At 72.7% G+C, this 55,043-nt stretch carries 56 protein-coding genes, 4 tRNA genes and 1 riboswitch (1 of these 61 only partly in view); of the genes, 26 read left to right on the forward strand and 34 right to left on the reverse strand.

Annotated features, from left to right (window positions below; genetic code table 11):
* The 4 genes from AC07BS_RS26410 to AC07BS_RS26425 all read left to right on the forward strand — a co-directional run.
* On the forward strand, positions 1–227 hold a 227-nt coding region (locus AC07BS_RS26410), incomplete at its 5' end, for a hypothetical protein (protein ID WP_478934690.1).
* Between the two features lie 156 nt (positions 228–383).
* Positions 384–749, forward strand: a complete 366-nt coding sequence (locus tag AC07BS_RS26415) for a hypothetical protein (protein WP_478641829.1) — start codon at positions 384–386, stop codon at positions 747–749.
* Between the two features lie 135 nt (positions 750–884).
* Positions 885–1,460: a bifunctional DNA primase/polymerase gene (locus AC07BS_RS26420; RefSeq protein ID WP_478934691.1), complete on the forward strand. Its 576-nt coding sequence runs from the start codon at positions 885–887 to the stop codon at positions 1,458–1,460.
* Between the two features lie 56 nt (positions 1,461–1,516).
* Positions 1,517–1,590, forward strand: a tRNA-Lys gene (locus AC07BS_RS26425).
* A 52-nt stretch (positions 1,591–1,642) separates the two neighbouring features.
* Here AC07BS_RS26425 and AC07BS_RS26430 read toward each other — a convergent pair.
* Entirely contained in the window at positions 1,643–2,878 is a 1,236-nt protein-coding gene (locus AC07BS_RS26430) for a M6 family metalloprotease domain-containing protein (protein ID WP_478934692.1), read from the reverse strand.
* Positions 2,879–3,297: 419 nt separating this feature from the next.
* Here AC07BS_RS26430 and AC07BS_RS26435 point away from each other — a divergent pair, with 419 nt between their 5' ends.
* On the forward strand, positions 3,298–5,061 hold the full coding sequence (locus AC07BS_RS26435) for a putative bifunctional diguanylate cyclase/phosphodiesterase (protein WP_478934693.1): 1,764 nt from the start codon (positions 3,298–3,300) through the stop codon (positions 5,059–5,061).
* A gap of 112 nt (positions 5,062–5,173) precedes the next feature.
* On the opposite strand, the gene AC07BS_RS26440 is transcribed toward AC07BS_RS26435, so the two are convergent.
* On the reverse strand, positions 5,174–6,274 hold the full coding sequence (locus AC07BS_RS26440; RefSeq protein ID WP_478934694.1) for an LLM class flavin-dependent oxidoreductase: 1,101 nt from the start codon (positions 6,272–6,274) through the stop codon (positions 5,174–5,176).
* A gap of 297 nt (positions 6,275–6,571) precedes the next feature.
* Between AC07BS_RS26440 and AC07BS_RS26445 the strand changes: the two genes are divergently transcribed.
* The 5 genes from AC07BS_RS26445 to AC07BS_RS26465 all read left to right on the forward strand — a co-directional run bounded on the left by AC07BS_RS26445 (position 6,572) and on the right by AC07BS_RS26465 (position 9,778).
* On the forward strand, positions 6,572–7,330 hold the full coding sequence (locus tag AC07BS_RS26445; protein ID WP_478641842.1) for an IclR family transcriptional regulator: 759 nt from the start codon (positions 6,572–6,574) through the stop codon (positions 7,328–7,330).
* A gap of 147 nt (positions 7,331–7,477) precedes the next feature.
* Positions 7,478–7,551 (forward strand) — tRNA-Lys (locus AC07BS_RS26450).
* A 126-nt stretch (positions 7,552–7,677) separates the two neighbouring features.
* On the forward strand, positions 7,678–8,085 hold the full coding sequence (locus tag AC07BS_RS26455) for a hypothetical protein (protein ID WP_478641846.1): 408 nt from the start codon (positions 7,678–7,680) through the stop codon (positions 8,083–8,085).
* A gap of 80 nt (positions 8,086–8,165) precedes the next feature.
* Entirely contained in the window at positions 8,166–8,957 is a 792-nt protein-coding gene (locus AC07BS_RS26460; protein ID WP_478934695.1) for a DsbA family protein, read from the forward strand.
* Positions 8,954–9,778 (forward strand): cytochrome c biogenesis CcdA family protein, encoded by an 825-nt coding sequence (locus AC07BS_RS26465; protein ID WP_478934696.1) that lies wholly within the window; start codon positions 8,954–8,956, stop codon positions 9,776–9,778. The genes AC07BS_RS26460 and AC07BS_RS26465 overlap by 4 nt, the downstream gene beginning before the upstream one ends.
* Positions 9,779–9,843: 65 nt before the next feature.
* On the opposite strand, the gene AC07BS_RS26470 is transcribed toward AC07BS_RS26465, so the two are convergent.
* Together AC07BS_RS26470 and AC07BS_RS26475 are read right to left on the reverse strand one after the other, a co-directional pair.
* Complete coding sequence (locus AC07BS_RS26470; RefSeq protein ID WP_478934697.1) at positions 9,844–10,434, reverse strand: lytic polysaccharide monooxygenase auxiliary activity family 9 protein; 591 nt, start codon at positions 10,432–10,434, stop codon at positions 9,844–9,846.
* Between the two features lie 156 nt (positions 10,435–10,590).
* Positions 10,591–11,196 carry a C40 family peptidase gene (locus AC07BS_RS26475; protein ID WP_478934698.1) on the reverse strand — a complete coding sequence of 202 codons (606 nt, stop codon included), beginning with the start codon at positions 11,194–11,196 and terminating at the stop codon, positions 10,591–10,593.
* 259 nt (positions 11,197–11,455) lie between these two features.
* Here AC07BS_RS26475 and AC07BS_RS26480 point away from each other — a divergent pair.
* From AC07BS_RS26480 to glxA, 3 genes are all read left to right on the forward strand, one after another.
* Positions 11,456–11,529 (forward strand) — tRNA-Lys (locus AC07BS_RS26480).
* Between the two features lie 340 nt (positions 11,530–11,869).
* Entirely contained in the window at positions 11,870–13,729 is a 1,860-nt protein-coding gene (locus AC07BS_RS26485) for a glycosyltransferase family 2 protein (protein ID WP_478641859.1), read from the forward strand.
* A complete protein-coding gene (gene glxA / locus AC07BS_RS26490) occupies positions 13,726–15,690 on the forward strand; it encodes a radical copper oxidase GlxA (protein ID WP_478934699.1) in 1,965 nt (654 codons plus the stop codon). Before AC07BS_RS26485 ends, glxA begins: the two co-directional genes overlap by 4 nt.
* A gap of 66 nt (positions 15,691–15,756) precedes the next feature.
* Here glxA and AC07BS_RS26495 read toward each other — a convergent pair whose 3' ends face one another.
* From AC07BS_RS26495 to AC07BS_RS26520, 6 genes are all read right to left on the reverse strand, one after another.
* The gene (locus AC07BS_RS26495) at positions 15,757–16,815 is read right to left on the reverse strand and encodes a glycoside hydrolase family 6 protein (RefSeq protein WP_478934700.1); all 1,059 of its coding nucleotides are present in this window, start codon (positions 16,813–16,815) and stop codon (positions 15,757–15,759) included.
* Between the two features lie 164 nt (positions 16,816–16,979).
* Positions 16,980–17,675 (reverse strand): class F sortase, encoded by a 696-nt coding sequence (locus tag AC07BS_RS26500; protein ID WP_478934701.1) that lies wholly within the window; start codon positions 17,673–17,675, stop codon positions 16,980–16,982.
* Between the two features lie 4 nt (positions 17,676–17,679).
* On the reverse strand, positions 17,680–18,366 hold the full coding sequence (locus AC07BS_RS26505; protein ID WP_478641869.1) for a hypothetical protein: 687 nt from the start codon (positions 18,364–18,366) through the stop codon (positions 17,680–17,682).
* A 219-nt stretch (positions 18,367–18,585) separates the two neighbouring features.
* A complete protein-coding gene (locus tag AC07BS_RS26510) occupies positions 18,586–19,365 on the reverse strand; it encodes an HAD-IIA family hydrolase (protein WP_478641872.1) in 780 nt (259 codons plus the stop codon).
* Between the two features lie 96 nt (positions 19,366–19,461).
* Positions 19,462–20,418 carry a hypothetical protein gene (locus tag AC07BS_RS26515; protein ID WP_478934702.1) on the reverse strand — a complete coding sequence of 319 codons (957 nt, stop codon included), beginning with the start codon at positions 20,416–20,418 and terminating at the stop codon, positions 19,462–19,464.
* Positions 20,419–20,583: 165 nt separating this feature from the next.
* The gene (locus AC07BS_RS26520) at positions 20,584–21,720 is read right to left on the reverse strand and encodes an ROK family transcriptional regulator (RefSeq protein ID WP_478934703.1); all 1,137 of its coding nucleotides are present in this window, start codon (positions 21,718–21,720) and stop codon (positions 20,584–20,586) included.
* A 71-nt stretch (positions 21,721–21,791) separates the two neighbouring features.
* Here AC07BS_RS26520 and AC07BS_RS26525 point away from each other — a divergent pair, with 71 nt between their 5' ends.
* The 3 genes from AC07BS_RS26525 (at position 21,792) to AC07BS_RS26535 (ending at position 24,238) form a co-directional block, all read left to right on the forward strand.
* A complete protein-coding gene (locus AC07BS_RS26525) occupies positions 21,792–22,925 on the forward strand; it encodes a Gfo/Idh/MocA family protein (protein WP_478934742.1) in 1,134 nt (377 codons plus the stop codon).
* The gene (locus tag AC07BS_RS26530; protein WP_478934704.1) at positions 22,922–23,452 is read left to right on the forward strand and encodes a heme-degrading domain-containing protein; all 531 of its coding nucleotides are present in this window, start codon (positions 22,922–22,924) and stop codon (positions 23,450–23,452) included. Before AC07BS_RS26525 ends, AC07BS_RS26530 begins: the two co-directional genes overlap by 4 nt.
* 153 nt (positions 23,453–23,605) lie before the next feature.
* Positions 23,606–24,238, forward strand: a complete 633-nt coding sequence (locus AC07BS_RS26535) for a pyridoxamine 5'-phosphate oxidase family protein (protein WP_478641881.1) — start codon at positions 23,606–23,608, stop codon at positions 24,236–24,238.
* 57 nt (positions 24,239–24,295) lie between these two features.
* Here the strand turns inward: AC07BS_RS26535 and AC07BS_RS26540 are convergent, their stop codons facing one another.
* From AC07BS_RS26540 to AC07BS_RS26570, 7 genes are all read right to left on the reverse strand, one after another.
* Positions 24,296–25,747, reverse strand: a complete 1,452-nt coding sequence (locus AC07BS_RS26540; protein ID WP_478934705.1) for a choice-of-anchor A family protein — start codon at positions 25,745–25,747, stop codon at positions 24,296–24,298.
* A gap of 158 nt (positions 25,748–25,905) precedes the next feature.
* On the reverse strand, positions 25,906–26,760 hold the full coding sequence (locus tag AC07BS_RS26545; RefSeq protein ID WP_478641887.1) for a fumarylacetoacetate hydrolase family protein: 855 nt from the start codon (positions 26,758–26,760) through the stop codon (positions 25,906–25,908).
* Between the two features lie 117 nt (positions 26,761–26,877).
* Positions 26,878–27,642, reverse strand: a complete 765-nt coding sequence (yidC, locus tag AC07BS_RS26550) for a membrane protein insertase YidC (protein WP_478641890.1) — start codon at positions 27,640–27,642, stop codon at positions 26,878–26,880.
* A 213-nt stretch (positions 27,643–27,855) separates the two neighbouring features.
* Positions 27,856–28,161, reverse strand: a complete 306-nt coding sequence (locus tag AC07BS_RS26555; protein ID WP_478641893.1) for a DUF6412 domain-containing protein — start codon at positions 28,159–28,161, stop codon at positions 27,856–27,858.
* 39 nt (positions 28,162–28,200) lie between these two features.
* The gene (locus tag AC07BS_RS26560; RefSeq protein WP_478934743.1) at positions 28,201–29,751 is read right to left on the reverse strand and encodes a sodium:solute symporter family protein; all 1,551 of its coding nucleotides are present in this window, start codon (positions 29,749–29,751) and stop codon (positions 28,201–28,203) included.
* A 41-nt stretch (positions 29,752–29,792) separates the two neighbouring features.
* The gene (locus AC07BS_RS26565) at positions 29,793–29,990 is read right to left on the reverse strand and encodes a DUF3311 domain-containing protein (RefSeq protein WP_478641896.1); all 198 of its coding nucleotides are present in this window, start codon (positions 29,988–29,990) and stop codon (positions 29,793–29,795) included.
* Between the two features lie 58 nt (positions 29,991–30,048).
* Positions 30,049–31,398: a DUF445 domain-containing protein gene (locus AC07BS_RS26570; protein ID WP_478934706.1), complete on the reverse strand. Its 1,350-nt coding sequence runs from the start codon at positions 31,396–31,398 to the stop codon at positions 30,049–30,051.
* Positions 31,399–31,590: 192 nt separating this feature from the next.
* Here AC07BS_RS26570 and AC07BS_RS26575 point away from each other — a divergent pair, with 192 nt between their 5' ends.
* Complete coding sequence (locus AC07BS_RS26575) at positions 31,591–32,919, forward strand: SGNH/GDSL hydrolase family protein (protein WP_478934707.1); 1,329 nt, start codon at positions 31,591–31,593, stop codon at positions 32,917–32,919.
* A gap of 85 nt (positions 32,920–33,004) precedes the next feature.
* Here AC07BS_RS26575 and AC07BS_RS26580 read toward each other — a convergent pair whose 3' ends face one another.
* Genes AC07BS_RS26580 through AC07BS_RS26595 form a run of 4 tightly spaced genes read right to left on the reverse strand, consistent with a single transcriptional unit; the run spans position 33,005 to position 36,333 of the window.
* Complete coding sequence (locus AC07BS_RS26580) at positions 33,005–33,688, reverse strand: DUF1707 SHOCT-like domain-containing protein (protein ID WP_478641905.1); 684 nt, start codon at positions 33,686–33,688, stop codon at positions 33,005–33,007.
* Positions 33,689–33,705: 17 nt separating this feature from the next.
* Positions 33,706–34,719 carry an ABC transporter ATP-binding protein gene (locus tag AC07BS_RS26585; RefSeq protein ID WP_478641908.1) on the reverse strand — a complete coding sequence of 338 codons (1,014 nt, stop codon included), beginning with the start codon at positions 34,717–34,719 and terminating at the stop codon, positions 33,706–33,708.
* Positions 34,677–35,540 (reverse strand): ABC transporter permease, encoded by an 864-nt coding sequence (locus AC07BS_RS26590; protein ID WP_478934708.1) that lies wholly within the window; start codon positions 35,538–35,540, stop codon positions 34,677–34,679. The genes AC07BS_RS26585 and AC07BS_RS26590 overlap by 43 nt, the downstream gene beginning before the upstream one ends.
* Positions 35,533–36,333, reverse strand: coding sequence for an ABC transporter permease (locus tag AC07BS_RS26595; RefSeq protein WP_478934709.1), 801 nt, complete (start codon positions 36,331–36,333; stop codon positions 35,533–35,535). Before AC07BS_RS26595 ends, AC07BS_RS26590 begins: the two co-directional genes overlap by 8 nt.
* A 287-nt stretch (positions 36,334–36,620) precedes the next feature.
* On the opposite strand from AC07BS_RS26595, the gene AC07BS_RS26600 reads away from it, so the two are divergent.
* Positions 36,621–38,930 carry a transglycosylase domain-containing protein gene (locus AC07BS_RS26600; RefSeq protein ID WP_478641913.1) on the forward strand — a complete coding sequence of 770 codons (2,310 nt, stop codon included), beginning with the start codon at positions 36,621–36,623 and terminating at the stop codon, positions 38,928–38,930.
* A gap of 38 nt (positions 38,931–38,968) precedes the next feature.
* Here the strand turns inward: AC07BS_RS26600 and AC07BS_RS26605 are convergent, their stop codons facing one another.
* From AC07BS_RS26605 to AC07BS_RS26615, 3 genes are all read right to left on the reverse strand, one after another.
* Entirely contained in the window at positions 38,969–39,289 is a 321-nt protein-coding gene (locus AC07BS_RS26605) for a DMT family transporter (RefSeq protein ID WP_478641916.1), read from the reverse strand.
* A gap of 32 nt (positions 39,290–39,321) precedes the next feature.
* Positions 39,322–39,384, reverse strand: a riboswitch (guanidine-III (ykkC-III) riboswitch).
* A 21-nt stretch (positions 39,385–39,405) separates the two neighbouring features.
* Positions 39,406–39,708, reverse strand: coding sequence for a GroES family chaperonin (locus AC07BS_RS26610; protein WP_048831771.1), 303 nt, complete (start codon positions 39,706–39,708; stop codon positions 39,406–39,408).
* Positions 39,709–39,831: 123 nt separating this feature from the next.
* Positions 39,832–40,161, reverse strand: coding sequence for a DUF3618 domain-containing protein (locus AC07BS_RS26615; protein ID WP_478641918.1), 330 nt, complete (start codon positions 40,159–40,161; stop codon positions 39,832–39,834).
* A gap of 143 nt (positions 40,162–40,304) precedes the next feature.
* Between AC07BS_RS26615 and bcp the strand changes: the two genes are divergently transcribed.
* Positions 40,305–40,772 (forward strand): thioredoxin-dependent thiol peroxidase, encoded by a 468-nt coding sequence (bcp, locus tag AC07BS_RS26620; RefSeq protein ID WP_478641920.1) that lies wholly within the window; start codon positions 40,305–40,307, stop codon positions 40,770–40,772.
* Here the strand turns inward: bcp and AC07BS_RS26625 are convergent.
* On the reverse strand, positions 40,753–42,030 hold the full coding sequence (locus AC07BS_RS26625; RefSeq protein ID WP_478642161.1) for a sensor histidine kinase: 1,278 nt from the start codon (positions 42,028–42,030) through the stop codon (positions 40,753–40,755). The genes bcp and AC07BS_RS26625 overlap by 20 nt on opposite strands.
* Positions 42,030–42,602, reverse strand: a complete 573-nt coding sequence (locus AC07BS_RS26630) for a hypothetical protein (RefSeq protein ID WP_478641923.1) — start codon at positions 42,600–42,602, stop codon at positions 42,030–42,032. The genes AC07BS_RS26625 and AC07BS_RS26630 overlap by 1 nt, the downstream gene beginning before the upstream one ends.
* Before the next feature lie 132 nt (positions 42,603–42,734).
* On the opposite strand from AC07BS_RS26630, the gene AC07BS_RS26635 reads away from it, so the two are divergent.
* Positions 42,735–42,818: transfer RNA gene (locus AC07BS_RS26635), tRNA-Leu, on the forward strand.
* A 126-nt stretch (positions 42,819–42,944) separates the two neighbouring features.
* Here AC07BS_RS26635 and rdgB read toward each other — a convergent pair.
* The 3 genes from rdgB to AC07BS_RS26650 form a co-directional block, all read right to left on the reverse strand.
* Positions 42,945–43,547 carry an RdgB/HAM1 family non-canonical purine NTP pyrophosphatase gene (gene rdgB / locus AC07BS_RS26640; RefSeq protein ID WP_478641926.1) on the reverse strand — a complete coding sequence of 201 codons (603 nt, stop codon included), beginning with the start codon at positions 43,545–43,547 and terminating at the stop codon, positions 42,945–42,947.
* 53 nt (positions 43,548–43,600) lie between these two features.
* Positions 43,601–44,332, reverse strand: coding sequence for a ribonuclease PH (rph, locus tag AC07BS_RS26645; protein WP_478934710.1), 732 nt, complete (start codon positions 44,330–44,332; stop codon positions 43,601–43,603).
* Positions 44,333–44,426: 94 nt separating this feature from the next.
* The gene (locus AC07BS_RS26650; RefSeq protein WP_478641932.1) at positions 44,427–44,660 is read right to left on the reverse strand and encodes a PTS sugar transporter subunit IIB; all 234 of its coding nucleotides are present in this window, start codon (positions 44,658–44,660) and stop codon (positions 44,427–44,429) included.
* A gap of 198 nt (positions 44,661–44,858) precedes the next feature.
* Between AC07BS_RS26650 and AC07BS_RS26655 the strand changes: the two genes are divergently transcribed.
* Both AC07BS_RS26655 and AC07BS_RS26660 read left to right on the forward strand, forming a co-directional pair.
* A complete protein-coding gene (locus tag AC07BS_RS26655) occupies positions 44,859–46,172 on the forward strand; it encodes a PTS transporter subunit EIIC (protein ID WP_478934711.1) in 1,314 nt (437 codons plus the stop codon).
* A gap of 224 nt (positions 46,173–46,396) precedes the next feature.
* Positions 46,397–47,674, forward strand: a complete 1,278-nt coding sequence (locus tag AC07BS_RS26660; RefSeq protein ID WP_478641938.1) for a PTS transporter subunit EIIC — start codon at positions 46,397–46,399, stop codon at positions 47,672–47,674.
* Between the two features lie 118 nt (positions 47,675–47,792).
* Here the strand turns inward: AC07BS_RS26660 and AC07BS_RS26665 are convergent, their stop codons facing one another.
* The 5 genes from AC07BS_RS26665 to AC07BS_RS26685 all read right to left on the reverse strand — a co-directional run bounded on the left by AC07BS_RS26665 (position 47,793) and on the right by AC07BS_RS26685 (position 51,120).
* Positions 47,793–48,545: an MBL fold metallo-hydrolase gene (locus tag AC07BS_RS26665; RefSeq protein WP_478641941.1), complete on the reverse strand. Its 753-nt coding sequence runs from the start codon at positions 48,543–48,545 to the stop codon at positions 47,793–47,795.
* A 413-nt stretch (positions 48,546–48,958) separates the two neighbouring features.
* Positions 48,959–49,099: a transposase gene (locus AC07BS_RS26670; protein ID WP_478642164.1), complete on the reverse strand. Its 141-nt coding sequence runs from the start codon at positions 49,097–49,099 to the stop codon at positions 48,959–48,961.
* A 178-nt stretch (positions 49,100–49,277) separates the two neighbouring features.
* Positions 49,278–50,228 (reverse strand): PLP-dependent cysteine synthase family protein, encoded by a 951-nt coding sequence (locus tag AC07BS_RS26675; RefSeq protein WP_478934712.1) that lies wholly within the window; start codon positions 50,226–50,228, stop codon positions 49,278–49,280.
* A gap of 11 nt (positions 50,229–50,239) precedes the next feature.
* Positions 50,240–50,521, reverse strand: coding sequence for a MoaD/ThiS family protein (locus AC07BS_RS26680; RefSeq protein ID WP_478641946.1), 282 nt, complete (start codon positions 50,519–50,521; stop codon positions 50,240–50,242).
* Between the two features lie 176 nt (positions 50,522–50,697).
* On the reverse strand, positions 50,698–51,120 hold the full coding sequence (locus AC07BS_RS26685) for a M67 family metallopeptidase (protein WP_478641948.1): 423 nt from the start codon (positions 51,118–51,120) through the stop codon (positions 50,698–50,700).
* A 56-nt stretch (positions 51,121–51,176) separates the two neighbouring features.
* Here AC07BS_RS26685 and AC07BS_RS26690 point away from each other — a divergent pair, with 56 nt between their 5' ends.
* From AC07BS_RS26690 to AC07BS_RS26705, 4 genes are all read left to right on the forward strand, one after another.
* Positions 51,177–52,490 (forward strand): ATP-grasp domain-containing protein, encoded by a 1,314-nt coding sequence (locus tag AC07BS_RS26690; RefSeq protein WP_478934713.1) that lies wholly within the window; start codon positions 51,177–51,179, stop codon positions 52,488–52,490.
* 91 nt (positions 52,491–52,581) lie between these two features.
* Positions 52,582–54,054, forward strand: a complete 1,473-nt coding sequence (locus AC07BS_RS26695; protein ID WP_478934714.1) for an amidase — start codon at positions 52,582–52,584, stop codon at positions 54,052–54,054.
* Positions 54,055–54,123: 69 nt separating this feature from the next.
* Complete coding sequence (locus AC07BS_RS26700; protein ID WP_478934715.1) at positions 54,124–54,783, forward strand: HAD family hydrolase; 660 nt, start codon at positions 54,124–54,126, stop codon at positions 54,781–54,783.
* A gap of 19 nt (positions 54,784–54,802) precedes the next feature.
* On the forward strand, positions 54,803–55,043 hold the 5' end (the start) of the coding sequence (locus AC07BS_RS26705; protein WP_478641959.1) for an MFS transporter. It continues 1,175 nt past the right edge of the window; the window shows 241 of its 1,416 coding nt (coding positions 1–241); the start codon lies at positions 54,803–54,805; its stop codon lies beyond the right edge, outside the window.

Genomic DNA, 55,043 nt, shown 5'->3' on the forward strand with positions numbered 1-55,043 from the left:
CCACGCGGTCCTGGCCCACCTGGCGGAACACCGCATCGCCTGGCGGCCCTGACCCATGCCCCCGCACTCCGGACGGCCCTCCCCAGCGCCCGGCGGCACCCCGCCCCCGCCGGGCGGAGCCCGGCACGCCGCCGGAGGCGGCCATCGAAAACAGCCCGGACGGCTGGGAGGCCAACCACGCGGTCCTGGCCCACCTGGCGGAACACCGCATCGCCTGGCGGCCCTGACCCATGCCCCCGCACTCCGGACGGCCCTCCCCAGCGCCCGGCGGCGCCCCGCCCCCGCCGGGCCGCCCCGGGCGGTTCCGGGCCCGCACCGGTAGGGGCGTACTTGCGCGCCGCAGGACAATGGATGACGGTGCAGACGATTCTGGAGGTATGTACATGTGCGAGCCGAAGCAGGCTCCCGGCGCGCGGGACAGTGCTCCGCGCCGCCTGAAGCCCGCGCAGCTGCTCTTCGAGCCACCCGAGGCCGTCGCCGATCCCGAGCATTTCTTCGACCTCGAATCGATCGAGGACCCGCGCGAGCTGCTGGCCCGCTCCACGGAGCTGGCCCTGGCCTTCCGCGCGGCAGCGGACCGGGCGACGGAGTACCAGGCGGTGGCGGCGGCTCAGCTCGCCGATCCCCGGCGTTTCGACAGACTGCCGACGGCGGTCATCGCCGAGCGCGCCGAATGGAGCGAGGACTACACGAAGAAGATGGTCGAGTTCGGCCGTGACCTGCTGCGCGGCAGCGTCGCCCGCGACTGACCCGGCCCGGCCCATGATCCAGGATCATGGGCCGTTGGCATATGCGGCGGACACGGTAGCGCACCGCCCGCCGCCCCGTCCCGGTTTCCCCGAATCACCCCGGACGCACCCCGCCGGCCCACCGACGATGGGGCCATGACCTCCCGGCCGAACGACCCGCGCCCCGTCCGCCACCGGCCCGTCGCCCCGTACGTCCCGCTCGCCGGGGCCGACTGGCTCGCCTCCGCCAGCCGCTTCCCGCGCAGCGTGCACGCCCTGTGGGCCGGCAACCCGCTGGCCGCGGTCATCCTGCCGTGCGGCACGGCGTTCGACGTGATCGACACCCCGGCGCTGTTCGGCCGCCGGATGCTCGACCGCCTGTGGTCGCCGACCGGGCCCGGCACGGGCCCGGTGGCCGTGCAGCGCGGCCGGATCCTGCTCTTCGCGGCCCCCGGCACGGCCCAGCGGCTCCCCGCGCTGCTGGCCTGGGAGGAGTGGGGCGGCGAGGGCCGCGCGACCCCGCCCCCGCTGCTCTTCTACGGCACGGGCGACGCGGTGACCGTCCCGCCGCTCTGCCCGCCGCCCGAGGGGCTGGAGCCCACGCCGCCGGCCAGCCGCTGGCTGGCCGTCCCGGACACCCGGCGGCCCTGGCTCCCGGGGGCGGACGTCCTGCTCTGGGCCTGCGTACGGGCCGCCAGGACAGGCTCTGTACCCACCTCCACGGAGGGCTGAAACATACGGATTTTCTTTCCACCGGACCGGGGTGCTAAAGTCTTCCACGTCAGCAGGCGCCGCTAGCTCAGTTGGTTAGAGCAGCTGACTCTTAATCAGCGGGTCCGGGGTTCGAGTCCCTGGCGGCGCACAGACAGACGAAGGCCCTCACCGTTCGGTGAGGGCCTTCGTCGTATGCCGGCTCACCGCCGGGTCACCCGCACCTTCCACTCGCCGTCCACCGTGTGGCCCCGTACGTCCACCCGCACCCCGTCCGCGGTCAGCGACTCCCCCGTCACCAGGGGCGCGTCCGCCAGCGGTGGGTAGACGGACTCCCCCCAGCAGGCGTGGGTGCCCGGATGCCCGTCCAGCACCTGGACCGGCCCGCCGCCCGAGGCGGTGTCGCTGCGCACCCGGTAGACCAGCACGCCTTCCGTACAGGTGGCGGCGTCGTTGCCGGCGGCGCCCCGGGCCTCGACGACGATCGCGCTGGACGCGCCCGTCCTGGTCACCACCATGCGGGTGCGCCCGTCCCCGCCCGGCCGCATCGGGGCCTCCAGTGGCTGGAGGGTGTGCGCCGAGGTGCCGGAGCGGCTGACGCAGGCGACGTGGCGGGCGGCGAGCCAGCCCAGCTTCCACTTGTGCCAGGCGAAGGGGTCCGAGGCGAGCCCGAACTGGCTGCCCATGAGGTCCCAGTCCCCGACGTGGGTGTCCCAGTCGCCCTTGCCGTCGGTCGGCCGGTGGTAGAGGTCGGGCAGGTCCAGTACGTGCCCGGTCTCGTGGGCGAGGACGTTGCGGTCCGGCGGGTGGTGCTCGAAGACCGTGACGACGCGGCGCAGCTCCGTGCCGTCGACGGAGAGGGGCTCCTCGAGGTTGACGACCTTGGTGGCGTCGGAGTCGACGCCCGGGGCGTCGGGGTCGGCGACGAGGTAGACCAGGCTGTAGCGCCGGAAGTCCACATGGGGGTCCACGGTGGCGATGGCGTCCCGCAGGTAGGCGGAGCGCTGCTCGCCGTCCCAGTCGCGCTGTATGTGGTAGTCGCCGGAGGGCCGGGGCATCCGGAACCAGCGCTTCATGGGGTGGACGCGCAGCGAGAACCGCCCGTACGAGGCCCGCTCGAAGAAGCGGGAGGTGGCGGGGAAGTGGTCGGCGGCGAGGCGGTCGGGGGTGACCGTGGGCCGGGAGTCCGGGAACGACAGGAAGACCATCAGGGCGTCGAGCCGGCCGACGGGACGTGGATAGTCCGGGTTCCAGGAGTCGAGGCCCTCGGAGTGGTGGGCCTGGCTGCGCGGCAGGGCGCAGGGACCGCCGGGCCCGGTCGCGTGCGCCGGGGCGGCGGCCAGGCTGGTGGCGATCGCGCACAGGCTCGTGAACAGGGCGCCCGCGCGGCGCAGCCGGGACCGTTCGGCGCGGCGGGGCCGCGGCCGGTCCACTCCCATGGGTGTCAGCGGACGCACCACGTCGACCTCCGGGGACGGAATCGGGAGACCTCATCCACCCTCTTGTTATTTGCGGTGTTATGCCCCGTTTCACTACCCCAGTCGAGTGACTAAGCCGACTTCTGGGTACATCACACTCGGTCACGGATGGTCAATCGAGAAGACGCAACCATGCAGCCTCAGACGTGATCGCACACGGATGTGCATGGACGCGCAGAAATGGTCGGACCCCCGCCTGCGGCTCTCCTCCTCGCGGCAGGGCCGCTGGAACGGTCCCTGCGCGGGCTCTATGCTCGCCACACTTCCAGCACGGAAATCCCCCTACAGACGGCCATTTGCCGCCTTTTCCACCACGCGTACGAGACTCATGAAGACCCGCACGGGAGCCGTGCGGAACGAATGCCACGCGGGAGCGAACGTTGAGCGGAACACTCGACGGCCAGGGCGGCACGCCCGGTACGACGCCGCCAGTCGTCACGCAACGTCACGTCACTTCGAATGAATTCCGCGCTGCCTTCCGTGCCGCGCACCTCGGTATGGCCGTCGTCGGCCGCGACGGCCTCGTACGCACCGCCAATGACGCCCTCGGCGCGCTCCTGGGCACCGACCCCGCCCGGCTCCAGGACTCCCCCGCCGCCGAGCTCACCGGGCTGCGCGAGGACTCCCGCACCTGGAGCGCGTACCGGGAGGTCCTGCTGGGCCGCCGCGCGCGGCTGCACTGCACCCGCAGACTCCGGCAGCCGGGCGGGCAGGGGCTGTGGGCGGAGGTGACCGTCACCCCGCTGCCCGAGACGCCCGACGCGCTGCTGTCGGTGGCCGACGTCTCCGACCGGCGCGACCTGCGGGCCCGGCTGCGTCATCTGCGGATGCACGACCCGGTGACCAGGCTGCCCAACCGCAGCCTGTTCTTCGAGCGGCTGGCCGGCGCGCTGGCCGCGGCCGCCGATCCGCGCACCGGGCGCGGCGGCCGGATCGGGCTCTGCTACCTCGATCTGGACGGCTTCAAGGCCATCAACGACACCCTGGGCCACCGGGCCGGCGACCGGCTGCTGGTCGCGGTGGCCCGGCGGCTGACCGAGTGCGCGGCCCCCGGCGGCCATCTGGTGGCGCGGCTCGGCGGCGACGAGTTCGCGCTGCTGGTCGAGGAGTCGGCGGGCACCCAGCAGTTGGTCGACCTGGCGGCGGCCGTCCAGGCCGGGCTCGCCCCGCCGTTCGAGGTGGCGGGGCAGCGGCTGGCGGTCTCGGCCAGCATCGGGGTGGTCGAGCGCCCGGTGGCCGGGACCCACGCCACCGAGCTGATGCAGGCCGCGGACACCACGCTCTACTGGGCGAAGGCGGACGGCAAGGCCCGCTGGACGCTCTTCGACCCCGAGCGCAACGCCCACCGGGTGACCCGGCAGGCCCTGTCCAGCACCCTGCGCCCGGCGGTCGAGCGGGAGGAGTTCGCGCTGCAGTACCAGCCGCTGGTGGGGCTGGACGACGGCGTCGTACGGGGCGTGGAGGCGCTGGTGCGCTGGCACCACCCGCAGTTCGGGACGCTGGGACCGAACCGATTCATCGGACTCGCCGAGGAGACGGGCGCCATCGTGCCGCTCGGCCGCTGGGTGCTGGCGACCGCCTGCCGCCAGGCGCGGCGCTGGCAGCTGGACCATCCCGCCGACCCGATCCTGGTGAGCGTGAACGTGGCGGTCCGTCAGGTGTGGGACTCCGACCTCGTGGCGGACGTGGCGGCGATCCTCGCGGAGACCGGGCTGCCGCCGCGGCTGCTGCAACTGGAGCTCACCGAGTCGGCGGTGATGGGCTCGGCGGGCCGGCCGCTGCAACAGCTCCAGGATCTGAGCGACATGGGCGTCGCCATCGCCATCGACGACTTCGGCACCGGCTACTCCAACCTCGCCTACCTCAGCCGCCTCCCCGTATCCACCCTCAAACTCGACGGCTCCTTCGTCCACGGCTTCCGCACCCAGGAACACCCCAACCCCGCCGACGAGACGATCGTGGAGGCGCTCGTCCAGCTCGCCCACCGCCTGGGGCTGACGGTGACGGCGGAGTGCGTGGAGAGCGCCGAGCAGGCCGAGCGGCTGGGGAGGATCGGGTGCGACACGGGCCAGGGCTGGTTCTACTCCCGGCCCGTGCCGGCGGAACGCATCGACGCCCTGCTGAGCACGGGCGTACGCCCCTGACGGCACACCTACGCCCCTGACGGCCCGCGCGTCCCGCCGGCACCGCGCCGCGCCGGACGGCCCGACCCCCGTGCGGCCCGCCCGGCACGGCGGGGCACCCCCGCCGGCCCCGCTACGCGTCCGGCAGCCCGAACGCGTCGGCTATCAGGTCGTAGCTGCGCAGCCGCGCCTCCGGGCCATGGGCGTTGGACGTGATCATCAGCTCGTCCACGCCGGTCGACCGGGCCAGCGCCGTCAGCCCCTCGCGCACCTCGTCCGGCGTCCCGAAGACCACGTTGCCCAGCCAGTCGGCGACGAACTCCTGCTCGTGGAGGCCGAAGGCGTGGGCCTCGGCCTCCTCCGGCGAGGGCACCAGCCCGGGCCGGCCGGTCCGCAGCCGGAGCATGGCGAGCGCGCCCGTGAGCACCTGGCGGCGGGCCTCCTTGGCGTCGTCCGCGGCGAACGCCTGGACGCCGATCTTGGCGTACGGGCGGTCCAGGACGGCGGACGGCCGGAAGGACTGGCGGTACAGCTCCAGGGCGGGGAGGGTGTTGGCCGCCGAGAAGTGGTGGGCGAAGGAGAACGGCAGACCGAGCAGCCCGGCGAGCCGCGCGCTGAACCCCGAGGAGCCCAGCAGCCAGATCGAGGGCCGGTCCGCGCGCTGCACCCCGCCGGGCACCCGGCCCTGGACCGGCCCGGGGACGGCGTGGATACGGGCGTAGGGGTGGCCCTCGGGGAAATCGTCGTCCAGGAAGCGGGTCAGCTCGGAGAGCTGCTCGGGGAAGTCGTCGGCGCCCTGCGGCAGGCGGTCCTGGCGGCGCAGCGCGGCGGCGGTCGCGCCGTCCGTGCCGGGCGCCCGGCCGAGGCCCAGGTCGACGCGGCCCGGGGCGAGGGCCTCCAGCGTGCCGAACTGCTCGGCGATCACCAGCGGGGCGTGGTTGGGCAGCATCACCCCGCCGGAGCCCAGCCGGATGCGCTCGGTGTGCGCCGCGAGGTGGGCGAGGATCACGGCCGGCGCCGAGCTGGCGACACCGGGCATGGAGTGGTGCTCGGCGACCCAGAAGCGGTGGTACCCGCGGCGCTCGGCCAGGCGGGCGAGCTCGACCGTGGTGCCGAGCGCCTGCCGGGCGGTGCGCCCGGTGCCCACGGTCGCGAGGTCGAGCACCGACAGGGCCACGGGGGCGCTGCCGAGGGGCTTCGCCCGGATGGTGTCGTCGTCCCGTACGTCGGCCACGGTGGCCCGCCTCCCTGTGTCGCACCCGATCGGTCGATCCGGATCGCGGACGACAACCGGAGACCCTCTCCGATTATTCCGCGCCGGACCACCGGACACCCCTCGCGTCCCGCCCGGCGCACCCCCGCCACCACCCCCACCGCCGCGTCCCACGACGGAGGCATATGCCAAGACCGTGAGGCCCAGAACAGAGGTACGAACCCTCCCGCCGTTCTGTTCAACACCCTCTCCCGGCGGCGGGTTTCACCCGTATCGTGGGGAGCGGTACACCCACAGGAACATCGCTAGGGGGAGACCGTGGCGCTCAGGCCCGAGCCGACCGCACCGTTCCACTCGGTGCAGTACGCCCTGCGCGTGCTGGAGACGGTCACCAAGTACACCGGCGGCGTGAGCGAGGCCCAGCTCGCCCGCGAGACCGGGCTCCCCGCGGGCCACCTCGCCCACCTCCTGCTGATGCTCCGCCGTGAGGAGTACGTCGAGCGCACCGGCGACGGCGCCTACGTCACGGGCGACGCCCTCGTCCTGCTGGGCTCCGGCGGCGACCGCAAGAAGGCACTGGCCGAGAAGCTCCAGCGCTCCCTGAGCGCGCTGCGCGACACCATCGGCGCCGCCGTCTATCTCAGCAGCTACGTCGACGGCGAGATCCGCGTCACGCAGTACGCCGACGGGCCGCGCACCCCCAAGGTCAACGAATGGGTCGACTTCCGCTCCGCCGGGCACGCCACGGCGATCGGCAAGTGTCTGCTGACCCAGCTCGACCAGGACGACCGGCGCGACCACCTCTCCCGGCACCGCATCGCCCGCCTCACCTCCCGGACGATCACCAGCGAGAAGGTCCTCTTCAGCCGGCTGGCCGCCCAGCCCGCGACCGTCCCGGTGCTGGACCTCCAGGAGTACGCGGTGGGCACCGTCTGCGCGGCCGTCCCGATCACCGCGGGACGCTCGGTGGGCTCGCTGGCCCTGTCGCTGCCCCTGGAGCACGCCCACCGGCTGCGGCAGGCGGCCGACACCCTGAACCGGCACGCCGCGCCCATGCTGCTCTCGCTCACTCTGTAGGAAGCCGCCACTCTGTAGACAGCCGCCACCCTGTGGACAGCCCCGGGCACCCTGTAGCCGACGGCGACAGAGCGTGATCCCAGGGACTGCTGTGACCGGTGGTTCGGAGCACCCCCGGACATCAGGTAGAGTTTTCTCTGTCAGCAGGCGCCGCTAGCTCAGTTGGTTAGAGCAGCTGACTCTTAATCAGCGGGTCCGGGGTTCGAGTCCCTGGCGGCGCACAGACAGTCGAAGGCCCTCACCGATCGGTGAGGGCCTTCGTCGTACGGCCCCTCGACGAGAGCGGACGCCGTACGACCGCGGAAGCGAACGGAACGACGGGAACGACGGGAAGGGGTGAGTGACCCGTGCCACAGCGACGCCGTCCGGCGGTGGCCGTGCTCCTGCTCCTCCTCGCCGCCGTCCTCGCCCCCGCGCTCCTCGGGGTCGCGCCCTCCGTCCCCACGGCGGCGGGCACGCCGGCGGTCGCCGCCACCCGTACCCCCGCCCCGGCGGCCGGTGACACCCGCGCGGCCGACCGGCCCCGGGTCGAGGCCGTCGACACCAGTGGCACCGGCGGCACCTGCCGCCAGCAGGACACCCCGTTCAAGGGCGCCGAACCGGGCGTCACGGTCGCCCACCCGGACCCCGTCACCGCTCCCGGCACCGCCCGCGTGACGCTCCCCCGGGCCGAGGCCCCCCGCCCCGGCGCCCCACGGGCACCGCCGGTCCCCGTCGCCGGCTGCGCCGAGCTCCTCCCCGTCCTGCGGATCTAGACACCGCCCCACCACGGCCCGCGCACCGGGCCGTGCCCCGGCATGCCCAGATCCCGTACGACCCATGGAGCACTCCTCTCATGTCCGCACGCGCCTCCACGCCCGACCGCCGCCCGGGCGGCACCCGCCGCCCCTCCCCCTCCCGCCGCCTCGCGGCCGTCGGCGCGATCGTCGCCCTCGTCGTGGCCGTCGTGGCCGCCGGCATCGCCATCGCGAAGAGCACCGGCGGCTCCGGCGAGGACAAGCCGGCCGCCGGCGCCCGGCCGGCCTTCGACCCGCAGCAGGAGACCTACGACAAGCTGGAGCGGATCACCAGCCGCCGCGCGAAGGACGACCCGCTCGCCCTCGGCCTGCCGGACGCGCCCGTCGTCCTCGTCGAGTACGCCGACTACCAGTGCTCGTACTGCGGCCGCTTCACCCGCGAGACCCAGCCCGAGCTGGTCCGGAAGTACGTGGACGAGGGCGTGCTGCGCATCGAGTTCCGAAACTTCCCGATCTTCGGTGAGGACTCCGAGCGCGCCGCCCGCGCCGCCTGGGCGGCCGGCCGTCAGGGCCGCTTCGCACAGTTCCACCACGAGGCCTTCGCCACGCTCCGCAAGGGGTCCGCGCTCGCCGAGGACAAGCTCGTCGACCTCGCCCGCCGGGCGGGCGTGACGGACCTGGACCGGTTCCGCGAGGACCTGCGCGGCTCCGCCGCCGCCGACGCCGTCAAGAAGGACCAGGAGGAGGGCTACGCCCTCGGCGTCAAGAGCACGCCCTCGTTCCTCGTCGGCGGCAAGCCGCTGGCCGGCGCCCAGCCGCTGAAGGAGTTCGAGGCCGCCATCGCCCAGGCGAAGGCGGTGAAGGACGCGGCGGGCACGTCCGGCAAGTGAGCGACATCGGCTACCTCGCCGCCTTCCTGGGCGGCGTCCTCGCCCTGGTCAGCCCGTGCAGCGCGCTCCTGCTGCCGGCGTTCTTCGCCTACTCGCTCGCGAGCCCCGGCCGGCTGCTCGTCCGGACCTGCGTCTTCTACCTGGGGCTCGCCACCACGCTCGTACCGCTCGGCGCCGCCTCGACCGCCGCCAGCCGGCTCTTCAACGGCCACCGGGACCTGCTGGTCACCACCGGCGGCTGGGTGGTCGTCGCCCTGGGCGTCGCCCAGATCCTGGGCCTCGGCTTCGCCTCGAGGAAGGCCCGGGCGGCCGCCGGCCGGCTCACGCCGCGCACCGCGGCGTCGACGTTCCTGCTGGGCTGCGTGTACGGGCTGGCCGGATTCTGCGCCGGCCCCATCCTGGGCGCGGTGCTGACCGTGACGGCCATCGACGGCGACCCGCTGTACGGCGCCTCGATGCTGGCCGTCTACGCGCTGGGCATGGCGCTGCCGCTGTTCGTGCTGGCCCTGTTCTGGGACCGCTTCCGGCTGGGCGGCCGGCGCTGGCTGCGCGGCCGGGAGCTGCGGCTGGGCCGGCTGCGGCTGCACACCACGTCCCTGGTCTCCGGGCTGTTCTTCATCGGGATCGGTGTGCTGTTCCTGGCCTACGACGGGACGACCGGGCTGCCCGGGATCCTGGACGCGGACCAGGAGTTCCGCCTGGAGGAGCTGGCGTCCCGGGCCGGGAACGCCGTGCCGGACTACGTGCTGCTGGCCGTCGTCGCGCTGGTGGTGGCGGGCGTCCTGGCCCGCGTCGCGCTGCGGCGCGACCCTGAGGAATGACGCGCGCCGTGGGGTGACCGCCGACCGGTCACCCCACGGCCGTCCTCATGTCCGGACGCCCGGTGTCAGAACTGGACGTCGGAACAGGCGTAGAACGCGTTGCCCGTGTCCGCGATCGTCCAGACCGCGACGATCAGCTGCTTGCCGGTCCGCCCCGCGGGGAGGGTGCCCTGGTGGCTGACGGTGGCGTCGGGGACCCGGCCGCCGTAGGGCACGGTGAGGAAGGGCCGGGTGTCCAGGTCCGCCCGGGTGAGCGGTCCGGTGGGGTCGTACCCGGCCTTGGTGAGGTAGTAGCGGAAGTCCGTGGTCGCGTGGCGCGCGGTGAGCTTCCAGCGGAAGGTCGTGCTCTGCCCGGCCGTGACCGCGGTGGCCGGCCACTGCCCGCCGCGCGGGTCGTCGAGCTCGGCGAAGCGGCTGTTGCCGCCCGCGCAGATGGTCCCGTCGGAGGGGCCGCGGGCCGGGAAGCCCTTGGGCCCCTCGACGGACTGGGGTTCCCACTGGATGTCGCCGCAGTCCCGCACGGTGCCCTTGGCGCAGAACACCTGGCGACTGGTGGGGGAGTCGGTGTAGCCGTGTCCGGAGGCGCTGGTGGTGGAGAAGAGGGAGACGCAGGCGACGCCCATGCCGATGATCGCCGCACTGATCTTTTTGCGCATGCTGGCACTCCTCGAGAACGTGGGGGGTTCTGAGAGTCGAGTGGGTTGCGGTCCAGACCAATACGGAGGCTAGTGGCGAGCAATCGTCATGTCCAGGCCAAATTCGCACCCTTGACACGCCGCGGTCATCTCACCGACCGCGACCGCCCGTACTCTTCAGCGTCCCGCCGGACGGGTGACACGGCCGTACAGCCGGGCATCGTTGCGCGCCACCGTGGAGACGCGGACCCTGGTGCCGGGCCGGGCCGCCTCGACGTAGCGCCCGCCGCCCAGGTAGATGGCCACGTGATGCACCCCGGACGCCCGGCCGTCGTCCGACCAGAAGAGGAGGTCGCCGCGGCGCAGCGCGGCGCGCGGTACGCGGCGGGTGGCCCGGTACTGGTCGGCGGCCAGGCGGGGCAGCCGGACGCCCACCCGGGCGTAGGCCCGCTGGACGAGCCCCGAGCAGTCCCAGCGGCGCGGCCCCGCTCCGCCCAGTTCGTAGGGGTCACCCACATGACGCAGCGCGAAGGCGACCGCGGGATCCAGGGAGGGTCCCTGACCGGCGGGTCCGGACTCCGCGGCGTCCTCGGCGGTGGCGTCGTCGACGTCCCGGCCCTGGCCCGCGGCCGGGCGCGGCGGACCGGCGGCGCGCGCGACCGCGACCGCCCCCGCGGCGGCCCCGGGCCCGGCGATGGCCGCGGCCCCCAGAGCCGCCAGGATCGCGGCCCGCAGGGCGCCCCGCCGGCGTCGGGCGCCCTCCCCGGATATGTCGTCGGGCATCTCCCTACTGCCTTTCCTCGGCCTCCGGCGGCCTCCCCGGGAAAAATTTTCGCCTCCTGGGGGCCGCCCGGCACAGCGTCTCAATGACCGAAAGGAACCGCACGCCGCGAGCCGGCTACCCTACGTAGCAACTATTCACGCCATTACGGGGCGTATCGGACACACCCCGGATCGCCCGCCTTCACAGGCTCCCGCGGCCCGCGAAGGCGGGGTGGTCAAAGACGCCCTCGGAGTCGGGTAGAGTTTTCTCTGTCAGCAGGCGCCGCTAGCTCAGTTGGTTAGAGCAGCTGACTCTTAATCAGCGGGTCCGGGGTTCGAGTCCCTGGCGGCGCACGCGAGTCTCAGGGCTCCTCACCACTGGTGAGGAGCCCTGAGTCGTTCTCTCTGCGATACGAACACACGACCGTGTCAGATGTGACCACTTAAGCAACATTGGTACGCATCTTCGTTCGACGTACCGCTTTGCCCGGTAAACACCTTGTTTCACCCTTGCGATCATGATGCACGGTCCGAGATCCTGAAACGCACAGCTTCACCCAATGTCACTGTCTGACCAGTGAGTTGGTTGGTGCCGGAGGGAGCCGGCACCGGCGCGCCCGCGCGGCCGAGGGGGGCCCGCGGGGCCACGCACTGGCACATACACGCAGTCACCATGCGTGCGGGGGGATGACTCATGACGTCCACGCCTGCCGACGCTCGGCAGCAGACATACGACCCATCGGTGACGACCCGGTTGCGCGTGCCCGCCCCGGCCGGCGCGGGCGACCGCCCCCGCCACCCGGATCCGCCCAGGCTCTCACCGCCCCACCATCGGAAGCCGCGGCCCCGCTTCGACTACGAGCACTACAGCCGTCTGGCGGGCCCGCTCACCGACCCCGGCGAGGAGCCCGGCCCGTACCGCGTCCGCTACCGCAGCCTGCTGGCCGACGAACCGCACCGCGTCCAGGCGGCCCTGCTGCTGGGCGCGGCGCCCGTGGTGTCGCTGGGCCTGCTGGTGTGGCTGATGCAGCCGGCGCACTGGACGCAGCGCGAGCACGCCACCCCGCTGATGCGGGTCCTGGACACGGTGATGCTGGTCTCGATCGGGCTGATCGAGCTCTTCCGCACCCTCAACGTCACCTCCAACGCCCACGCCACCCTGGTCGCCCGCGACCCGATACCGGTCGTCCCCGAGACGGGCACCCGGGTCGCCTTCCTCACCTCGTTCGTGCCCGGCAAGGAGCCGATCGGGATGGTGACCAGAACCCTGGAGGCGGCCGTCCGGGTGCGCCACCGGGGGCCCGTGCACGTCTGGCTGCTCGACGAGGGCGACGATCCGGAGGTCAAGGCCGTCTGCCGGCGCCTGGGCGTGCGCCACTTCAGCCGCAAGGGCATCGACAAGTGGAACCAGCCCAAGGGCCCCCACCGCGCGAAGACCAAGCACGGCAACTACAACGCCTGGCTCGACGCCCACGGCGACGACTACGACTTCTTCGCCTCCGTGGACACGGACCACGTGCCGCTGCCCAACTTCCTCGAGCGCATGCTCGGATATTTCCGTGACCCCGATGTCGCCTTCGTCGTTGGACCCCAGGTGTACGGGAACTACGACGCCGCGGTGACCAAGGCCGCGGAGAGCCAGCAGTTCCTCTTCCACGCCCTCATCCAGCGCGCCGGCAACCGCTACGGCGCCCCCATGTTCGTCGGCACCAACAACGCCGTCCGCATCAGCGCCCTCAAGGGCATCGGCGGCCTGTACGACTCGATCACCGAGGACATGGCCACCGGCTTCGAGCTCCACCGGCACCGCAATCCCGGCACGGGCCGGAAGTGGCGCTCGGTCTACACCCCGGACGTCCTCGCCGTCGGCGAGGGCCCGAACGCGTGGACCGACTTCTTCACCCAGCAGCTGCGCTGGTCCCGGGGCACCTACGAGACGATCCTCAAGCAGTACTGGAAGGGCCCCTTCACGCTGTCCCCGGGCACCTTCCTGAATTACACATTGATGGTCATCTACTACCCCATGACCGCCGTCAACTGGATGCTCGGCGCCCTCAGCTGCGCCCTCTTCCTCGGCCTCGGGGCGTCCGGCATCCAGATCGACTCCGAGATCTGGATGATGCTCTACAGCGACGCCGCGGCCCTGCAGATCGGCCTCTACATCTGGAACCGCCGGCACAACGTCTCGCCCCACGAGCCCGAGGGCTCCGGCGGCCTGGCCGGCATGGTGATGTCCGCGCTCTCCGCACCGATCTACGCCCGTTCCCTGACGGACGCGGTGCTGCGCCGCAGGAGCAGGTTCGTGGTGACCCCGAAGGGCGACTCGGCGAGCCCCGACACCCTCTTCGGCACCTTCCGCATCCACCTGTTCTTCCTGCTGGTCTTCGGCGGCTCGCTCGTGGCCTCGTTCGTCAACGGCCACACCCATGTGGCGATGCGTACGTGGGCCTCGCTCGCGGTGGCCGTCACCCTCGCGCCGATCGCCGCCTGGTGGTGGAGCACCCACCGCGCGAAGCGACCCGCCGCGGAGCCCGAGGGAGCGTCCCTGACATGAGATTCCAGCCGAGCCGTCGCACCCGCCGGCTGGCGGTCGGTGCGGCGGTCGTGCTCGCGCTAGGGGGCATGAACGGGCCGGCGATCTGGAGCTACGCCGCCGACCAGTACCACGACTACAAGATCAATCAGCCGTCGTACAAGGCCCGGAACGGCCACTGGGACGTCGTCGACGTGCCCAAGGAGTACCGGATCAACACGATCCACGCGGCCCTGCTGCACACCGGCAAGGTGCTGCTCGTGGCCGGCTCCGGCAACAACGCCGCCAACTTCAAGGCGAAGTCGTTCCGCACGGTCCTGTGGGACCCGCGCACCGACACCTACAAGAACATCCCCACCCCCAAGGACCTCTTCTGCGCCGGGCACACCCAGCTCGCCGACGGCAAGCTCCTGGTGGCGGGCGGCACCCAGCGCTACGAGAAGCTGGAGGGCGACGTCACCAAGGCCGGCGGCCTGATGATCGTCCACAACGAGAACCCCGACAAGCCGATGACCTTCCCGGCGGGCACCCGCTTCACCGGCCGGGACAGCCACAAGACCTTCGAGTCCAAGGACGCCGTCCTCGTCCCCCGCGCCGCCAAGACCGGCGAGGGCGACAGGACCAAGGTCACGGCCAGCACCGCCCGGGTCTACGTCGAGGCGCTCGGCAAGGGCCACGACTACGAGACGGGGGCCACCGACAACTACCGCATCGAGGGTCTGACCGGCGCCGACGCCCGGAACTCCTACGGCATCGCCAACAAGCTCTCCTTCGACAAGAAGGACTTCCAGGGCATCAAGGACGCCTTCGAGTTCGACCCGGTGGCCGAGCGCTACATCACGGTCGACCCGATGCGGGAGGCCCGCTGGTACCCCACGCTGACCACGCTCCAGGACGGCAGGGTGCTCTCCGTCTCCGGACTGGACGAGATCGGCCAGGTCGTCCCCGGCAAGAACGAGGTCTACGACCCGGCCGCCAAGAAGTGGACGTACCTCCCCAAGGAGCGCTTCTTCCCCACCTATCCCGCCCTGTTCCTCACTGACAAGGGCAGGATCTTCTACACCGGCTCCAACGCCGGCTACGGCCCGGCGGACAAAGGACGCGTGCCGGGCCTGTGGGACCTGGAGACCAACGAGTTCACCGAGGTGCCGGGCATGAGCGACCCGGACGTCCTGGAGACCTCGATGTCCGTGCTGCTGCCGCCCGCGCAGCAGCAGCGCTACATGGTCCTGGGCGGCGGCGGGGTCGGCGAGGACCGCAAGTCCACCGCCCGGACCCGGATCGTCGACCTCCACGACGCCCATCCCCGCTTCCGCGACGGGCCCGACCTCTACGCCAAGGTGCGCTACCCCAGCAGCGTCGTCCTGCCGGACGACACGGTGCTGACCACGAACGGCTCCGGCGACTACCGCGGCCGCGGCGACTCCAACGTCCTCGGGGCCGAGCTGTACGACCCGAGGACCAACAGCACCCGTCCCGTCGCCGATCCGCTGGTGGGCCGCAACTACCACTCGGGGGCGCTGCTGCTGCCCGACGGCCGGGTGATGACCTTCGGGTCCGACTCGCTCTTCGGCGACAAGGACAACACCAAGCCGGGGACGTTCCAGCAGCAGATCGACCTCTACACCCCGCCCTACGGCTTCCGGGACGAGCGCCCCACCGTCAAGGACACCGCGCCCAGGACCGTACGGCTGGGCGAGTCGACCACGTACCGGGCGGAGCGGGCGAAGAGCATCGTCAAGGCCCGGCTGATCCGGCCGGGGTCGTTCACCCACGTCACCAACATCGAGCAGCGCTCGATCGCCCTCGACCTGACCGTCAAGGGCGACGCGTTCACGGTGACGGTCCCCAAGGACCCGTCGCTGGTGCCCCCCGGCTGGTACATGCTCAGCGTCGTCGACACCGCGGGGACCCCGTCGGAGGCGGTGTGGGTGAAGGTGCCGGTGGCGGAGGAGTTCACGCCGAAGGAGCCGGCCGAGTGAGCCGCGCCCGGCCGGTCCCGCGGAAGGGGCCGGCCGGGCGCGTCGGTCGTTGTGCCGGTGCTCGTGTCAGCGGGAGTTGCGGGCCAGTTCGAGGGCGTACGTCTCCCACCACTGGCCGGCGTCGGGGCCGCCCTGGCAGGCGCCGTCCGACTCGCCCGGGCGCTTGATCCAGAGGTAGGCGTCCACGAGGGAGTCGCCGGTCCGCACCGTGGGGGGCTCGCCCAGGGCCCGGCCGGCCGGATTGCACCACGCCTTCTCGTGATCGGCGCCGGTGAGCGGGCCGTTGCCGTTGCGGCTGGTGTCGATGACGAAGTGCTTGCCGCCCACGAGCTCGGAGATCCTGCGGCCGTAGTCCTTGCTGGACCGCGTGGTCTGGAAGTTGGAGACGTTCAGCGCGAAGCCGTCGGCCTTGTCGATGCCCGCCCGGCGCAGCGGCTCGGCCATCCGATCGGCGGGCGTGACCCAGCTGGGGTTGCCCGCGTCCAGGTAGACCTTGGTCCGGGGCAGCGCCTTGAGCCTGCCGACGGCCTCCTTCAGCAGGGCGTACCGCTCCTCGTGGAACTGCTGGGGGGTGCAGCCGTCCTCCATGTGCGGCAGCGCGTCGGGTTCCAGGACGACGGTGGCGCCGCGGTCGCCGATGCCCCGGGCCGCCTTGTCCAGCCAGGCCCGGTAGGAGTCGCCGTCGGAGGCGCCGCCCTGGGAGTACTGGCCGCAGTCGCGGTGGGGGATGTTGTAGAGCACCAGCAGGGCCTCCCGGTCGGCCTGGGCGGCCGCCTCGGTGAAGCCGCGGGTCTGGCCCTCGGGGTCGTCGGCGCCCACCCATTCGGCGACCGGCTGGCCGGCGATCTTCTGGAGGAGGTCGGCGTCCTTCGGCTTGCCGCCCGCTCTGAGCCGGGCGGCCTCCTTGGCCGCCGTGCCGTCCGGGTTGACCCAGAAGGGGGCGGTGGCCTTGGGGCGCTGGGCGGCGGGCGACGCGGAGGGGGGTTCGTTCCGGGGGGCCGCGTCCTCGCCCGAGGAGCAGCCGGTGGCGGCCAGCAGGAGGAGCGCCCCCAGGGCCGTACCCGCTCGTACCGGGGCCCGGCGGGCCCGTCGCGTCGGCGGCGCCGGGGCGTTGCTGCCGTACATCCACTCCCCCTTGGGTGTACTGCCTGTGGAGGTGCCCGGAGGTGCCTTCCCCATGCTGGCACAGACGTGCCCACGGCCGTGGGCAGTCATGCCATGACAGGTGCCGAGTCGCCCTGTCGGGCGACCCGTCCGGACCGGGCGTGGCCGCGGCGTCGGACTCATCGTCAGGCCTTTCCGATGGTGTGGGGGGAGCGGGGGGTGCGGGGAGCGGTCGTGCCCGTCAGATAGGCGGAGACGACGAGGTTGGCGGTGTAGGCACGGCGCCGCGGGTCGTAGTCGCCGCCGCAGGTGATCAGACGCAGTTCGGCCCGGTCGGCGCGGCGCGGCCCGTAGGCCTTCGCGGCGTCGAAACGGTCCTTGGCGTGGACGGCGACGTCCTCGACGGTGAACTCGGCGGTGGAGCCGTCCGCGCGGGTGACGCGGATCTTCTCGCCGGGGGTGACGCCGCCGAGGCGGTGGAAGACGGCGGGCGCGTGGTCGGTGTCGAGGTGCCCGACCAGGACGGCCGCGCCGGGGCTGCCGGGGGCGGGCCCGCTCCGGTACCAGCTGACGGCGCCGGGGCGGGTGTAGGGCGGCGGCTCGACGGCGCCCTGCCGGGTCAGGCCGTGGGGCTCGATGGGCGCGCGTATGTTCGCGCTGCCGATGTCCAGGTCGCGGGGCCGGGCCGGCGCCAGGGGGGCGTGGGCCGGGGGCAGGCCGTGCGCGGGCCGTCCGGCGGCGGCCACGTCGCCGGTGACGGGGGCGTCCGGCGGCGGCACGTCCGTGGCGTCGCGCCCCCACAGCCACAGCGCCACCAGCAGTGCGGCCCAGGCCGTTCCGGTCAGGAGACGGCCGGGGCCGCTCGTGCGCTCGTCCGACATGGCGTCAGCTCTGCTGCTGTCGCCGGCGCTGCTGGGCGTTGACGCGGCGGCGGTACCAGATGAGGCCGCCCGCGATGGCCGCCGTGGTGCCGGCCAGGACCAGGCCGGGGGTGTCGGGCGCCTCGGCCACGGCGACCGGCCGGGTGCCGCCGCCTCCGGCGGGCACGGGAGCGACGGGCGAGGGGGCGGAGCCGGGGTCGCGGGCCGCGCGGTCGCCGTGGGAGGCCTCGGGCCGGTCGGTGGCGGGGCGCCCGGCCCGGTCGGTGCCCGGGTGCCCGGCCCGGTCGGCGGTGGAGCGGTCGGAGAGGTCGGAGAGGTCGCGGCCGTCGGTGACGACGGTCAGCCGGCCCTCGGCCGGGGAGCCGACGCCCTCGCAGGTGACCCTGACCGGGTAGGTGCCGGCGGCCGCGGTCCCGCGGACGGTCGCCTCGGCGAACATGCCGGCCGAGTCCTTGGTGAACCGGGCGTCCCTCGCGAACGCCTCGGAGGAGGCGGTCGCCCGGTTGCTCGGGCAGCCGGAGACCCTCAGCTGCACCTCGGCGCCGGGCCGGCTGGTGACGGGCGTGAGCTCGATGGTTCCGGACATGGTGGCGGGGCCGTCGCCGGCATGGGCGGGTGCCGCGGAGACGACGGCCGCCGCGGTCACGGCGCCGCACAGGGCGGAGCGGACGGAAGCGCGGACTGAAGCCATAGTGAACCTCCTGGTACTCCAGAGATTCACCTGCCGGAGCGGCCGCGCGCATCCGCTCCGTGCTCGTATTGCTCCATTTGACGATCTTCAGCAGTAATCAGACCGGTTCGGCCCAATTCCGGGGCGGATTCCGACCGGTGAGGCCGGGTGAGGCCGGGTGAGGTCGCGCGAGATCGGGCGGGATCGAGTGAGACCGGGTGGGACCGGGTGGGTCCGACGTCAGATCAGGTCGACGAGGTCCGCGATGGAGTCCACGACCCGGGACGGGCGGAACGGGTGGAGGTCGACCTCCTCGGCCCGGGTGAGCCCGGTGAGCACCAGGAAGGTCTCCATGCCGGCCTCCAGCCCGGCCAGGATGTCGGTGTCCATCCGGTCGCCGATCATGGCGCTGCTCTCGGAGTGAGCGCCGATGGCGTTGAGCCCGGCCCGCATCATCAGCGGGTTGGGCTTGCCGACGAAGTAGGGCTCGCGTCCGGTCGCCTTGGTGATGAGCGCGGCCACCGAGCCCGTGGCGGGCAGGGCGCCCTCGGCCGAGGGGCCGGTCTCGTCGGGGTTGGTGGCGATGAAGCGGGCACCGTTGTTGATCAGGCGGATGGCCTTGGTGAGCGCCTCGAAGCTGTAGGTACGGGTCTCGCCGAGGACCACGTAGTCGGGGTCGGCGTCGGTCAGGACGTAGCCGATGTCGTGGAGGGCCGTGGTCAGGCCGGCCTCGCCGATGACGTAGGCGGTGCCGCCGGGGCGCTGGTCGTCCAGGAACTGGGCGGTGGCCAGGGCCGAGGTCCAGATGTTGGCGACCGGCACGTCGAGGCCGATGCGCTGGAGCCGGGCGTGGAGGTCCCGGGCCGTGTAGATCGAGTTGTTGGTCAGGACCAGGAAGGGCTTGCCCGACTCGCGGAGCTTCTTGATGAACGCGTCGGCGCCGGGGACCGGGATGCCCTCGTGCATGAGGACGCCGTCCATGTCGGTGAGCCAGGACTCGATCGGCTTGCGTTCTGCCACTACGGACTCCTGCCGTGCTGTCGGCCGTCACCGGCGCGGGGCACCGGGACGCCAGGACAGCGCCACTCGTGCGCCGCCCTGACACCTCCAGCCTAATCAGTCCCGCGGGGTGCTCCCGGACAGGTGTTCCGGTGCACGGCCGGCTTCCGGCGGCTCGCCCGGCTCCGGCGGACCGCCGCCCTCCGGTACGGCACCGAGGGGGCCGCGGGTCAGCCGGGCGCCGATGAGCAGGGCCGCCCCGGCGGCGAGCAGCGCGCAGGCCACGAGGCCCAGCGCGAGCACGGGCCGCTCGTCGCCACTGTCGGCGAGCGCCGGCGGGGTCCCCGCGATGTCGCCGGGCGCCCCGCTCGCCAGGTCCGGCCGGTCCGGCGCGGGCGGCCCGGCGGACCGGGTGCCGGGAGGGCCCACGGCGAAGGTGTAGTCGTCGGACTCCCCCACCCAGGCGCCGTCGGCGCCGCGCCGCTGGACGGCCGTGACGTTGGCGGTGACGGCGCCCTCGGGAGCGCCGTCGGTGAAGCCGAGGCGCAGCGGGACGGAGACCGACCCGTGCGGCGGCACGGCGAAGCCCGGGAAGCCGGAGGCCGCGTCGCCGAGGACCCCGACGTTCTCCGCCTCGTCCGTGCGCTCGAAGCGCACCGGCCGCCAGCGCGCGTCGCTCCGGTCGTAGAAGTCGAGGTGGAAGTGGTCCGGGCGGAGCGCCTTGGCCTTGTCGGCGAGGACGGTGACGGGGTGGATGGACCGGCACTCGGCATCGGTGCCGTTGCGCAGCTCCAGCCCCCAGGACTGGGCGGCGCCACCCCTCGCGTAGGCCCCCGGGCCGCCCACCAGGCGCGAGGTGATCGGGAACTGGGTGCCGGTGGGGTCGCCGCACTGCTGCTGGGGCGGGGTGTCGGCGGGCGGGCGGGCCGTCACGACGGCGGCGTGGGCCGTCACGACGGCGGCGTGGGCCGCCGTGGCCGCGGTGCCGGCCGCGAGCACGGCGGCGCAGGCGAGGAGGGCCCGCCGGACGGGCCCCGGCGCTCGGGTCGGGGACATCGCGGACTGGGCGGGCATCGGGGACCTCCCGGGACCTCTGGGGACCTCTGCGGATGGGGCTCGGGTCGTACCGGAACATCCCCGCGCACGGCGGCCCGGCACCGCGCGCGGCGCGCCTTGCGTCCGACCGGGCGTCAATTGCCGCCCGATAGGCCGATGGTCATCTCATCCGACCGGGACGGCTCACCCGGCGGCCGCCGGGGCCTTCGCCGTGGATCCCGCGCGGCCGAAGAGAGGGGCCAGCACCAGCTCGGCCGCCCCCTCGACCACGGTGCGCCCGCCGGCGGGGACCACGTCCACGGGGACCGCGTCCCCGAGCTCGGCGCGGACACCGCGCAGGTACGCGCCGGGGTGGGCCAGGACGGTCCGGCCGCCGAGCAGCACCCGGTCGATGTCCAGCAGCCGTACGAGGTTGGCGGCGCCGACGCCGAGCAGGCGGGCCGCGTGGGCGGTGTCGCCGTCCGCGACGGCCGCCAGGCACAGGACCTCCAGACAGCCGTGGTTCCCGCAGGGGCACGGCGGGCCGTCGAGCCGCAGCACCTGGTGCCCGAACTCCCCGGCGCCGGTGCGGGCGCCGCGGTGCACGCGGCCGTCGAGGACGAGCCCGGCGCCCAGGCCGGTGCCGAGATGGAGGTAGGCGAAGGACTGCCGGGAGGCGGAGGAGTGGGCGCCGCGCAGGGCGAGGCCGAGGGCGGCGGCGTTGGTGTCCTTGTCCAGCACGACGGGCAGGGCGAGCCGTTCGCTCAGCGCGTCGCGCAGGGGGAACCCGTCCCACCGGGGGAACCCGGTGACACGGTGGAGGACGCCACCGGCGTGGTCGAGCGGTCCGGGGGCGGCGACCCCGGCACCGAGGACGGCGGGGCCCCCGGCCCCGGCGAGCAGCGCGGCCACCTCGCGCTCCACGGCGCCGAGGACCGCGTCCTCGCCCGCGCCGAACGCGAGCGGGGCGGTGCGCGTGGCGACCTCGGTGCCCATGAGGTCGGTGAGGGTGACGGTCATCGCGTCACGGTCCAGGTGCACGCCCAGGGCGTGCGCGGCGCCGGGCTCCAGCCGCAGGGTGGTGGCGGGCTTGCCGCCGGTGGAGGCGCGGCGGCCGGCCTCGGCGGCGAGGCCGGACTCCCGCAGCCGTGCGGTGATCTTGCTGACGGCCTGGGGCGTGAGCCCCGTGCGCGCGGACAGCTCCGACCGGCTGGCGCCGCGCTCGCCGGCGTCGCGCAGCAGGCCGAGGACGAGGGCGGCGTTGTGGTCGCGCAGGGCGGCGAGGTTGGCCCCAGGATGGGTTCCGGGCCCGCCGGGGATCCCGTCTCCGATAGTGCTCACGGGCCCATTCTCCACTCCGCTTGCACTTACGCAACGCTGTTGCCAAAGTGGAGCCCATGGAAACCACGGACATGGACGCCACCCGGGGCGACGCCACGGGCTCCTTCGCCCCGCCCCCGCCCCTCCGCGTCGGCCTGGTCGGCTACGGTCTCGCGGGCTCGGTGTTCCACGCGCCGCTCATCGCCGCCACCGACGGGCTGGTCCTCGACACCGTCGTCACCGCCAACCCCGACCGGCAGGCGCGGGTCCTGGCCGAGCACCCCGGGGTACGGGTCGCCGGCGGCACCGACGCCCTCCTCGCCCGTGCCGGGGAGCTCGACCTGGTCGTCGTCGCCTCCCCCAACCGCACCCACGTCCCCATCGCCCGCGCCGCGCTGGAGGCCGGGCTGCCGGTCGTCGTCGACAAGCCGCTGGCCGCGACCGCCGCCGAGGCCGCGTCGCTGGCCGCGCTCGCCGAGAGCCGGGGCCTGCTGCTGAGCGTCTTCCAGAACCGGCGCTGGGACAACGACTTCCGTACCGTCGCCGCGCTCGTCGCCGACGGCACGCTCGGCGAGGTCCAGCGCTTCGAGTCCCGCTTCGAACGCTGGCGGCCGCACCCCAAGGGCGGCTGGCGCGAGTCCGGCGACCCCGTCGAGGTCGGCGGCATCCTCTACGACCTCGGCAGCCACCTCGTCGACCAGGCGCTGACCCTCTTCGGCCCCGCCACCGCCGTCTACGCCGAGTCCGACGTGCGCCGCTCCGGCGCCGAGGCGGACGACGACACGTTCATCGCCGTCACCCACGCCGGCGGCGTCCGCTCCCACCTCTGGATGAGCGCGACCGCCGCCCAACTGGGCCCGCGCTTCCGCGTGCTGGGCGACACGGCCGGCTACGTCAAGTACGGGCTCGACCCGCAGGAGGCCGCGCTGCGGGAGGGCCTGCGGCCGGGCGACGGCCGCCCCTGGGGCGTGGAGCCCGAGTCCTCCTGGGGCCGGCTCGGCGCCGGCGAGTCCCCGCTCACGGGCGGCGGCGAGCCGGTGCGGACGCTGCCGGGCGACTACCCCGCGTACTACGCGGCCGTCACCGAGGCCCTGCGCACGGGCGGCCGGCCGCCGGTCACCGCACGGGAGGCCGAGGCGGCGCTGCGCGTACTGGAGGCCGCCAAGGTCTCGGCGGCGGAGGGCCGTACGGTCCGCCTGACCGAGGAGCCGGAGGCCGCGCGATGAGCGGGGACGCCGGGCCCACGGCTGGTGCCGGGCCCACGGCTGGTGCCGGGGGCGCGGCCCCGGACGGGACCGGCGAGGAGCTCGCCCGGCTCGCCGACGACGAACGCCGGCTCGTCCTCGACCGCTTCGACCACGACGACGCCTGGCGCCTGGGCCGCCTCCTCACGGAGCTGGCCCGCGAGCGGGGCCTGGCGGTCACCATCGGCATCCGGCGCGGCGCCCAGCGCCTCTTCCACTGCGCCCTGCCCGGCACCTCCGCCGACAACGACGCCTGGATCGACCGCAAGTGCCGGGTCGTCGAGCACTACGGCGAGTCCTCCCTCCTCGTGGGCGCCCGCTTCCGCGCCAAGGGCCGCACCTTCGAGGAGTCCTCGCGCCTCGACCCGGCCCGCTACGCAGCGCACGGCGGGGCGTTCCCGCTGCGGGTGCGCGGTGTGGGGGTGGTGGGCGCGGTGGCGGTGTCGGGGCTGCCGCAGACCGAGGACCACGCGCTGGTGACCGAGGCGCTGGAGCTGTTCCTGGCCTGACCCGGCGCCGAGCCGGTGCCACGCCGGTGCCTGATCCAGCGTCATTTCGGTTCGGTACGCGATCGCTTCATGGCATGCGCCACACCGCCACGTCACGCCCATCCGGGGCGGTTACGCTCCGGACTGGGACACGTACGCCGAAAGGACGCACCGATGGAGACCGCCGCCGGCATAGTCGAGATCACCTCAGCGGACGAGCTGCGCGAACTGCTCGGGCCACCCACCCCGCAGGTCGCGGGCAAGGTCCGCACCGCCCTCCTCGAGCACGACCGGCAGTGGTTGGAACGGTCGCCGTTCTGCCTGGTGGCGACGTCGGCTGCCGACGGCAGCTGCGACGTCTCCCCCAAGGGCGACCCGGCCGGCTTCACCCTCGTCCTCGACGACACGACGATCGCGCTGCCGGAACGACCCGGCAACCGCCGCGCCGACGGCTTCCACAACATCCTGAGCAATCCGCGGGTGGGCCTCATCTACCTGGTGCCCGGCCGCGGCGACACGCTGCGCATCAACGGCCGGGCCCGGCTGGTGCGCGAGGCGCCGTTCCTCGACCGGATGGTCGTGAAGGGGCACCGGCCGCGGTTCGCGCTCCTCGTCGACATCGAGGAGGTCTTCTTCCACTGCTCGAAGGCATTCCTGCGCTCCGAGCTGTGGAAGCCGGAGACGTGGAACCCCGAAGCGGTCCCCTCGCGCGCCCGCATCGCCAAGGCCCAGGACCGGCCCGACGCCAGCGTGGAGGAGCTGGAGCGCTACTACGGGCCGCAGTACGCGACGCGCCTGTACGAGTGACGGGGCTGTACGGCTCACGGGGCTGTACGGCTGACGGGGCTGTACGGCTGACGGGCGTCAGTGGCCGGCGCGGGTACGGGTGCGGGTTCTGAAGAGGACCGCCAGCGCCAGGGCGGCGCCGGCGGCCATCAGGCTCGCCCCGATCGCCATGGAGGTCCGCATCGGCGGTCCGTGCCGGGTCCCGTGGCCGCCGCCGTCGCCCGCCACGTCCGCCTCGTCGTTGACCTCGCCGTCGGACAGGTCGTCGGGCGCGGCGGCCTCGGGGCCGGGGTCGGGTCCCCGTCCGGCGGCGCCCTGGGGGCCCGACAGGCCGTCGGAGAAGTTGAAGGGGAAGTTCGGGGGCAGCAGTCCACCCGCGGGCGGGAAGGGATCGGGCTCCTCCCGGCCCGCCGGGTCCGCGTCCGGCGTCGGGCCCGTGCCGCACTCGGGCAGGACGCCCACGAACGGGTAGGCGCGGATGGCCTGGCCGCTCGGTCCGCCCGTCCCCGACTCATGGGCCAGGGAACCGGCCGTGAACACCCGGCCGTTCACCGCCGGCAGCGAGATCCGTGTCGTGGAGGACCGCCGGCCCACCAGCAGCGAACCCTGGAGCTGCCCGTTGCCGGTGACGCGGACCTGCCGGGCGTCGGGGATGTTCCACAGCAGCCGCTCCCGGCGCACGCCGCCGATCGCTCCGGCCGAGCTGCTGACCGTGCGCGCCTCGCCGCTCTCGTCGGTGACGTTCACCAGCACCGTCGCGTTCGGCGGGATCTTCCGGAAGGTCAGGTCCTGGGCCCCGCCGCCGGGTGCGACAAGGTCGAAGGGCGCGTTGAAGACCTGGAACGCCGAGGTGCCGTCGCCCGTGAAGACCGTGGCCTTCCCCTCGTTGACCGCCGTGCCCGTCGCCTTCCTCGGCATCCCCTTGTCGTAGGCGTAGCACGTACTGGCGGCGGTCAGCTCCTCCCGTAGCCCCTCGTACGCGGCGACCGCCCCCGCGTCGTGCACCACCTTGGGGCTGACCGTGCCCGTACCGGTCTGCTGCCCGGCGAACGCGACCGTCCCCTTCACCGGGCCGTCCTCCGCCAGCAGCCGGTGGCCCGGGGCGAGCTTGAGGTCGCCGCCCACCCGCAGGAACGGCGAGCCGTTGTCCGGCGGCACCCGCGAACCGACACCCAGCGCCCCGACGCTGTAGGCCTGCGGCGCCCCCGCGCCCTTGGCCAGATCGAAGCTGCCCGCGACCACGACCCGCCCCTCAGCCCCCGCCGCCGCGTCCCGGACCGCGAAGTCGCCGCCGACGAAGACGTTGACGCCGTTGTCCCGGCCCGTGAGCCCGCCGCCATGGGGCTCGGGGTACGAGCCCGGGCAGCGGCCCGGCACACAGGGCCCCGGCCCGGGGGCCGACCGCCCGTCACCGGCGCCCGGCGCGGCGAAGGCACAGGCCAGCAGGGTGCCGCCGGCCGCGACCAGGGTGACCGCGGCCGCGGTCATCGAATGGAGGACCCGGCGCGTTCCATGCTCCCTCTGAGACATATCCGAAAATATGCATATTGCAGGGAGAGGGTCACGGAGCCACACCCACCGGTCCCCCGGCCGGCCCAGGCATCCCTCACCGGCCTACGGGTCCCTCACCGGCCTACGGGTCCCTCACCAGCCCACTCACCCTTCACCGGCTACGCGTCCTTCACCGGCTACGCGTCCTTCAGCTGCTGCCGCTGCCGCCCCAGCCCGTCGATCTCCAGCTCCATCACATCCCCGGCACGCAGATACGGCTTCGGCTCGGGCCGCCCCAGCGCCGATCCGGCGGGCGAGCCGGTGTTGATGACGTCACCGGGGTGGAGCGTCATGAACCGGCTGATGTAGCGGACGAGATACGCGACCGGGAAGAACTGCCGCGCCGTGCTGGAGTCCTGCATCAGCTCGCCGTTGACCCACGACCGCATGCCCAGCGCCTGCGGGTCGGATATCTCGTCGGCCGTCACCAGCCAGGGGCCCAGCGGGTTGAAGGTCTCGCAGTTCTTGCCCTTGCCCCACTGGCCGCCGTGCTCGAACTGGAACTCCCGCTCGGAGACGTCGTTCGCCACGGCATACCCCGCCACGGCCGCCAGCGCCTCCTCGTCCGTCCGCAGATACCGCGCCGTACGGCCGATGACGACGGCGAGCTCGACCTCCCAGTCGGCCTTCCCCGCGCCGCGCGGCACCAGCACCGTGTCGTCGGGGCCGACCACCGTGTCGGGCGACTTGAGGAAGAGCTCCGGCTCCGCCGGGGCGGCCGCCGTCCCGGGCGCGACACCGGGGAAGTTCACCCCTATGCCGATGATCTTGCCTATCCGGGCCACCGGCGGCCCGACCCGCAGTCCCCCGGGATCGAGGACGGGCAGGATGCGGGCGCCGACGGCCGCCCGGACGTGGGCCAGCGCCGACGGGTCGCCCAGCAGCCTCCCGTCCACGTCCGCGACCAGCCCCGACAGATCACGGAGGGTCCCGTCGTCCTCCAGGAGCGCCGGGCGTTCCGCCCCGGCGGGTCCGACCCGCAGCAGTCTCATGGCTCCACTCCCCCAGTCGTCATGGCCCGCTCCGCCCCGCATGATCGTCCAAGAACGGAGGCTCGCTCCACAAGCCCCCTTTCGGTCCCCGGACAGGCCCGGACCGGCCCGGACCGGCTACCCGGCGGAGGCCCGCGCCTTCTCCTCCCGCGGCGTGCGCAGCGGCTGGAGGCAGGCCCGCTCCACCGCCGTCCACGTGGTCGTCACCACGAGGTAGAGCCCGGCGGCGAGCGGCACCACGGCGGCCGTGACGAGCGTGCCGAAGGAGAGCAACGGCATCAGCTTCGTCATCGTGGCCAGCCCCGGCGTCCGCTCGTCGCCGTCCAGCGCGGCCGGCAGCGCCGCCGCGGTCTTGCGGTTGCGCGTGTACGTCCAGGTGGCGACCGCCGCCACCAGCGCGAACAGCGCCAGGTAGACCAGCCCCTGCGGGCCCACCGGGCCGCCCGCGCCCAGCGCGTCCGCCCAGCGCTCACCGAGCGGCGCGGCCAGCAGCTTGTGCGCCAGCAGATCCCCTCCTCCGTCACCGGTCGAGAACAGGTGGTACATCACGTAGAACACCGGAAGCTGCGCCAGCGCCGGCAGACACCCCGCCACGGGTGACGTCCCGGACTCGGCGTAGAGCTTCGCCGCCTCCTCCTTCAGCCGCTCCGGCCGCTTGCCGTACTTGCGCCGCAACGCCGCCAGTGCGGGCGCGAGCTCCGCCCTGGCCCGCTCGCCACGCGCCGCCGAGCGGGCGAGGGGGTGCAGCGCGACGCGCATACACATGGTGAACACCACGATCGCCCCGGCGGTTGCGGAGCCGCCCAGCAACGGTTCGAGCGCGTCGGCGAGATGGGTCAGGACCGAGCCGAGCGCGGTGAAGAGAGGGGTGAGAAAGGACATGGTGGGTGAGCCCTCCACGGGTCTCGTCAATGCCGAAGGACGTACGGGGATCGGCGTGACGAGCCACGCGGGCACGACCCGTGCGCCCGGACCCACGGATTCTCGACGCTCGGAGCCCGGCGCTCAGCACTCGGCCAGGCCGCGAACAGGCAGGCGGGAGAGGCGGGAAGAGCGAAGAAGAGAAGAAGAGTGGGTGCGGGGACGCGAGGGTGCCTACGCGGCCGCCGGGAAGGGCAGACCGGGTGCCCGGGGCCGCCTGCGGCCCTGGGCGTTCGGATCCCGCTGGGCGAGGAACGCGGTCCGCATCTCGCGGTCCCGGATCGCCGTGCGGACGCGCATCGGCGTGAGCGGACCGCCCGTGCGGGCGGCCGCCACGGCGACGTCGCACAGCACCAGCGCGGCCGCGACGGCCGTGGTCGCGGCGAGCGCGACGGCCGACAGCAGGCCGCTCTGGGCCAGCAGCACTTCGGAGAGCAGGAGGAGCAGCACGCTGACGTGCGTACGCGGCGCGTGGCGCATCAGAACCCCTCCCTCGACCGGATGTCCGGTTCAGTCGTCTCAGTGGTTCCGATGGTAGTCGGACATGCTCGCGGTGTCCTCCACCGGGTCGCTTCCGGCGGCTCTTCCCGCGTTCCTTCCCGAGTTCCTTCCCGCGTCCTTTCCCGCGTCCCTTCCCGGATCCCTCGCCAGGACCTCCTCGTCCGGTCGCGGGTCGGCCGGACGCGGCCCCCACCACGACACCGCCACCGCCACGGCCGTGTTCGCGACCAGCGCCACGGCGCCCGCGTTCACACCCCACACCGGATCGTGGCCGGTGAAGACCAGGGCGCACACCAGCGTGCCGCCCACCACCAGGCCGCCCACCGCGCCCCACAGCGTCATCCGCCGCCAGGTCAGCCCGAGCAGGATCATGGGCACGAGCTGCGCCATGCCCTCGTAGGAGATGAGCGACAGCCGCACCAGCGTGTTGGGCTCGGTGTAGGTCAGCACCAGCGCCAGCGCGCCCGAGACCACCACCACGACCTGCGCGGCCGCCTTCTGACGGTCCGGCCGCCCGGTGAGCCGGGGGATGGCGCCCAGCACGCTCTTCCCCCACATCGTCCCGATGACCAGCATGAAGACCGCCATCGGCACGATCGACGACAGCGCCGCCGCGACCCCGATCACCCCCACCGCCCAGGCCGGCAGCGAGTCGACGACCAGCTTGAACAGCGCCAGGTTGGAGCCCGCCCCGGTGAGCCCCGGCACGACGAAGAGCGCCGCCATGCCGAGCAGCATGGGCACGAACAGCAGCACGTTGTAGAAGGGCAGCAGCATCGCGTTGCGCCGCAGGGCGTCGGCGTTGCGCGCGCCCAGGTAGCCCGCCACGGTCGTCGGGAAGATGACGACCGTCAGGGAGTTGAGGAAGCTGGTCGTCACGAACCAGCCGCCGCCGAGCCCGCTGCCGCCGTGGCCGGTGAAGGTCAGCCAGTCCGGCTTCTCGGCCACCAGCCGGTCCAGGAAGGGCCCGTAGCCGTCGAAGTAGTGCGTCGGCACGTAGACCGCGAGGAAGCCGAGCGTGGCGATGACCAGCACGTCCTTGAGCACGGAGACCCAGGCGCTGCCGCGCAGGCCGCTGACGACCACGAATCCGGTCGTGACGGCGAAGGCGATGAAGTAGGCCCAGTTCAGGCTGATCGCCCCGTAGGAGATCGTCGAGACGACGACGCCCATGCCGGTGATCTGCAACTGGATGTACGGCAGCAGGCAGACGGTCGCCAGGATCGCGACCGCCGTGCCGAGCCAGGGGCGGTCGTAGCGGTGGGCCACCATGTCGGTGATGGTGACCAGGCCGTGCCGGCGGGCGTACGCCCACAGCGTCGGCCCGACCACGTAGCCGATGGCGTAGCCGCAGGACATGTAGGCGATGACGTAGAGGACGGGTGCGCCGTGGTTGTAGCCCCAGCCGGCGGCGCCGAGGTAGCTGAAGCTGGTGTAGCCCTCGCCGGCCATCAGGACCCAGATGAGGACCGTGCCGAGGCTGCGCCCGCCCACCGACCACTCGGCGAGGCCGGTGTCGCGGCCGTGGCCGCGGACGGCCAGCAGGCCGAGGGCGACGGTCAGGACCATGAACCCCCCGAAGATCGCCGACGCGACGGCGGCGTCGGCGCTCACGCGCGGCCCCGCTTCCGGTCGCCCCGCCACGCGAGGAAGACGGCGACCGGGGTCAGCAACGTCGCCAGCAGCAGCCAGAAGAAGAGGAAGGGCAGGCCCAGCACGGTCGGGCGGACACGGTCCACGAGCGGCAGGACGCCCAGGTAGAGGACGTACGGCACCAGGAGCCACAGCAGGTTGAGACGTTTCTTCACGGACCGACCCTAGGCCGTGGACGGGCATTCGGTGGGCGGTACATGAACCCCCGCGCCGCTACGCCCCCAGCAGCCTCGACGTCGTGTAGATCACCAGGCCCGCCAGCGCGCCGACCACCGTGCCGTTGATCCGGATGAACTGGAGGTCCCGGCCGATGTGGGCCTCGATCTTGCGCGAGGTGTGGTCGGCGTCCCAGCCGGCGACCGTCTCGGTGATCAGCGCGGTGATCTCGTCCCGGTACGTCGTCACCACATAGACGGCCGCGTCCTCCAGCCAGCCGTCCACCTTCCGTCGCAGCCGCTCGTCGGCGGTCATCCGGGCGCCCAGGGAAAGGATGGAGGCCCGCGTCCGCAGCCGGAGCTCGCTCCGCTCGTCCTCCGCGGCGGCCACGATCATCGAGCGGACGGCCGACCACACGGAGGCGATGACGTCCTGCACCTCGCCCCGGCCCAGCACCTCGGACTTCAGCCGCTCGACCCGCGCGCGGGTGTCGGCGTCGGACCGCAGGTCGCGGGCGAAGTCCGCGAGGAATCGGTCGACGGCGCCGCGCGCCGGGTGGTCCGGCATGTCGCGCATCTCCGTGACGAAGCGGAGCAGCTCCTTGTAGACGCGTTCGCCGACCTTGCGGTCCACGAAGCGGGGCGTCCAGCCGGGAGCGCCGCCGGTGACGGCGGCCATCACCGAGTCGCTGTGGGTGACGAGCCAGTCGTGGGCCCGCGCGCACACCAGGTCCACCGCCTTGCGGTGGCCGCCGTCGGCGACGACCTTGCCGAGCAGCGTCCCGATCCCGGGCGCGACCTCGGCCGCCTCGGCCCGGCGGGTGACGGCCTCCCCGACGACGGCCTGGACGTCGGAGTCGCGCAGGACGGTCAGGGCGCCGCGCAGGGCGGTGGCGAGCTCGGCGGTCACCCGGTCGGCGTGCGCCGGGTCGGCGAGCCAGGCGCCCAGCCGGGAACCGATGCCGACGGCCCGCAGCCGCAGCCGCACGACCTCGCCGGAGAGGAAGTTCTCCCCCACGAAGTCGCCGAGGCTTTGGCCCAGCTGGTCCTTCTTCGTGGGAATGATGGCCGTGTGCGGGATCGGCAGTCCCAGGGGGCGCTTGAAGAGGGCCGTGACGGCGAACCAGTCGGCGAGCGCGCCCACCATGCCCGCCTCCGCCGCCGCGGCCACGAAACCGGCCCAGGACCCGCCCCAGCCCGCCGTACGCGCCCACGTGGCGAGCGCGTAGACGGCGGCGACGGCGAGCAGGAGCCCCGTGGCGAGCGCCTTCATCCGGCGGACACCTCGCCGCTTCTCCTCGTCCGCCGCGCTGTAGGCGAATCCGCCCACCGGAGCCGGCGTCACTCCATCGGCGGCAATCCCGCCATCCCCGGCGGCAGCCGGCTCCTGACCATGCGACCGTTTCATCCGCACCACCCGTTCCGGCTGTCCTGACACGCATTGTCCCTACCGGACCGACTCGGGGAACGGACGAGGAGTTCCCCGCGTCTGACAAGTCGCAGCTGACATGTCACGAGCACGTGCTGCGTGGCTCCCGCCCCGGGCCGCCCGGCCGGGCCCGGAGCCACACGCTCCGCAGTCCCCAGGAGACAACCACCCATGAAGAGGTCACCCCTGCCCCACGGCGCCGCGTACGCCGTGCTCGCGTCGCTGGTGGGCGTGGTGATCGTCGTCTCGACCGCGATTTTCCTCACCACCGGGGACTCCGGCGGACGGCCCGCCGACCGGACCCACGAGGCCCGGCGCTCCGCCGCGCCCGCCGCCGTGGGCGGCTGGGTGGGCTCCTGGTCCACGTCCCCGGCGGCGGCCGAGCCGGACACCCCTCAGGGGCTCCCCGACCGCTCGATCCGCAACGTCGTGCACACCACGCTCGCCGGCAGCAGCGCCCGCGTCCACCTCTCGAACCTCTTCGGGACCGGCCCGCTGACCATCGGCCACGCCTCCCTGGCCGTCGCCGCGACACCCGGCGGCCCCGCCGCCGTGCCGGGCAGCATGCGCGTGCTCACCTTCGGCGGGCGGACCGCCGTCACCATCCCGGCCGGCCGCGCCACCGTGAGCGACCCCGTCCGGCTCCCCGTCGGCCGGGCCACCGACCTGATGGTGACCACGTACGCCGCCGCCCCCTCGGGCCCGGTCACCATCCACCCGTACGCCCGCCAGCCCGCCTTCCTCGCGGACGGCGACCGGGTCGAGGACACCGAGGGCCGCGCGTACACCACGAAGAGCCCCTACTGGCGCTACGTCACCGGCGTGGACGTCTGGAGCACCGAGGCGCGCGGCGCGGTCGTGGCCCTCGGCGACTCCATCACGGACGGCGTGTCCTCGACCATCGGCGCCAACCGCCGCTGGACCGACTTCCTGGCCGCCCGGCTGCGCTCCGAGCCCGGCGCCCCCCACTACGGCGTGCTGAACCAGGGCATCAGCGGCAACCGCGTCCTGCTCGGCGGCCAGGGGGCGTCCCCGGTCAACAACCCCAGCGCCCTGGAGCGCTTCGACCGCGACGTGCTCTCCCGGGCGGGTGTCCGGGTCGTGGTCGTCGAGCTGGGCGTCAACGACATCCTCCGCCGCCCCAAGCAGACCGACCCGGCGCGGATCGCCGGGGGGCTGCGCCGGCTCGTCGAGCGGGCGCACGCGCGCGGCGTGCGCGTCGTGGGCTCCACCCTCACGCCCTTCACGGGCCACAAGGGCGTCGTGCCGGAGCAGGAGATCGTCCGACAGGGCGTGAACGCCGAGATCCGCGCCGGGCGCGTCTTCGACGACGTGGTCGACTTCGACCTGGCGCTGCGCGACCCGGCGAACCCGCAGCGGCTGCTGCCGGCCTACGACTGCGGCGACCACCTCCACCCCAGTGACGCCGGCTACCGCGTGATGGCCGACTCCCTGGACCTCGGCACGCTCAGGAACCGGCCGGTCGCCGCGGCGCTCTAGGACGCGCGCGAAGGGCCTGTCCGGGGAGATATCCGGGGGCCCAGGGAGAGATCCGGGGAGAGAGATCCGGGGGGGGGAGAAACGATCACTCCAGCGACTTGCGCTCGCCCCGGCGCTCCTCGCGGTCCAGCCGGCGTTCCTCGCGCCGCTCCTCCCGCAGCCGCTTCCGCTCGGCCTTCGTCACCTTCCGGTCGACGCCGACACCGCCCCAGAAGGCGAACCCGGTGACCCGCACGACGGGCGAGCCCGGGGTGCCCGGGCCGGAGGCCTTGTCGTCGAAGGCGCCCATGACGCCCACGCCGCCGACATGGACCTCCAGCTCCGGCGGCACGACGACCTGCATGCCGCCCATGACGGCGATGCAGCGGATGACCACCTCGCGGTCCTCGAACCGCGCCTCGCGCAGGTCGATCTCACCGCCGCCCCAGAAGACGAAGGCGGTGAACACGCGGGGCGCGGTCCAGCGGCCGCGCCGCTGGAAGCCGCCCATGACGCCGACCGCGCCCCGGGACGTGGCAGGGCCCCCGATCCGTCCGGCCCAGTCCCCCGCGGCCGCCTCGACCGTCCCCGCGCCCGCGTGGGAGGGCACCGGCAGATCCCGTACGAGCGGCTCCAGATCGGCGTGCGTACGCGCCTTGTAGGCGGCGTCCAGCCGCTCCCCGAACTCCTCCATGTCCAGCCGCCCTTCGGCGACGGCCTCACGCAGCACCTCGGCCACGCGCTCCCGCTCGGCGTCGGAGGCGCGCATCTCGGGAAGTTCGCTCGTCATGACGCCAGCCTAAGGGGCTACGGGGCGGGCCGTTCGGCGTACAGCCGGGCGATGACCTCCTCGATGTCGGGCTCGCGCACCGACAGGTCCACCAGCGGCCAACGTGCGGCCACCGCCGCGACGATGGGCGCGGCACTGCTCGTCGCGGCGAACGCCAGCCACTGGCGGGGCCCTTCGACACGTACGGTCCGCGCGCCGGGCACGCCCTTGATGGGGGGCATCTCGCGCTCCAGATCGACCACGAGCATCCGCTCGCCCCGCCCCGCCGCGTGCAGCGCCTCCAGATCGCCGTCGTGGACGAGGCGGCCGTGGTCGATGACCATCACCCGTGTGCAGAGCTGCTCGATGTCCGTCAGGTCGTGCGTGGTCAGCAGGACGGTCGTGCCCCGCTCGGTGTTCACCTCGCGCAGGAACGACCGGACCCTGGCCTTGCTCACCACGTCGAGACCGATGGTCGGCTCGTCGAGGTAGAGCACCTCGGGGTCGTGCAGCAGCGCCGCGGCGATGTCCCCGCGCATCCGCTGGCCGAGCGAGAGCTGCCGCACCGGCACGTCCAGCAGCCCGCCGAGGTCGAGGAGCTCCACACAGCGCTCCAGGTTCGCGCGGTAACGGCCGTCCGGGATGCGGTACATGCGGCGCACCAGCCCGTACGAGTCGCGCAGCGGGAGGTCCCACCACAGGGTGGTGCGCTGCCCGAACACCACGCCGATGCGGCGCGCCAGGGCCGTACGGTCGCGGGAGGGGTCGATGCCCGCCACGCGCAGCCGTCCGGCGCTGGGGGTGAGGATGCCGGTCAGCATCTTGACCGTGGTGGACTTCCCCGCGCCGTTGGGGCCGATGTAGCCCACCATCGCGCCGCGCGGCACCCGGAAGCCGATGCCGTCCACGGCCCGCACCTCCCGCCGCTCGCGGCGCAGGAAGCCCGCCCTGCGGCGGACGTGGAAGACCTTCTCCACGCCGTCTAGCTCGATGATCGTGTCCATCGTCCTCAGCTCCCCGTGCTCCGGTAGCTCCGCAGTCCCGCCCGCCATGCCAGCCCGGCCGCCGCGCAGCACACGAGGGCCACGAGCGGCGAGGCGAAGTCCACCCAGCCCGGCAGCCCCAGCGGGTCGTCGCGGCCCAGTACGCGCAGCGCGGGCACCCAGTTGACGAAGGCGAGCGGCACGACGAACGTGACCCCGCGCACCAGGTCGGTGGCGAAGACGGTGGGCGGGTACTGCAGGAGCGTCGTCCCGCCGTAGGTGAAGGCGTTCTGGACCTCCGACGCGTCGTCCGCCCGGAACTGGAACGCCGCGCCGCCGACGAAGACCGCGCCGAAGATCACCGCTCCGCTGACGACCATCAGGGGGACGAGGGCCACCGCGACCGGTGTCCAGGCGACGTCCAGGTGGGCCAGCGACCAGCCCAGCAGCAGGGCGCCCTGGGTGAGCCGCCCCACCCGCCGCAGCGCGAAGCGGTCGGCGGCCACCTGCGCGAGGACGGGCGCGGGACGCACCAGCAGGGTGTCCAGCGTGCCGTCGCGCACCCGCCGGCCGAGCTTGTCCATGTTGCCCAGCGCGAGGTCGGCGAGGCCGAAGGAGGTGCTCGTCGTGCCGTAGAGGAAGGCGACCTCGGGCAGGGAGAACCCGCCGAGCGCGTCGACGTGCGAGAACATGACGGCGATGGCCACGAAGTCGAGCGCGGTGCCGGCGAAATTGCCGGCGGCCATCATCAGGAAGGACAGGCGGTACGCCATCGTGGAGCGCACCCACATGGCCGAGACGAGGCCGTACGAGCGCAGCCCGTCGCCCCACCGGCGCACCCTGCTGACGTCCGCCCGGCCGCCGGCGGCCACCCTGCCGCCGTCAGCCACCCTGGACCACCACCTTGCGGGTCGCCGCCGACTGCAGCACCCGGCCGGCCGCGAGCAGCGCGGCCGCCCACACCGTCTGGAAGACCAGCGCTCCCGCGAGCCCGGCGCCCCGGTGCCGCCCCAGCAGGACGTCCGCGGGCACCTGGAGCATGGCGGACCACGGCAGCGCCCGCGCGACGTCGCCGAGGGCGCCGGGGAAGACGTTCAGCGGCAGCAGGCTGCCGGAGAAGAACATGCACAGCAGGGCGCTCAGCGTTCCCACCCCCGACCCGTCGAGGAGCCAGAAGGAGCACAGCGCCACCAGATAACGCAGCGCGAAGCTCACCACGACGCCGAGAAGGACCGACAGCAGGAACAGCGCCCACGTCAAGGGATCGTCCGGGAGGGCCAGTTCGAAGGCGAGCGCGCCGACGGCGAGCGGCACCACCCCGCGCCCCAGCAGCTGGAAGGCCGCCCGTCCCAGGTCGCTCGCCAGCCACCACAGCTGGAGGTCCGCCGGCCGGTAGAGGTCGACGGCGATGTCGCCGGAGCGGATGCGCTCCTGCAGCTCCTCCTGGAAGCCGCCGCCGAGCAGCGCGGCCGACGCCAGCAGCGCCTGGCCGACCCAGACGAACGTCAGTGCCTGGGACCGGTCGTAGCCGCCCAGATGCGGCCGTTCGTTCCACAGGGCGATGTAGGTGGAGGCGAGGATGAAGCCGAAGACCGTATTGGTGAACACCCCGGCGACGGTGGCCGACCGGTACGTCGCGTACCTCCGGAAGCCGCTGACCGCGACAGCCGCGTACAGCCGCATCCCGAGCCTCCCGCCGCTCCTCGCCCGTCGTCACCGCCCGTGCACCGCCAAGCGCAGGAGCCTAGTCCCACGGCTCGTCCGCGAACCACGGATTTTCACCCCATGGAGTGGTCGGGCTGGCCTGAACGGCCCTTACGGCGCTGTCAAAGGTGCGCTGCGACCTTCAGCCGGAACGCTGGATGCGACAGTGTCTTTCGGGGCGTACGACACACTTCGGAACCCCCGACCCGCACACCGCTCCGCCGTGGCCGCACAACCCCGGCGGCGGCCGAGGAGTCCCAGGAGACATGAGCGACGAGCAGTCACGGCAGCGGTCCGCCGGTACTGGCCACGCGCCGCCCCGATGGGCACCGCGGGGGGAGACGGCCGCGGTGTCCGGCGCGCCCGGCGGGCCGGGCCGGCCCCGGCGCACGGGCTGGCGCCGGCTCGTGCCCACGTGGCGCATGGTGCTCGGAGCCTTCCTCCTGATCGTCCTGCTGGTCGTGGGCGGGCTGGTGGCCGGCTATCTGCTGGTCGACATCCCGGCGGCCAACAAGGCCGCCGTCGCCGAGAGCAACGTCTACCTCTACGCCGACGGCTCCCTGCTGGCCCGCGACGGCGAGGTCAACCGCGAGAGTGTGCCGCTCAGCCGCGTCCCCAAGGACGTCCAGCACGCCGTCCTCGCCGCGGAGGACCGCGACTTCTACTCCGAGTCGGCGGTCAACCCCGAGGCGATGCTGCGCGCCGCCTGGAACACCGCCACCGGCAAGGGCAAGCAGTCGGGTTCGACCATCACCCAGCAGTACGTCAAGAACTACTACCTCGGCCAGGAACAGACCATCAGCCGCAAGGTGAAGGAGTTCTTCATCGCCATCAAGCTGGACCGGGAGGAGAGCAAGAACGACATCCTGGAGGGCTATCTCAACACCAGCTACTTCGGGCGCAACGCCTACGGCATCCAGGCGGCCTCCCAGGCGTACTACAACAAGGACTCCGACAAGCTCACCGCCGCCGAGGGCGCCTACCTGGCCACCGTCCTCAACGCCCCCGGCCTCTACGACACCGGGCTGCACCCCGAGAACAAGGCCCGCGCCACGGCCCGCTGGAACTACGTCCTCAACGGCATGGTGAAGAAGAAGTGGCTCGGGCTCCAGGAGCGGGCGGCGATGACGTTCCCGACGCCCGGTAAGACGAAACCCCGGCTGAGCATGGCGGGTCAGCGCGGCTATCTGGTCGAGGCCGTCAAGGACCACCTCGTCGCCAACAAGATCGTCGACGAGACGACGCTGGCCGCCGGCGGTTACCGGATCACCACCACCATCGACCGGAAGAAGCAGGACGCGTTCGTGAGCGCGGTGCGCACCCAGCTGATGGACGACCTCAGTGACGACCGCAAGGTCGACCGGTACGTCCGCGCCGGCGGCGCCTCCATCGACCCTAAGTCCGGCAAGGTCGTCGCACTCTACGGCGGCATCGACTACACCAAGCAGTACGTCAACAACGCCACCCGGCGCGACTACCAAGTGGGGTCGACGTTCAAGCCGTTCGTGTTCACCTCGGCCGTCGACAACGACGCGACCACCCAGCAGGGCATCACCATCACCCCCAACACGCTCTACGACGGCACCGACAGACGGCCGGTCCAGAGCGCGAACGGCCCGGTCGGCTACGCGCCGGAGAACGAGGACGGCCGGTCCTACGGGATGATCACGGTCACCCGGGCCACCGACCTCTCGGTGAACTCGGTGTACGCCCAGATGGCCCAGGACGTGGGCCCGGCGAACGTCAAGGAGACCGCCGTGGCCCTGGGCATCCCCGCCAGGACGCCCGACCTGACCGCCACCCCGTCCATCGCCCTCGGCGTCGCCACGGCCAGTGTCCTGGACATGACGCAGGCCTACGCCACACTCGCCAACCACGGCCGGCACGGCCCGTACACGCTGGTCGAGTCGGTGAGCAAGGGCGGCGAGGACGTCCAGCTGCCGGACGGCAGGACCACCAAGCAGGCGGTCACGCGCGTGGCCGCCGACACCACCACGTCGATCCTGCAGAGCGTCGTGGAGAGCGGCACCGGCCGCAGGGCGCAGGCCGCGGGACGGCCGGCGGCGGGCAAGACGGGCACCGCCGAGGAGGACAAGGCGGCCTGGTTCGCGGGCTACACCCCCGACCTGGCGACCGTCGTGGCGGTGATGGGGCAGGACCCCGACACAGGTGACCAGAAATCGCTGTACGGGGCCGCCGGGGAGGCCCGTATGAACGGCGGCGACTACCCCGCGCGGATCTGGGCGTCCTACACCGCCGACGCGCTGGAGGGCACCGAGGCCACGGACTTCGACCTGGAGCTGCAGAGCGGCGCGGCGCCGCCGACCCTGGAGCCGACGGCCCCGAGTTCGGCACCGCCGACGGCCTCCTCGGCACCGCCGACCACGATCCCGCCGTTCACCCCGCCGACCACGCAGGGGCCGCCGCGGCCGCCGGAGTTCACACTGCCGCCGGTCACCCCGCCCGGCTTCCCGACGCCGCCGGGACCGCCCACGTTCGGGCCGCCGAACGACAAGGAACGGCATCCGGCGGACCGCCGGGGAGGCGCCGGGGATCTCCTCGGGTACGACTACTGAGCCCGGGTACGTCTACTGAGCGGCGGCCCGCGGGGCCGTCAGTGGCCGGAGGTGGCCTTCAGGCCGACCACCGCCACCAGCAGCAGGGTGATGAACAGGACGCGCGCGGCGGTCACCGGCTCGTCCAGGACGGCCATGCCGAGCACCGCCGCACCGGCCGCGCCGATGCCGACCCACACGCCGTACGCCGTGCCGATCGGCAGCGTCCGCGCGGCGCGCGCCAGCAGCAGCATGCTGGCGACGATGCCCGCGACGGTGAACACGCTCGGCCACAGCCGCGTGAAACCCTCGGTGTACTTCATGCCGATCGCCCAGCCGACCTCGAGCAGGCCGGCGACGACGAGCAGGACCCATGCCATGACGGCACCTCCGGTGGAATCGTGACTCCAGGGGTGCGTCGTCTTGTCCTGACCCGGTACGGCGCGTCTCGTCGGGTACGAACGACCGTATCAAACAGGACAGACCGTGGGGTCCGTCACAGATAGAGGCCCGTGGAGTCCTCCGACCCCTCCAGGCGCTCCGCCGCGACCGCGTGGAGGTCCCGCTCGCGCATCAGGACGTACGCGACGCCCCGGACCTCCACCTCGGCGCGGTCCTCGGGGTCGTAGAGGACCCGGTCGCCCGGCTCGACCGTCCGTACGCTCTGTCCGACCGCGACGACCTCGGCCCAGGCCAGCCGGCGGCCCACCGCCGCCGTCGCCGGGATGACGATGCCGCCGGTGGAGCGGCGCTCGCCCTCGGGGATGTCGGTCCGGACCAGTACGCGGTCGTGGAGCATCCGGATGGGCAGCTTGTCGTGGGTGGTGTTCGTACTCACGCGAAGACGGTACCTGCCCGGGCGCGGACGCGAGGCCACAGGGCCGTCATCCGGCCCGAACCGGTCATGGAACTCCCCGGGACCCTAGGACGCGCGGCGCCGGGAGGACTTGGAGGAGGCGATCAGCAGGCCCACGACGCCCACCGCCACCATGGCCACCGGAACGATTCGCTCCAGCCGCGGCGCGCCGTCCTCCGTCGTGAAGCGCGAGCGCACCTCCTGGACGACCCTGTTGGCCGCCACATAGGCACGGCCGGCCGTGTGGTCCACCTTGGAGGCGACCTTGGCCTTCGCGTCGCCGATGATCGTCTTCGGGTGCATCCGCACGCCGATCTCGTCGAGCGTCACGGCGAGCTCCTCCCGCCGGCGGGCGATGTCCGCCTCGATCTGCGCAGGGGTCCTGGCGTCCGCCACCGCGCTGCCTCCGTCCCGTCGATAAGAATGATGAAGAGTGATGACTACAGTCTGTCAGCTGCCCGGGCCCCGCGCCCCGCGGCACCCCCGATCCGTGAGCTGACTACCCTCGGGACCGTAACCACGACGCCACGAGGAGAGCCATGAGCGAGCGACTGCAGCCCGGCGACACCGCACCCGCCTTCACCCTGCCCGACGCGGACGGCAAGCAGGTCTCGCTCGCCGACCACCGCGGCCGCAAGGTCATCGTCTACTTCTACCCCGCCGCCCTCACCCCGGGCTGCACCAAGCAGGCCTGCGACTTCACCGACAACCTCGACTTCCTCTCCGGCCACGGCTACGACGTCATCGGCGTCTCCCCCGACAAGCCGGAGAAGCTCGCGAAGTTCCGCGAGAAGGAGAGCCTCGGCGTCACGCTGGTCGGCGACCCGGAGAAGACGGTGCTGGAGGCCTACGGCGCCTTCGGCGAGAAGAAGCTCTACGGCAAGACCGTGACCGGCGTCATCCGCTCCACCGTGATCGTCGACGAGGAGGGCAAGGTCGAGCGCGCCCTCTACAACGTCAAGGCCACCGGCCACGTCGCGAAGATCATCAAGGACCTGGGGCTGTAACCGCCCGGGGGCCCGGTGCCTCCCCCTCCGGCTCGTCCTCGGCCTCCGGCAGGTCGAGGACGGCCTGGGCGCCACCGCCCTCCGCCTCCCCGAAGGCCAGCCGCGCCCCGAGCACCGCGGCCTGCCCCACCGCGATGGTGAGCCCCAGACCGTGCCCGGTGCCCCGCTCGGGCGCGGCCGTACGGAACCGGCGCGGCCCCTGGTCCACCAGGCCGGGCGGAAAGCCGTCGCCGTGGTCGCGGACGACGATCCGGGTGCCCTCGACGGTGATCTCGATCGGGGGCCGGCCGTGCTTCGCGGCGTTGGCGAGGAGGTTGACGAGGATCCGCTCCACCCGGCGGGCGTCGGTGGCCACGATCCGGCCCTCGCCGATCACCTCGACGGCCACGTCGCCCACACCGCGCTGGCCGCGCGCCCGCTTGACGATGCCGTGCACCAGGGACGGCAGCTCCACGGCCTCCAGCTGCGCGCTCTCCACGCCCGCGTCCAGGCGGGACACCTCCAGCAGGTCCTCCACCAGCGCGCGCAGCGTCTGCGCGCGCTCCTGCACCATCTCCACGGCGCGCGGGTGCGGCAGCAGCTCCGCGGACGCCACCAGGCCCGCGACCGGCGTGCGCAGCTCGTGCGCCACGTCCGCCGTGAACTGCCGCTCCGCCGACACCCGCGCCGCCAGCGACATGGCCATGTGGTGCACCGAGCGGCCCAGCTCCGCGACCTCGTCCCGGCCGCCGGCGTGCAGCGCGTCCGCGTCCGGCGCCTCGCCGGAGGCGATCCGGCGCGCCGCCGCGGCGCTCAGCCGCAGCCGCCGCGACAGGCTCTGCGCGACGAACCACGCCACCACGGCCATCAGTGCCACCGTCGTGGTGCCGGCCACCACCAGCGCCTTGTCCAGCGCGGCCTGCAGCGGGTCGCGGTCGGGGTAGGACGCCGAGATCGACAGCACCTTGTCGTCGCCGACCGGTGTCGCGGCCCACACGCGCGGGTCCTCGCCACCGCTGATGTACGTACCGGACCGGCCCTTGGCCACCGCCCGCGCGAGGGGGTACGGCAGGGTGGAGTCGTCCAGCTGCGCGCCCAGCGCGAGGGTGCCGTCGCGCTGGTAGATCTGCAGGGCGGAGCTCAGCAGGCCGTCCTGGTAGGCCAGGGCCTGCCGGTCGCGCTCCATGCCCGAGATGTGGTGCACCGCGACGCCGAGGACCACGACGGCCAGGGCGGTGACGAAGGAGATCGCGAGCGCGATCCGGCCACGAATACCCATCACGCGATCGGGAACACCTCTGTGTGCTCCCCCTTGGGGGTCGCACCCGTGTACGTCACCTCGAGGGCCGTGAAGGCAACCAGCCCGTCCACCTCCTTGGGCCCGAACAGCCGCAGCCGCGCCGGGAAGGACTTGCCGGCGGCCGCGCCGGCCGCGTTGCTGGAGACCTGGACCACGCCGCTGCCGGCCGCGCCGCCCGCCGTGTAGTCGTCCCACTGGATGTCGCTGGCCACCCGGCCCGCGGTGGAGCAGTCGAGAGTGATGATCGTGGGCTCCAGCACCGGCTCGCCCACCCCGCAGTCCCGTACGCCCGGCATCTCCCGGGAGTCGGAGTCCTCGACCTCGGCCTGCGCCTCGCGCCCCGCCGCGCGCGACTTCTGCGCGGCGGCCGTCCTCGGCGCCTCGTCGACGTCGTGCGCGCGGTCCGTGGCGGCGGCCAGCCAGAGCCCGCCGAGCACCAGCACGGCGACTCCCGCGAGGATCGCCACAACGGTGCGCATGCCCGCCCAACGAGCCACGGCGCGGTCGGTCATCGGGCTCTCTTCCTCGATCACGTGCGGGTGTTCGTTCACGGGCGTGTCCACTCCCGCTCTGAGGGACGGTGAAACGGCATCCCGCGTTCCCATCCGGGCGCACCGGCTTCGTCCCCGCCGCCGGGCTGCCGCCCAACTGCCGGGTGCGGGCCGATACGATGGCCGTGCCGGGCGGCCGTGATGGAATTGGCAGTCATGCTGGGTTTAGGTCCCAGTGGGGTAACACCCGTGAGGGTTCGAGTCCCTCCGGCCGCACAGACGTGAAGGGCCGTCCCATGATGTACGGGACGGCCCTTCGGCGTACGGTCAGCGGGGGCGTACGGTCAGCCCCTTCACGTACGGTCGGCTTCCTTCACGTACGGTCAGCCCCTTCACGTACGGTCAGCCCAGCAGCTCGCGCACCACCGGCACCAGCCCGCGGAACGCCTTCCCCCGGTGGCTGATCGCGTTCTTCTCCTCCGCCGTCAGCTCGGCGCAGGTGCGCGTCTCGCCGAGGGGCTGGAGGATCGGGTCGTAGCCGAAGCCGCCCGAGCCCGTGGGCTCGTGCCGCAGCGTGCCCTCCAGGCGGCCCTCGACGACGCGCTCGGTGCCGTCGGGGAGGGCGAGCGCGGCGGCGCAGGCGAAGTGGGCGGCGCGGTGCTCGTCGGCGATGTCGGAGAGCTGGGCCAGCAGGAGGTCCAGGTTGGCCTTGTCGTCGCCGTGCCGGCCCGCCCAGCGGGCGGAGAAGATGCCGGGGGCGCCGTTCAGGACGTCGACACAGAGGCCGGAGTCGTCGGCGACGGCGGCGTGGCCGGTGGCCTTGGCCAGCGCGTGGGCCTTGAGGAGGGCGTTCTCGGCGAAGGTGACGCCGGTCTCCTTGACGTCCGGGATCTCGGGGTAGGCGTCGGCACCGACGAGTTCGACGTCGAGACCGGCGGCGGCCAGGATGGCGCGCAGCTCGGTGACCTTGTTGGCGTTGCGGGTGGCGAGGATCAGGCGCTTCATGGTTCCCGATTATCCCGGGGGCCGCGTGCGGGCCCCCGGGGCGGGAGGTCCCGTCAGAGCGTGCGGGCCAGGGCCTCGCGCTGGGCGGCGTCCAGCGACGCGCAGCCGGCGACCGCGAGGTCGAGGAGGCTGTTGAGCTCCTCGCGGGCGAAGGGCTCGGCCTCGGCGGTGCCCTGGACCTCGACGAAGCGGCCGTCGCCGGTGCAGACGACGTTCATGTCGGTCTCGGCGCGGACGTCCTCCTCGTAGCAGAGGTCGAGCAGCGGGACGCCGTCGACGATGCCGACGCTGACGGCCGCGACCGTACCGGTCAGCGGCTTGCGGCCGTGCTTGATCAGCTTCTTGCCCTGGGCCCAGGTGATGGCGTCGGCCAGGGCCACGTAGGCGCCGGTGATGGCGGCGGTGCGGGTGCCGCCGTCGGCCTGGAGGACGTCGCAGTCCAGGACGATGGTGTTCTCGCCGAGGGCCTTGAAGTCGATGACGGCGCGCAGGGAGCGGCCGATGAGGCGGGAGATCTCGTGCGTCCGGCCGCCGATCTTGCCGCGCACGGACTCGCGGTCGCCGCGGGTGTTGGTGGAACGGGGCAGCATCGCGTACTCGGCGGTGACCCAGCCCTCTCCGGAGCCCTTGCGCCAGCGGGGCACGCCCTCGGTGACGCTGGCGGTGCAGAAGACCTTGGTGTCGCCGAACGAGACGAGGACGGAGCCTTCGGCGTGCTTGCTCCAGCCGCGCTGGATGGTCACGGGGCGGAGCTGGTCGGGGGTACGGCCGTCGATGCGAGACATGGTGATGAGCCTATCCGCAACGGCGAAGGGCCCCGTTCCGGTCGGCTGGAACCGGAAGCGGGGCCCTCGAGTCACAGGAGCCGGTGGGTTCGGCTCAGAGCATGTCCTCGATCTCGCCGGCGATCGGGTCGGCGTCGGTGCCGATGACGACCTGGATGGCGGTGCCCATCTTGACGACGCCGTGGGCGCCGGCGGCCTTCAGCGCGGCCTCGTCGACGAGGGAGGGGTCGGCGACCTCGGTGCGGAGGCGGGTGATGCAGCCCTCGACCTCTTCGATGTTGTCGATGCCGCCGAGGCCGGCGACGATCTTCTCAGCCTTGCTGGCCATGTGCACTCCTGGTTGTCTCAGCCCCTCGGCGGCTCCGCCGACCGGCTTTCACACGGTAACCCACGTATAGCCCAACTCTGCGGGCATATGTCCGCCATCTCACGAAAGATGGCGACCACCCGGCACAGCCGTTCCGGGAGGCCCGCAACCGCATCGCAAGTGGTCTACACCAGTATGCCAGCAGCTGGGAGGACGCAGATGAGCTCGACCGCCGCGGCGCGCCCGCAGGGGCGGATGCGCATGCAGGGCCTCTTCCAGGGACTGCAGAAGATGGGCCGCAGCCTCCAGCTGCCCATCGCGGTGCTCCCGGCGGCGGGCATCCTCAACCGGCTGGGGCAGCCCGATGTGTTCGGCAAGGACGGGCTGGGCTGGACGGACGTCGCCAAGGTGATGGCCGGGGCGGGCGGGGCGCTGCTGGACTCGTCGCTGGGTCTGCCGCTGCTGTTCGCGGTGGGTGTCGCCATCGGCATGGCGAAGAAGTCGGACGGCTCCACCGCGCTGGCCGCGGTGGCCGGCTTCCTCGTCTACTTCTCGGTGCTGCACCAGTTCCCCGAGCCCTGCCCGGCCGGCTCCCGGCACACCGCGCTGGGGCTGCTCAGCGGCGTCTGCCTCACCAGCGCAGGGACCCCGGCGGCGGCCTCGTACCAGAACCCCGGCGTCTTCGGCGGCATCGTCATGGGCCTGCTGGCGGCCTGGTTCTGGCAGCGCTACCACCGGGTGCGGCTGGTGGACTGGCTGGGCTTCTTCAACGGCCGCCGGCTCGTCCCCATCATCATGGCGTTCGTGGGCATCGCCTTCGCGGCACTGTGCCTGTGGATCTGGCCTCCGGTGGGCGACGCGCTGACGAGCTTCAGCGAGTGGCTCTCGGATCTGAGCTCGCTCGGCGCGGGCATCTTCGGCGTCGCCAACCGCGCCCTGCTGGTGATCGGCCTGCACCAGTTCCTGAACGTCTTCGTGTGGTTCCAGTTCGGCTCGTACACGAAACCGGACGGCACCGTGGTGCACGGCGACATCAACCGCTTCCTCGCCGGCGACCCGACCGCCGGGCAGTTCACCTCCGGCTTCTTCCCGATCATGATGTTCGCGCTGCCGGCCGCCGCGCTGGCCATCGCGCACTGCGCGCGGCCGGAGCACCGCAAGGCGGTGAGCGGCATGATGCTCTCGGTGGGCCTGACGTCGTTCGTCACGGGCATCACCGAGCCGATCGAATACTCCTTCCTCTTCATCGCCCCCCTGCTGTACGTGGCGCACGCCCTGCTGACGGGCGTCTCGATGGCGGTCACCTGGGGGCTGGGGGTCCACGACGGCTTCAGCTTCTCGGCGGGACTGATCGACTACGTCATCAACTGGGGGCTGGCGACCAAGCCGGCGCTCATCATTCCGATCGGGCTGGCTTTCGCGGCCGTCTATTACGCGCTCTTCCGTTTCGTCATCACCTTCTTCGACCTCGCGACTCCCGGGCGGGAACCCGAGGACGTGGCGGAGGCGATGGAGAAGGAGAACGTGAAGTAGTTCCGGACCCTTCGGAACCCCCCGCGATCCACGCGTGGTGAGGGCCGCGTGACACAGCGCCGACGCCTCACGCGATCTTTACGGCTGTGGCCCACACCACTTGGAACAGTGGATTCCTTTATGCCCGACTCACGTGCTACAACAGGTCTAAACCACTAGTGGTGTAGACCAAATGCGGGCCGTCCCCCTTTCCCCCGAGCGCCCGCCTCACCTGGAGGAATCCGATGAGTACGGCAGCCAAGGCGGCGAAGGCGGCGCCTGAAGAGGCGGCACCGGAAAAGAAGAAGCGCGGCGCGGGAGCCATGGCGATCGCCCAGCGTATCGGTCGCAGCCTCATGCTCCCCGTCGCGGTGCTCCCCGCCGCCGCGCTGCTGGTCCGCCTGGGCAACAACGACATGCTCGGCCGGGACTCGTTCCCGGCCTTCATCACCAAGATCGCCGGTTACATGGCGGCGGGCGGCAACGCGCTGCTGGGCAACATGGCCCTGCTGTTCGCCGTCGGTGTGGCGATCGGCTTCGCGAAGAAGTCGGACGGCTCCACCGCGCTCGCCGCGGTGACCGGCTACCTGGTCTTCAAGAACGTCCTCGCCACGTTCACCGACAGCCACCTGCCGAAGGTCGCCTCCGTCGTGGACGGCAAGATCGTCATGAACGCCGCGCCGGTCGACGCCGGCGTCCTCGGCGGCGTCGTCATGGGCATCGTCGTGGCACTGCTGTACCAGCGCTACCACCGCAAGAAGCTGCCCGAGTGGCTGGGCTTCTTCGGCGGCCGCCGCCTGGTGCCGATCGTCTCGGCCTTCGCCGGTCTCGTCATCGGCATCGTCTTCGGTCTCATCTGGCCGGTCCTCGGCACGGGTCTGCACAACTTCGGCGAGTGGCTCGTCGGCTCCGGCGCCGTGGGCGCGGGCATCTTCGGCGTCTTCAACCGCGCGCTGATCCCGGTCGGCATGCACCACCTGCTCAACTCCTTCCCGTGGCTCCAGGCCGGCGAGTACCACGGCAAGCACGGCGACATCGCCCGCTTCCTCGCCGGCGACCCGAACGCCGGACAGTTCATGACCGGCTTCTTCCCGATCATGATGTTCGCGCTCCCCGCGGCCTGCCTGGCGATCGTCCACTGCGCCCGCCCGGAGAACCGCAAGCTCGTCGGCGGCATGATGTTCTCGCTCGCCCTGACGTCGTTCGTGACCGGTGTGACCGAGCCGATCGAGTTCACCTTCATGTTCATCGCCCCGGCGCTGTACGCGGTGCACGCGCTCCTCACGGGTGTCTCGCACGCCCTGACGTGGGCGCTCGGCATGAAGGACGGCTTCGGCTTCTCCGCCGGTGTGATCGACTTCCTGCTGAACCTGGGCATCGCCACCAAGCCGTGGATGCTGATGCTCGTGGGCGTCGGCTTCGGCGCGCTGTACTACGCGATCTTCCGGTTCGCCATCCTGAAGTTCAACATCCCCACCCCGGGCCGTGAGCCCGAGGAGGAGACCGAGGCGGCGAAGGCGTAACGCCCCGCCCCTCAGGGAAGAAGCCCCGGAACCTCTGGTTCCGGGGCTTCTTCGCATTGCAGGGCGGCTGGAGGCGACTGCGGGGGCGGCTCTTCTGTCGCAGCCCTTCGGTCGCGGGCTAGACCTCGTAGACCGCGCCCGCGTGGGCCAGCTCCGCCGGGCCGTCGTAGACCGACCGCGCGTCGCGCAGATTGGTCAGCGGGTCCGTCCACGGGGGGATGTGGGTGAGGACCAGCCGGCCGGCGTCCGCGCGCGCGGCCACCTCGCCGGCTTCCAGGCCGTTCAGGTGGAGGTCGGGGATGTCCTCCTTGCCGTGCGTGAAGGACGCCTCGCACAGCAGCAGGTCCGTTCCCGCCGACAGCTCGTGCAGCGCCTCGCAGGGCCCCGTGTCGCCCGAGTACACCAGTGACGAGCCGTCGTGCTCGACCCGGAACGCGAACGCCTCGACGGGATGGCTCACCCGGGCGGCCCGGACCGTGAGCGGGCCGAGGGTGAACGTGCCCGGCACGAGGGTGCGGAAGTCGAACACCTCGCTCATGCAGGAGTCGTGGGGCACGTCGCCGTAGGCGGTGACGAGCCGCTCCTCGGTACCCGCCGGCCCGTAGACGGGTATGGCGTCGGCCCTGCCGCCCTCGTGACGGTAGTAGCGGGCGACGAAATAGCCGCACATGTCGATGCAGTGGTCGGGGTGCAGATGCGACAGCAGCACGGCGTCGAGGTCGTAGAGACCGATGTGCCGCTGCAGCTCGCCGAGGGCGCCATTGCCCAGGTCGAGGAGGATCCGGTAGCCGTCGGCCTCCACCAGATAGCTCGAGCAGGCCGATTCCGTGGACGGGAAGGAGCCCGAGCATCCGACGACGGTGAGCTTCATGCGGGCCTGAACCTCCGTGGGCCGGTTACGGGGGGCCATGCGGTGCAGTCGAGGGTAAGGCGAGAAGCGGGCCGGGACTCCTCCGAGTGAGGGCGTGTGGGCGGAATCACCAGGACGGACGTGGGCCGGTGCGGCACTCCGTACGCGCACGGGCCCCGCGCGCGCCCTGGGAAGCGACGCGGGCGGGGCCCGGAGTATGAAATGGGGACATGCGTACGGACGGGGGGCACCGGGGCGCGGACGGTACGCGGCGGGCCGGCGGCGACCCATCGGACACGCCCTAGAGCGGGCGGTGCCGCTCGGCGCGGTCCAGCGTGTCCATGAAGCGCTGGAAGCGCTCGGCCGACTCCTTGCTGCCCGCCGTCACGGTGAACACGTCGGGCGACATGAAGGCCGCCAGCCGCTCTCGCGTCTCAGGGGCGAGCGCATCCCACGCCGCCTTGTCCAGCCGTGACTGCGCCGCAGTTTCCGCACTGCCAGTTTCCATTGTTGAGTTGCCTCATGTCCGAAGATCCACATGCGGGACAGTTCATGTGCGTCTCCCACGTGATGATGTCAGCCGCTTCTCAACATCGGTAGTAGCAGTTCATCCGTGCACAGTTCTGTTTTTTACGGACCGGTCCGGTTTTTACGGACCGGCGCGAACCGGCGCGGAACGGGGTGAACCGGTGGCACGGGAATGCGGCGGGCGGGCGCGCCGGAAGGCGCTCACGCCCGGTCCGGAGCCCGGCCCTACGCCCAGAGCTGGCCGTGCAGCGTCTCGACCGCCTCGTCCGTCGTGGCGGCGGTGTAGACGCCGGTCGAGAGGTACTTCCAGCCCCCGTCGGCCACGATGAAGACGATGTCCGCGCTCTCGCCGGCGCGTACCGCCTTGCGGGCGACGCCCAGCGCGGCGTGCAGCACGGCACCGGTGGACACGCCCGCGAAGATGCCCTCCTCGGAGAGGAGTTCGCGGGTGCGGCGGACGGCGTCCTCGGAGCCCACGGAGAAGCGGGTGGTGAGGACGGACTCGTCGTAGAGCTCGGGCACGAACCCCTCGTCGAGGTTGCGCAGACCGTAGACGACGTCGTCGTAGCGCGGCTCGGCGGCGACGATCCGTACGCCGGGCCGGTGCTCCCGCAGATAGCGTCCGACGCCCATCAGCGTGCCGGTGGTGCCGAGGCCCGCCACGAAATGGGTGATCTCCGGGAGGTCGGCGAGGATCTCGGGGCCGGTGGTGGCGTAGTGGGCGCCGGCGTTGTCGGGGTTGCCGTACTGGTAGAGCATCACCCATCCGGGGTGCTGCGCGGCCAGCTCCTTGGCCACCCGTACGGCCGTGTTCGAGCCCCCCGCGGCGGGCGAGGGGATGATCTCGGCGCCCCACATGGCGAGCAGCTGACGGCGCTCCTCGCTGGTGTTCTCGGGCATCACGCACACCATCCGGTAGCCCTTGAGCTTCGCGGCCATGGCGAGCGAGATGCCGGTGTTGCCGGAGGTGGGCTCCAGGATCGTGCAGCCGGGGGTGAGCCGGCCGGCCTTCTCCGCCTGCTCGATCATGTACAGGGCGGGGCGGTCCTTGACCGATCCCGTGGGGTTGCGGTCCTCCAGCTTCGCCCAGATCCGCACGGACCCGGACGGGGACAGGCGCGGCAGGCGGACGAGCGGCGTGTTGCCCACCGCGGCCAGGGGGCTGTCGTAGCGCACCGGCTGCCCGATCAGCCCATGCCGCCGGCGACGGCCGGCAGGATGGTGACGCTGTCGCCGTCGCCGAGCTCGGTGGCGATGCCGCCGAGGAAGCGGACGTCCTCGTCGTTGAGGTAGACGTTCACGAAGCGGCGGAGGTCGCCCTTCTCGTCGACCAGGCGCTCACGGATGCCCTGGTGCCTGCTGTCGAGGTCCTTGAAGAGCTCGTCGATCGTGGCGCCGCTGCCCTCGACGGCCTTCCGGCCATCGGTGTAGGTGCGGAGGATGGTGGGGATGCGGACCTCGATGGCCATGGGTGGGTGCTCCTGTCGGACTGCGGGAGATGCCTGGTTCCTGAGGGAGAACTGTGGGCGCATCGTATCGATTCCCCGTGCGCCAGCCGTATGTTCGTCCCGGTATGTGAAACAGGTCGTCTTGAGTGACGGTATGGATGAGAGGGGAAGGAGGGGCGGGAAGGTCGGTGGTCGGCTCAGTGGGCCGGGACCACCGTGACCTCCTCCTCGGTGATCTCGCCCTCGACGATCCGGAACGAGCGGAACTGGAAGGGCCCGGCGTCGTCCGTGTCGGCCGTCGAGACCAGGACGTAATGCGCGCCCGGTTCGTTGGCATAGGTGACATCGGTGCGGGAGGGGTAGGCCTCGGTCGCGGTGTGGGAGTGGTAGATGACGACGGGCTCCTCGTCCCGGTCGTCCATCTCCCGGTAGAGCTTGAGCAGGTCGGTCGAGTCGAACTCGTAGAACGTGGGCGACCGGGCCGCGTTGAGCATCGGGATGAACCGCTCGGGGCGGTCGCTGCCGGCCGGCCCGGCGACCACGCCGCACGCCTCGTCGGGGTGGTCCGCACGGGCGTGGGCGACGATCCGGTCGTGGAGGTCCTGGGTGATGGTCAGCATGTGCCCAGGATAGAAGGGGTGTGCAACGCACGGGCGGGTCGCGGTGTTTCAGGAGTATGACCAATTCTCCTTCTCTTTCCGGGTCCGGGGCCGGGTCCGGGTCCGGTCCGGCCGTCGTCGTCGATCCCTATTCCTCGGGGGCGTATTTCGCCCCGGCGTTCCGGGAGGCCGGGATACCGGTCGTCGCGGTCCTGTCCCGGCCGCCGATCGAGGTGTACGCCTCCTCCTGGCACCCGGAGGACTTCGACGAGGTGATCGGGTACGACGGCGACCTCGGCTCCCTCGTCGCCCGCCTGAGGGAGCTGGGCCCCAGGTGCGTGGTGGCCGGCACGGACACCGGTGTCGAGCTCGCGGAGCGGCTCGCCGCCGATCTCACGCCGGAGCGGGCCAGTGATCCCGCGCTGGCCGCGGCGCGGCGGGACAAGGGCGAGATGGCCGCGGCCACGGCCCGCGCGGGCCTTCCCGTCATCCCGCAGATCTGCACGGACGACGCGGAGGAGGTGGAGGCCTGGATCGCCGCGGAGGGGCTGGCCGGGCGGGATCTGGTGATCAAGCCTCCGCGGAGCGCGGGCACGGACGGCGTCGTGCGGATCGCCGGGGGCGAGGGCTGGCGCGAGGCGTTCGAGGCACAGCTCGGCGAGCGCAACCAGTGGGACGTGCTCAACGACCGCATGCTGGTCATGGAGTACGCCGTCGGCACGGAGTACGTGGTGGACACCTTCAGCCACGGCGGCGTTCACACGGTCACCGACGTCACCCGCTACTCCAAGGTCGACAACGGACCGCACATGGCCGTCTACGACACGATGGAGTGGCTGGCCCCGGACGACCCGGTGGTGCCGGGCCTCGTCGAGTACGCCCGGGGCGTCCTCGACGCCGTGGGGCTGCGGTTCGGGGCGGCCCATGTGGAGATCATGCTGACGGAGGCCGGGCCCCGCCTGATCGAGCTCAACGCCCGGCCGCACGGCGGCGGCCAGCCGCGGTTCTGCCGCCACGCCACGGGCGACAGTCAGATCGACCGCACGGTGCGCAGCGTGCTCCCCTCGGCCGGCGGCGACGCTCCCGCCCTCCCCTCCCACTACACCCTGCTGCGGCACACGCTGGTGGTCTTCCTGATCAGCCGGTCCGCCGGGGTCGTGCGCGACGCCGAGGTCCTCGACGGCGTGCACGAGCTGGCGTCCCTGCACCACGCCGCCGTGCAGGTGCGGAACGGACAGCGGCTGGGCGTGACCCAGGACCTGCTGGAGACCCTGTCGCTGGGCTTCGTGGTGCTGGCGCACGAGGACCCGGAGCAGGTCCGGGCCGACCACCGCGCGGTGCGCCGGATGGAGGAGAAGCTCGTGCTCGACCCCCTGCCGGACGAGCGGTGACGAGCCGGCCCGCGGGGGTCTGCAACCCCTCGGCCCGGACCGGTGTTCCTAAGACGAGTGTTCCGTACGGTCCTTGAGGAGGACGGGAATCATGGACGACTTCGCGTCGCTGACCGCGACCCGGCTCGCCGAGCTGATCCGCAAGCGTGACGTCTCACCGGTGGAGGCCGTCCGCGCCAGCCTCGACCGCATCGAGCGGTACAACCCCGTGGTCAACGCCTTTGTGACCCTGTGCCGTGAGGAGGCGCTCGCGGCCGCCGGGAAGGCCGAGCGGGCGGTCCTCTCGGGCGCCGAGCTGGGCCCGCTGCACGGCGTCCCGATCGGGGTGAAGGACCTCGACCCGGTGGCCGGTGTGCGGGTGACCCGCGGATCGGAGGTCTTCGCCGAGGAGGTCGCGCAGGACACGATCCTGTGCGTGGAGCGGCTGGTGGACGCCGGCGCGATCGTGGTGGGCAAGACGAACACCCCGGAGTTCGGTTTCAAGGCGACGACGGACAACTCCCTCTTCGGCCCCACCTCCACCCCCTTCAACCCCGCCATGAACGCGGGCGGTTCCTCGGGCGGCAGCGCGGCGGCGGTCGCCTCGGGGATGGTGCCGCTGGCCCAGGGGTCCGACGCGGGCGGCTCGCTGCGCGTGCCCGGCGCCTTCTGCGGCGTGTTCACGATGATGACCACCTTCGGGCGGGTCGCCGTGCCCGCCCGGCCGAACGCCTTCCGCCGGCTCAATCCGATGGTCTGCTACGCCCCCCTGGCCCGGACCGTCGAGGACGCCGTGCTCGGTCTCGACCTGATGTCGGGCCCCCACTCCCGGGATCCCTATTCCTTCCCGGTCACCGACACGCTCACCTCCGCCCTGGAGCCGTCGCTGACCGGTCTGCGCGTCGCCTACAGCCCCGACCTCGGCGGCTATCCGGTCGAGCCGGAGGTCGAGGCGTTGGTGCGGGCCGCGCTCCCGGCCCTGAAGGAGGCCGGTGCCGAGATCGTCGAGGTGGATTTCCGGCTGCCGGTCCCCCACGCCGAGCTCACCGCCGCGTGGCGGCGCTATCTGTCCCTGGCCCACGCCGAGTCCGCCGAGATCAGCCGGCGAATGGGGCTCGACCTGCCGGGTGACCAGCGGGTCGATCGCGCCTATGCCGCGAGCGTGCGCGTCGGCGAGGCGCTGAGCGCGGTGGACTTCCGGCTCGGCGATCTGCTGCGCACCCGTGTGCTGGACACCTTCGAGAGCGTCTTCGACGACTTCGATCTGATCGTCAGCCCGGTCAACTCGGTGGCGGGGGTGCCCAACGACACCACGCGGACCACGGTCGGTCCCCGCGAGGTCGCGGGCGAGCCGGTGGACGAGTTCGTCGGCTGGTCGCTGACCAGCCCGTTCAATCTGATCGGCAGCCCCGCCGCGACCGTCCCCGTCGGACGGGCGGCCAACGGCGTCCCGGTCGGCCTTCAGCTGGCCGCCAGGAGGCACGGCGACCGAGCGGTGGTGCGGGGCGCCGCTGCCCTCCAGGACCGGCTCCCCTGGCTGGGCCTCTACCGGGACCTCGAGGAATCCCTCGCCTCCCACGTCTGACCCGCCCTCCGGCGGTGGTATTTCGCTCACGAGCACGCCACGGCGTGCACACGTAAGGACGGTTCCCTGATGACGAACGCCCGGAAAGCGGCGCTCTTCGACCTCGACGGCACGCTGGTCGCCACCGAACACCGCAGTCGTGCCGCCTGGACGCGGCTGTTCCAGGCCCACGGGATGACGGCCGACGACGCCCTCCTGGCCACCTTCGTCGGCCGGCGCGGGCACGAGGCGCTGGCCGACCATGCGCACCGGTTCCCGGGCAGCACCGTCGACGAGCTGTTCCAGGAGGCGGTGGGCTATCTCAACGGCCCGGACATCCCTCCCGCCCACGCCGTCCCCGGGGCCGGGGCCCTGGTCAAGCGGCTGCACGCGGAGGGGGTGCCCCTCGCCGTGGTGACCTCCGGCCTGCGCGAGCACGCGCGGGCGCTGCTGGAGCTGGTGGGCGGCGCGGATCTGTTCGCCGTCCTGATCACGGCGGAGGACGTGACGCGCGGCAAGCCGGATCCGGAGGGTTTCCTCGCCGGGTGCGCGGCGCTGGGTGTATCCCCCGGGGACGCGGTCGCCTTCGAGGACGCCCCGGCGGGCGTGGCGGCGGCCAAGGCCGCGGGGCTGGCCTGCGTGGGGATCACCACCACCCACCCGGCGGCCGATCTGCGGGCGGCGGACCTGGTGGTCCCGGACCTCGCCGGCCTGGACTGGCCGGTGCCGTTCCCGGGCACCGCCGGCTGAGATGGGCGAGGAGGCTGACGTGTCGAGCGGGCAGCGATGGCGGCTGCTGGCGGTCCTGCTGGCCGCGCAGTTCATGGCCAACGTGGACACCGCCATAGCCAATATCGCGGCGCCGTCCATCCAGGCGAGCCTCGGCGCCTCCGGCGGCGAGACGGGCCTGGTGGTCTCGGGGTACGTCGTGGCCTACGCCGTGCTGCTGGTCACCGGGGCGCGGCTGGGCGCGGCCCACGGCCACCGCCGGGTCTTCAACGCCGGGATGG

The sequence above is a fragment of the Streptomyces sp. NPDC044063 genome, from assembly GCF_056434285.1.

Coding starts and splice junctions, on each gene's coding strand:
- AC07BS_RS26415 (WP_478641829.1), top strand. CDS start 384: ATGTGCGAGCCGAAGCAGGCTCCCGGCGCGCGGGACAGTGCTCCGCGC.
- AC07BS_RS26420 (WP_478934691.1), top strand. CDS start 885: ATGACCTCCCGGCCGAACGACCCGCGCCCCGTCCGCCACCGGCCCGTC.
- AC07BS_RS26430 (WP_478934692.1), bottom strand. CDS start 2,878: ATGGGAGTGGACCGGCCGCGGCCCCGCCGCGCCGAACGGTCCCGGCTG.
- AC07BS_RS26460 (WP_478934695.1), top strand. CDS start 8,166: ATGTCCGCACGCGCCTCCACGCCCGACCGCCGCCCGGGCGGCACCCGC.
- AC07BS_RS26470 (WP_478934697.1), bottom strand. CDS start 10,434: ATGCGCAAAAAGATCAGTGCGGCGATCATCGGCATGGGCGTCGCCTGC.
- AC07BS_RS26475 (WP_478934698.1), bottom strand. CDS start 11,196: ATGCCCGACGACATATCCGGGGAGGGCGCCCGACGCCGGCGGGGCGCC.
- AC07BS_RS26485 (WP_478641859.1), top strand. CDS start 11,870: ATGACGTCCACGCCTGCCGACGCTCGGCAGCAGACATACGACCCATCG.
- glxA (WP_478934699.1), top strand. CDS start 13,726: ATGAGATTCCAGCCGAGCCGTCGCACCCGCCGGCTGGCGGTCGGTGCG.
- AC07BS_RS26495 (WP_478934700.1), bottom strand. CDS start 16,815: ATGTACGGCAGCAACGCCCCGGCGCCGCCGACGCGACGGGCCCGCCGG.
- AC07BS_RS26500 (WP_478934701.1), bottom strand. CDS start 17,675: ATGTCGGACGAGCGCACGAGCGGCCCCGGCCGTCTCCTGACCGGAACG.
- AC07BS_RS26505 (WP_478641869.1), bottom strand. CDS start 18,366: ATGGCTTCAGTCCGCGCTTCCGTCCGCTCCGCCCTGTGCGGCGCCGTG.
- AC07BS_RS26515 (WP_478934702.1), bottom strand. CDS start 20,418: ATGCCCGCCCAGTCCGCGATGTCCCCGACCCGAGCGCCGGGGCCCGTC.
- AC07BS_RS26525 (WP_478934742.1), top strand. CDS start 21,792: ATGGACGCCACCCGGGGCGACGCCACGGGCTCCTTCGCCCCGCCCCCG.
- AC07BS_RS26530 (WP_478934704.1), top strand. CDS start 22,922: ATGAGCGGGGACGCCGGGCCCACGGCTGGTGCCGGGCCCACGGCTGGT.
- AC07BS_RS26535 (WP_478641881.1), top strand. CDS start 23,606: ATGGAGACCGCCGCCGGCATAGTCGAGATCACCTCAGCGGACGAGCTG.
- AC07BS_RS26540 (WP_478934705.1), bottom strand. CDS start 25,747: ATGTCTCAGAGGGAGCATGGAACGCGCCGGGTCCTCCATTCGATGACC.
- AC07BS_RS26545 (WP_478641887.1), bottom strand. CDS start 26,760: ATGAGACTGCTGCGGGTCGGACCCGCCGGGGCGGAACGCCCGGCGCTC.
- yidC (WP_478641890.1), bottom strand. CDS start 27,642: ATGTCCTTTCTCACCCCTCTCTTCACCGCGCTCGGCTCGGTCCTGACC.
- AC07BS_RS26555 (WP_478641893.1), bottom strand. CDS start 28,161: ATGCGCCACGCGCCGCGTACGCACGTCAGCGTGCTGCTCCTCCTGCTC.
- AC07BS_RS26560 (WP_478934743.1), bottom strand. CDS start 29,751: ATGGTCCTGACCGTCGCCCTCGGCCTGCTGGCCGTCCGCGGCCACGGC.
- AC07BS_RS26570 (WP_478934706.1), bottom strand. CDS start 31,398: ATGAAACGGTCGCATGGTCAGGAGCCGGCTGCCGCCGGGGATGGCGGG.
- AC07BS_RS26575 (WP_478934707.1), top strand. CDS start 31,591: ATGAAGAGGTCACCCCTGCCCCACGGCGCCGCGTACGCCGTGCTCGCG.
- AC07BS_RS26580 (WP_478641905.1), bottom strand. CDS start 33,688: ATGACGAGCGAACTTCCCGAGATGCGCGCCTCCGACGCCGAGCGGGAG.
- AC07BS_RS26585 (WP_478641908.1), bottom strand. CDS start 34,719: ATGGCGGGCGGGACTGCGGAGCTACCGGAGCACGGGGAGCTGAGGACG.
- AC07BS_RS26595 (WP_478934709.1), bottom strand. CDS start 36,333: ATGCGGCTGTACGCGGCTGTCGCGGTCAGCGGCTTCCGGAGGTACGCG.
- AC07BS_RS26600 (WP_478641913.1), top strand. CDS start 36,621: ATGAGCGACGAGCAGTCACGGCAGCGGTCCGCCGGTACTGGCCACGCG.
- AC07BS_RS26605 (WP_478641916.1), bottom strand. CDS start 39,289: ATGGCATGGGTCCTGCTCGTCGTCGCCGGCCTGCTCGAGGTCGGCTGG.
- AC07BS_RS26610 (WP_048831771.1), bottom strand. CDS start 39,708: ATGCTCCACGACCGCGTACTGGTCCGGACCGACATCCCCGAGGGCGAG.
- bcp (WP_478641920.1), top strand. CDS start 40,305: ATGAGCGAGCGACTGCAGCCCGGCGACACCGCACCCGCCTTCACCCTG.
- AC07BS_RS26625 (WP_478642161.1), bottom strand. CDS start 42,030: ATGGGTATTCGTGGCCGGATCGCGCTCGCGATCTCCTTCGTCACCGCC.
- rdgB (WP_478641926.1), bottom strand. CDS start 43,547: ATGAAGCGCCTGATCCTCGCCACCCGCAACGCCAACAAGGTCACCGAG.
- rph (WP_478934710.1), bottom strand. CDS start 44,332: ATGTCTCGCATCGACGGCCGTACCCCCGACCAGCTCCGCCCCGTGACC.
- AC07BS_RS26650 (WP_478641932.1), bottom strand. CDS start 44,660: ATGGCCAGCAAGGCTGAGAAGATCGTCGCCGGCCTCGGCGGCATCGAC.
- AC07BS_RS26655 (WP_478934711.1), top strand. CDS start 44,859: ATGAGCTCGACCGCCGCGGCGCGCCCGCAGGGGCGGATGCGCATGCAG.
- AC07BS_RS26660 (WP_478641938.1), top strand. CDS start 46,397: ATGAGTACGGCAGCCAAGGCGGCGAAGGCGGCGCCTGAAGAGGCGGCA.
- AC07BS_RS26665 (WP_478641941.1), bottom strand. CDS start 48,545: ATGAAGCTCACCGTCGTCGGATGCTCGGGCTCCTTCCCGTCCACGGAA.
- AC07BS_RS26680 (WP_478641946.1), bottom strand. CDS start 50,521: ATGGCCATCGAGGTCCGCATCCCCACCATCCTCCGCACCTACACCGAT.
- AC07BS_RS26685 (WP_478641948.1), bottom strand. CDS start 51,120: ATGCTGACCATCACCCAGGACCTCCACGACCGGATCGTCGCCCACGCC.
- AC07BS_RS26690 (WP_478934713.1), top strand. CDS start 51,177: ATGACCAATTCTCCTTCTCTTTCCGGGTCCGGGGCCGGGTCCGGGTCC.
- AC07BS_RS26695 (WP_478934714.1), top strand. CDS start 52,582: ATGGACGACTTCGCGTCGCTGACCGCGACCCGGCTCGCCGAGCTGATC.
- AC07BS_RS26700 (WP_478934715.1), top strand. CDS start 54,124: ATGACGAACGCCCGGAAAGCGGCGCTCTTCGACCTCGACGGCACGCTG.